At 74.2% G+C, this 48,722-nt stretch carries 34 protein-coding genes, 4 tRNA genes and 3 pseudogenes; 17 read left to right on the top strand and 24 right to left on the bottom strand.

Annotated elements, in window-relative coordinates; all coding sequences use genetic code 11:
* The first annotated feature begins 173 nt into the window (after window positions 1-173).
* The 6 genes and pseudogenes from ACWCYO_RS18765 (at window position 174) to ACWCYO_RS18740 (ending at window position 6,313) form a co-directional block, all read left to right on the top strand.
* Window positions 174-1,727, top strand: coding sequence for a hypothetical protein (locus ACWCYO_RS18765; RefSeq protein WP_270145895.1), 1,554 nt, complete (start codon window positions 174-176; stop codon window positions 1,725-1,727).
* A 101-nt stretch (window positions 1,728-1,828) separates the two neighbouring features.
* Window positions 1,829-2,821, top strand: a complete 993-nt coding sequence (locus ACWCYO_RS18760) for an SDR family NAD(P)-dependent oxidoreductase (RefSeq protein ID WP_270145893.1) — start codon at window positions 1,829-1,831, stop codon at window positions 2,819-2,821.
* 73 nt (window positions 2,822-2,894) lie between these two features.
* Window positions 2,895-3,596 (top strand): annotated as a pseudogene (locus ACWCYO_RS18755) (nucleotidyltransferase family protein); the annotation flags it as partial.
* 125 nt (window positions 3,597-3,721) lie between these two features.
* Window positions 3,722-4,639 carry an NAD-dependent epimerase/dehydratase family protein gene (locus ACWCYO_RS18750; protein WP_270145891.1) on the top strand — a complete coding sequence of 306 codons (918 nt, stop codon included), beginning with the start codon at window positions 3,722-3,724 and terminating at the stop codon, window positions 4,637-4,639.
* On the top strand, window positions 4,636-5,331 hold the full coding sequence (locus ACWCYO_RS18745; RefSeq protein WP_270145889.1) for a spherulation-specific family 4 protein: 696 nt from the start codon (window positions 4,636-4,638) through the stop codon (window positions 5,329-5,331). Before ACWCYO_RS18750 ends, ACWCYO_RS18745 begins: the two co-directional genes overlap by 4 nt.
* Window positions 5,332-5,353: 22 nt before the next feature.
* Window positions 5,354-6,313, top strand: coding sequence for an endo alpha-1,4 polygalactosaminidase (locus ACWCYO_RS18740; RefSeq protein WP_270145887.1), 960 nt, complete (start codon window positions 5,354-5,356; stop codon window positions 6,311-6,313).
* 54 nt (window positions 6,314-6,367) lie between these two features.
* On the opposite strand, the gene ACWCYO_RS18735 is transcribed toward ACWCYO_RS18740, so the two are convergent.
* A complete protein-coding gene (locus ACWCYO_RS18735; RefSeq protein ID WP_270145885.1) occupies window positions 6,368-6,571 on the bottom strand; it encodes a hypothetical protein in 204 nt (67 codons plus the stop codon).
* A 154-nt stretch (window positions 6,572-6,725) separates the two neighbouring features.
* On the opposite strand from ACWCYO_RS18735, the gene ACWCYO_RS18730 reads away from it, so the two are divergent.
* Window positions 6,726-7,679 (top strand): aldo/keto reductase, encoded by a 954-nt coding sequence (locus ACWCYO_RS18730; RefSeq protein WP_449784823.1) that lies wholly within the window; start codon window positions 6,726-6,728, stop codon window positions 7,677-7,679.
* 57 nt (window positions 7,680-7,736) lie between these two features.
* Here ACWCYO_RS18730 and ACWCYO_RS18725 read toward each other — a convergent pair whose 3' ends face one another.
* From ACWCYO_RS18725 to ACWCYO_RS18700, 6 genes are all read right to left on the bottom strand, one after another.
* Window positions 7,737-8,900: a C40 family peptidase gene (locus tag ACWCYO_RS18725; protein WP_449784822.1), complete on the bottom strand. Its 1,164-nt coding sequence runs from the start codon at window positions 8,898-8,900 to the stop codon at window positions 7,737-7,739.
* Window positions 8,897-10,183, bottom strand: coding sequence for an SPFH domain-containing protein (locus tag ACWCYO_RS18720; RefSeq protein WP_449784821.1), 1,287 nt, complete (start codon window positions 10,181-10,183; stop codon window positions 8,897-8,899). Before ACWCYO_RS18720 ends, ACWCYO_RS18725 begins: the two co-directional genes overlap by 4 nt.
* A 194-nt stretch (window positions 10,184-10,377) precedes the next feature.
* A complete protein-coding gene (locus ACWCYO_RS18715) occupies window positions 10,378-13,248 on the bottom strand; it encodes an Ig-like domain-containing protein (RefSeq protein WP_449784820.1) in 2,871 nt (956 codons plus the stop codon).
* A 349-nt stretch (window positions 13,249-13,597) separates the two neighbouring features.
* Window positions 13,598-13,673 (bottom strand) — tRNA-Arg (locus ACWCYO_RS18710).
* Window positions 13,674-13,704: 31 nt separating this feature from the next.
* Window positions 13,705-13,780 (bottom strand) — tRNA-Arg (locus ACWCYO_RS18705).
* 164 nt (window positions 13,781-13,944) lie between these two features.
* Window positions 13,945-14,035: transfer RNA gene (locus tag ACWCYO_RS18700), tRNA-Ser, on the bottom strand.
* Window positions 14,036-14,213: 178 nt separating this feature from the next.
* Between ACWCYO_RS18700 and ACWCYO_RS18695 the strand changes: the two genes are divergently transcribed.
* On the top strand, window positions 14,214-17,639 hold the full coding sequence (locus ACWCYO_RS18695) for a PAS domain-containing protein (RefSeq protein WP_449784819.1): 3,426 nt from the start codon (window positions 14,214-14,216) through the stop codon (window positions 17,637-17,639).
* Between the two features lie 65 nt (window positions 17,640-17,704).
* On the opposite strand, the gene ACWCYO_RS18690 is transcribed toward ACWCYO_RS18695, so the two are convergent.
* The 3 genes from ACWCYO_RS18690 to ACWCYO_RS18680 form a co-directional block, all read right to left on the bottom strand.
* Entirely contained in the window at window positions 17,705-19,366 is a 1,662-nt protein-coding gene (locus tag ACWCYO_RS18690) for a long-chain fatty acid--CoA ligase (RefSeq protein WP_449784818.1), read from the bottom strand.
* Window positions 19,367-19,535: 169 nt separating this feature from the next.
* Window positions 19,536-20,735 carry a hypothetical protein gene (locus tag ACWCYO_RS18685; RefSeq protein ID WP_449784817.1) on the bottom strand — a complete coding sequence of 400 codons (1,200 nt, stop codon included), beginning with the start codon at window positions 20,733-20,735 and terminating at the stop codon, window positions 19,536-19,538.
* 46 nt (window positions 20,736-20,781) lie between these two features.
* Entirely contained in the window at window positions 20,782-21,654 is an 873-nt protein-coding gene (locus ACWCYO_RS18680; protein WP_449784816.1) for a DUF1906 domain-containing protein, read from the bottom strand.
* Window positions 21,655-21,806: 152 nt separating this feature from the next.
* On the opposite strand from ACWCYO_RS18680, the gene ACWCYO_RS18675 reads away from it, so the two are divergent.
* Entirely contained in the window at window positions 21,807-22,898 is a 1,092-nt protein-coding gene (locus tag ACWCYO_RS18675) for an EamA family transporter (protein WP_449784815.1), read from the top strand.
* A gap of 88 nt (window positions 22,899-22,986) precedes the next feature.
* Here the strand turns inward: ACWCYO_RS18675 and ACWCYO_RS18670 are convergent, their stop codons facing one another.
* From ACWCYO_RS18670 to ACWCYO_RS18640, 7 genes are all read right to left on the bottom strand, one after another.
* Entirely contained in the window at window positions 22,987-23,763 is a 777-nt protein-coding gene (locus tag ACWCYO_RS18670; protein ID WP_270145870.1) for a pyridoxine/pyridoxamine 5'-phosphate oxidase, read from the bottom strand.
* A gap of 450 nt (window positions 23,764-24,213) precedes the next feature.
* Entirely contained in the window at window positions 24,214-24,543 is a 330-nt protein-coding gene (locus tag ACWCYO_RS18665; protein WP_270145868.1) for a hypothetical protein, read from the bottom strand.
* A 468-nt stretch (window positions 24,544-25,011) separates the two neighbouring features.
* On the bottom strand, window positions 25,012-26,376 hold the full coding sequence (locus ACWCYO_RS18660) for an FAD-binding oxidoreductase (protein WP_270145866.1): 1,365 nt from the start codon (window positions 26,374-26,376) through the stop codon (window positions 25,012-25,014).
* A gap of 297 nt (window positions 26,377-26,673) precedes the next feature.
* Window positions 26,674-27,888 (bottom strand): MFS transporter, encoded by a 1,215-nt coding sequence (locus ACWCYO_RS18655; protein WP_270145864.1) that lies wholly within the window; start codon window positions 27,886-27,888, stop codon window positions 26,674-26,676.
* A gap of 46 nt (window positions 27,889-27,934) precedes the next feature.
* On the bottom strand, window positions 27,935-28,762 hold the full coding sequence (locus tag ACWCYO_RS18650; protein WP_449784814.1) for a MerR family transcriptional regulator: 828 nt from the start codon (window positions 28,760-28,762) through the stop codon (window positions 27,935-27,937).
* Between the two features lie 130 nt (window positions 28,763-28,892).
* Window positions 28,893-28,980 (bottom strand) — tRNA-Ser (locus tag ACWCYO_RS18645).
* A gap of 63 nt (window positions 28,981-29,043) precedes the next feature.
* The gene (locus tag ACWCYO_RS18640) at window positions 29,044-31,011 is read right to left on the bottom strand and encodes a S1C family serine protease (protein ID WP_449784813.1); all 1,968 of its coding nucleotides are present in this window, start codon (window positions 31,009-31,011) and stop codon (window positions 29,044-29,046) included.
* A 350-nt stretch (window positions 31,012-31,361) separates the two neighbouring features.
* Between ACWCYO_RS18640 and ACWCYO_RS18635 the strand changes: the two genes are divergently transcribed.
* The 4 genes from ACWCYO_RS18635 (at window position 31,362) to ACWCYO_RS18620 (ending at window position 35,595) form a co-directional block, all read left to right on the top strand.
* Complete coding sequence (locus ACWCYO_RS18635) at window positions 31,362-32,780, top strand: purine-cytosine permease family protein (protein ID WP_270145860.1); 1,419 nt, start codon at window positions 31,362-31,364, stop codon at window positions 32,778-32,780.
* 79 nt (window positions 32,781-32,859) lie between these two features.
* Window positions 32,860-33,684 carry a glycerophosphodiester phosphodiesterase family protein gene (locus tag ACWCYO_RS18630; RefSeq protein WP_270145859.1) on the top strand — a complete coding sequence of 275 codons (825 nt, stop codon included), beginning with the start codon at window positions 32,860-32,862 and terminating at the stop codon, window positions 33,682-33,684.
* A gap of 118 nt (window positions 33,685-33,802) precedes the next feature.
* The gene (locus ACWCYO_RS18625) at window positions 33,803-34,510 is read left to right on the top strand and encodes an ATP-binding protein (RefSeq protein WP_449784812.1); all 708 of its coding nucleotides are present in this window, start codon (window positions 33,803-33,805) and stop codon (window positions 34,508-34,510) included.
* Window positions 34,511-34,611: 101 nt separating this feature from the next.
* The gene (locus ACWCYO_RS18620; RefSeq protein ID WP_270145855.1) at window positions 34,612-35,595 is read left to right on the top strand and encodes a DUF5926 family protein; all 984 of its coding nucleotides are present in this window, start codon (window positions 34,612-34,614) and stop codon (window positions 35,593-35,595) included.
* Between the two features lie 218 nt (window positions 35,596-35,813).
* Here ACWCYO_RS18620 and ACWCYO_RS18615 read toward each other — a convergent pair whose 3' ends face one another.
* On the bottom strand, window positions 35,814-36,485 hold the full coding sequence (locus ACWCYO_RS18615; protein ID WP_449784811.1) for a bifunctional DNA primase/polymerase: 672 nt from the start codon (window positions 36,483-36,485) through the stop codon (window positions 35,814-35,816).
* A 618-nt stretch (window positions 36,486-37,103) separates the two neighbouring features.
* Between ACWCYO_RS18615 and ACWCYO_RS18610 the strand changes: the two genes are divergently transcribed.
* From ACWCYO_RS18610 to ACWCYO_RS18600, 3 genes are all read left to right on the top strand, one after another.
* Complete coding sequence (locus ACWCYO_RS18610) at window positions 37,104-38,561, top strand: PP2C family protein-serine/threonine phosphatase (RefSeq protein WP_270145852.1); 1,458 nt, start codon at window positions 37,104-37,106, stop codon at window positions 38,559-38,561.
* A 185-nt stretch (window positions 38,562-38,746) separates the two neighbouring features.
* On the top strand, window positions 38,747-40,246 hold the full coding sequence (locus tag ACWCYO_RS18605) for an aminopeptidase P family protein (protein WP_449784810.1): 1,500 nt from the start codon (window positions 38,747-38,749) through the stop codon (window positions 40,244-40,246).
* 186 nt (window positions 40,247-40,432) lie between these two features.
* Window positions 40,433-41,566 (top strand): helix-turn-helix domain-containing protein, encoded by a 1,134-nt coding sequence (locus tag ACWCYO_RS18600; protein ID WP_449784809.1) that lies wholly within the window; start codon window positions 40,433-40,435, stop codon window positions 41,564-41,566.
* 64 nt (window positions 41,567-41,630) lie between these two features.
* Here ACWCYO_RS18600 and ACWCYO_RS18595 read toward each other — a convergent pair whose 3' ends face one another.
* The 6 genes and pseudogenes from ACWCYO_RS18595 to ACWCYO_RS18570 form a co-directional block, all read right to left on the bottom strand.
* Window positions 41,631-42,407 carry a MerR family transcriptional regulator gene (locus ACWCYO_RS18595; protein WP_270145847.1) on the bottom strand — a complete coding sequence of 259 codons (777 nt, stop codon included), beginning with the start codon at window positions 42,405-42,407 and terminating at the stop codon, window positions 41,631-41,633.
* A gap of 80 nt (window positions 42,408-42,487) precedes the next feature.
* The gene (locus ACWCYO_RS18590; protein ID WP_405000683.1) at window positions 42,488-43,717 is read right to left on the bottom strand and encodes a hypothetical protein; all 1,230 of its coding nucleotides are present in this window, start codon (window positions 43,715-43,717) and stop codon (window positions 42,488-42,490) included.
* A gap of 149 nt (window positions 43,718-43,866) precedes the next feature.
* Window positions 43,867-45,009, bottom strand: a complete 1,143-nt coding sequence (locus tag ACWCYO_RS18585; RefSeq protein ID WP_449784808.1) for an LPXTG cell wall anchor domain-containing protein — start codon at window positions 45,007-45,009, stop codon at window positions 43,867-43,869.
* 372 nt (window positions 45,010-45,381) lie between these two features.
* On the bottom strand, window positions 45,382-45,960 hold the full coding sequence (locus ACWCYO_RS18580; protein ID WP_449784807.1) for a flavodoxin family protein: 579 nt from the start codon (window positions 45,958-45,960) through the stop codon (window positions 45,382-45,384).
* A gap of 140 nt (window positions 45,961-46,100) precedes the next feature.
* Window positions 46,101-46,991: pseudogene (locus ACWCYO_RS18575) on the bottom strand (NAD(P)-dependent oxidoreductase); the annotation flags it as partial.
* A gap of 149 nt (window positions 46,992-47,140) precedes the next feature.
* Complete coding sequence (locus tag ACWCYO_RS18570; protein WP_270145841.1) at window positions 47,141-47,563, bottom strand: YunG family protein; 423 nt, start codon at window positions 47,561-47,563, stop codon at window positions 47,141-47,143.
* Window positions 47,564-47,808: 245 nt separating this feature from the next.
* Between ACWCYO_RS18570 and ACWCYO_RS18565 the strand changes: the two are divergent.
* A pseudogene (locus tag ACWCYO_RS18565) lies at window positions 47,809-48,222 on the top strand (LuxR C-terminal-related transcriptional regulator); the annotation flags it as partial.
* Window positions 48,223-48,722: the final 500 nt, after the last annotated feature.

Below are 48,722 nucleotides of genomic sequence, written 5' to 3'. Positions count from 1 at the left end.
GGCACAGCGAGGTGGGCGCGTGAACGAGCGAAGCGAGCGAACCATCAACAGGTGCGCGTCCCGCTCAGCGGCCGCCGAGCACAGCGAGGTGGGCGCGTGAACGAGCGAAGCGAGCGAACCATCAACAGGTGCGCGTCCCGCTCAGCGGCCGCCGAGCACAGCGAGGTGGGCGCATGAGTGGTCCGATCCGCCTCGTACCGGACGAGGGCGGCTCCGAGCGGACGATGCAGCTGCGCACCCTGCCGCTGAAGCGCCGCCGACCCGCCCCGCCCCCCGAACCCGACCCCGCCGAGCGGCTCGGCCTCTCCGAGGACCCGCTGGACGAGCTCGCCGAGCGCCTGCACGACATCTGCGCCGACGCCGTCCACCCGTACGAGATCGCGGCCTTCCTGGAGTCCGACGGCCTCTCCGACGAGCAGGCCGCCCTGCTGTACGGCCGCCCCGACGCGTTCACCGTCGCCGAGGAGCTGTTCGAGAAGGTCGAGCGCCGCTACCCCGGCCCGAGCTCCGAGTTCGCCAACCCCTGGCGGGCCGACCCCTGGCGCTGCGTGGTGCGCGGCCTGGTGTTCGCCCTGCCCGGGCTCGGCTACCTGCTCGGCGCCAACCTGTTCGCGACCACCCGGATGCGCTTCGGCCTGCCCTCGGGCATGCTCGCGCTGTCCGTCGCCACGCTGGTCAGCTGGGGCTTCAACCAGGCGCTGGCGCACCGCGCGTACCGCTGGCTGGGCCGGCTGCGCCGCCGGGAGGCGGCGGTCTGCCTGGCGGTCGGTGCGCCGATCGGCGCGCTGCTGGCGTCCGCCGCCGCGTACGTGATCGGCGGGCCGCTCGGCGCGCTGTGGTTCGCCGCGGGGCAGTCCTGCTACCTGGGCGCGGCCACCGCGCTGCTGGTGCTCGGGCGGGAGAGGTTCCTGCTGCTGGCGCTCGCCCCGGCCTCGGTCGGCGCGGGCGTGGTGCTGGCGGTCGACGTCCCGGAGCCGGTCCGTACGGTGGTGCTGCTCGCCTCGGTGGCACTGGCGGTCGGCCTGGCCGTGCGGGAGCTGCTGGTCGCGGCCCGCGGCGGCGAACGGGACGGCGTGGAGCTGAGGCTGCCGATCCGCCAGGAGGTCCCGCACCTGCTGTTCGGACTGGCCTGCGGCGCGCTCACGCTGATCGCCGGCCTCGGCGAGACCATCCACCAGGCCGTGCACGCCGCCTCCCACGTCGTGCACGCCCACCCCGGACCCGCCCGTCCGGCGGCCGAGGCGCGGGCCACCCCCACCGGCCCGGCCATGATCGCGCTGACGCTCAGTCTCGGCCTCGCCGAGTGGCTGCTGTTCCGCTACCGGGCGATGGCCGTGGCCGCGCTGCGCACCAGCCACACCAGCGGGCAGTTCACCCGCCGCACCGGCGGGATCCTGCTCGGCTGCCTGTTCATCTACCTCACCACCGTGGCCGCGCTGGACGCCGCCGCGACCGTGCTGTGGCCGGGCGCCCCGTCGCTCGGCGTGCCGCAGCTCGGCGCGATGCTGCTCCTGGGCGGCTCGCTCTGGCTGGCGCTGCTGCTGAACGCCTTCGGGTTTAGCTGGAGCACCGCCCTCATCTGTCTGGCCGCCGCGGTCGCCGAGAGCGTCGGGCTGCTGACCGGTGCGGACCCGATCGTCCTGCAGCTGATCGGCTGCGGGACGGCCGCACTCGTCCTCACCGCCACCGCCGGGCCCGCGCTCGGCCGCACCACCCAACACCGCTGACACCTCAGCACTGCTGAAGGTCCAGCCCCAACCGAGAACACCACCGGCCGGCCGGCACAGAGCGTCGTGCCGTCCCCGTAGATCGAGAAAGCGAATCCCGCATGAGCAGCGTCGCGGTTACCGGAGCCGAGGGCTTCATCGGCTCCCACCTCGTCGAGACCCTGGTCGCCGACGGGCACCACGTCCGCGCGATGGTCCAGTACAACTCGTTCTCCTCCTTCGGCTGGCTGGAGACCCTGTCCGAGGAGGTGCTGGACTCGGTCGAGATCGTCCTCGGCGACGTCCGGGACCCGGGCTCGGTCAACGGCCTGGTCAAGGGCACCGAGGCGGTGTACCACCTGGCCGCCCTGATCGCGATCCCGTACTCCTACCGCGCCCCCCACTCGTACGTGGACACCAACGTCACCGGCACCCTGAACGTGCTGGAGGCGGTGCGCCACCTGGAGATCCCGCGCCTGGTGCACACCTCCACCAGCGAGACCTACGGCACCGCACAGACCGTGCCGATCACCGAGGACCACCCGATCAACACCCAGTCCCCGTACGCCGCCTCCAAGGCGGGCGGGGACCGGCTGGCCGACAGCTACCACGCCAGCTTCGAGACCCCGGTCGTCACCCTGCGCCCGTTCAACACCTTCGGCCCGCGCCAGTCGATGCGCGCCGTCATCCCGACCGTGATCGCCCAGGTCGCGGCCGGCCAGACCGAGATCACCCTCGGCGACCTGCGCCCGACCCGCGACTTCATGTTCGTCAAGGACACCGCCAACGCCTTCCGCACGGTGGGCACCGCGCCCGCCGAGACGGTGGTCGGCCGGACCTTCAACGCCGGTACCGGCGGCGAGATCTCGGTCGGCGACCTGGTCACCCTGGTCGGCAAGCTGATGGGCGTCGACCTGGTGGTGAAGGAGGACGAGCAGCGCATCCGTCCGACCAACTCCGAGGTCATGCGGCTGGTCGCGGACGCCACCCGGCTGCGCCAGGCCACCGGCTGGGCCCCGCGGTTCACCCTGGAGCAGGGCCTGGAGCAGACCATCGAGTTCTTCCGCGACCCGGCCAACCTGGCGCGCTACAAGACCGACATCTACAACGTCTGACCGCCGCACCGACCATGCTCGTCCCGGTAACCAAGGTTCGTGGCCTGCACACCATTTCCGTGGGGGAAACACCATGCACGCAGTGATCCTGGCCGGCGGTAAGGGCGTCCGCCTCCGCCCGTACACCACCGCGCTTCCCAAGCCGCTCGTCCCGATCGGCGACCAGCACGCGATCCTGGAGATCGTGATGCGCCAGCTCGCCGCCGCGGGCTTCAAGACCGTCACCCTGGCCATCGGCCACCTCGGCCACATCATCCGCGCCTACGTCGGCAACGGCTCGCAGTGGGGACTGCGGGTCGGCTACGCCGTCGAGGACAGCCCGCTCGGCACCATGGGCCCGCTGCTCACCATGCAGGACCGCCTGCCGGAGCACTTCCTGGTGATGAACGGCGACATCCTCACCGACCTGGACTTCGCCGGTGTGCTCAAGCACCACGAGGCGTCCGGCGCCCCGCTGACCATCGCCACCTACGCCCGCCAGGTGAAGATCGACTTCGGGGTGCTGACCACCGAATCCGGCACCATCACCGGCTTCCAGGAGAAGCCCAGCATCGACTACCGGGTCTCGATGGGCGTGTACGGCGTCTCCCGCGCGGCGCTCGCCAAGTACACGCCGGGCCTGCCGCTGGGCTTCGACGAGCTGGTGCTCGACCTGCTGGCTGCCGACACCCCGCCGTCCTCGTACGACTTCGGCGGCTACTGGCTGGACATCGGTCGCCCGGACGACTACGACCGGGCGAACGCCGAGTTCTCCTCGATCCGCCCGGTCCTGATGCCCTTCGAGTCGACCGTCGCCGTTCCGGGCGTCGCGGAGCTGCCGGTCCCGGCCGCCCGCACCGCCCGGCAGGACGCGGCCGAGGAGCCCGCCGCCGCGGGTGCCGAGAGCGACGGACGGGCCGCGTGAGGATCCTGCTGCTCGGCGGCGACGGCTTCCTGGGCCGTCACGCCTCCGCCGTCCTGCGGTCACTGCCCGGGGCCACCGTGCTGACCGCGGGCCGGCGGCCCGCCCATGACCTCCGGCTGGACCTGGGCACCGCCCAGGCCGGCCCGCTCGGCGAGGAACTGGCCGCGCTGGCCCCCGACGTGGTGGTCAACTTCGCCGGCGCGGTGGCCGGCAGCGCGGTCAAGCTCGCCGAGGTGAACGCCCGCGGTCCGGCGGTGCTCTGCGAGGCGCTTTCCCTGGGCGCCCCGAAGGCCCGTCTGGTGCACATCGGTTCGGCCGGCGAGTACGGCGTCTGCGCGGAGGGCGAGTCGCTCACCGAGCAGGCCGACGCCCGCCCGGTCGGCGTGTACGGCGCGACCAAGCTGGCCGGCTCCCTCGCGGTGGCCGGTTCCGCGCTGGACGCGGTGGTGCTGCGGGTGTTCAACCCGGTCGGCCCGGGCGCCCCGGCGGGCTCGCTGCCCGGCCGGCTGGCGGCCGAGCTGCGCCGGGTGGCGCCCGAGGGCGCCGACGGCGTGGTCACGGTCGGGGACCTCTCCGCCTACCGGGACTTCGTGGACGCCCGGGACGTCGCCAGGGCGGTCGGTCTGGCCGTCGCCGCCGACGGTCCGCTCCCCCGGGTGCTCAACCTCGCCTCCGGGCGGGCCCGGCCGGTCCGGGCGATCGCCGACGGCCTGGTCGCAGCGTCCGGCTTCACCGGCCGGATCGACGAGAGCGGGGCGGGCTCCGAGCGCTCGGCCGGGGTCTCCTGGCAGCAGGCCGACGTGTCGGCCGCCGCCCGGGAGCTCGGCTGGCACCCGGAGACGGACCTCGCCGACACCCTGCGCGACCTGTGGCTCGACACCGCCGGGCCCGCCCCGGCCCCGGTGGTCGCATGACCGCCGGGACCACCCCCGACGGCCGCCTGCTGGTGCCGCTGTACGTCCACCCCGCGGTGGACCCGGCGGCCTGGCGGGCGGTCGCCGCCGCCGACCCCGCCCGGATCGCCGCCGTGGTGCTCAACCTCGCGGACGGTCCGGGCGAGGCGCCGGACCACGTCTTCGCCGAGGCCGCCGACGAACTCCGGGCGGCCGGCCTGCCGTTGGTCGGCTACGCCGACACCGACTACGGTCGCAGGCCGCACGCGGCCGTGGTCGCCGACATCCTGACGTACCGTCAGCGCCACGGCATCACCGGCGTGTACCTCGACCAGGTCGCCACCCACCCGGGCGCGCTGGCGCACTACCGGCGCCTCGCCACGGCCGCCCGGGCGGCCGGCTGCGGCACCGTGGTGTTCGGCCACGGCGAGCACCCGGACCCGGGGTACGCCGAGGTCGGCCTGGCCGACCTGCTGGTCACCTTCGAGGGCGACTGGGACGCGTACCGCGCCATGACGCTGCCGCTGTGGACCGGCCGCCACGCGGCCTCCCGCTTCTGCCACCTGGTCTACGACGTCCCGGCCGAGGCCGCCCGGGACGCCTCCGCACTGATCGCCGCCCGACGAGCCGGCGTCGGCTGTGCCGTACCGGGTGCCGGGGAGAACCCCTGGCGCACCCTGCCCCACGGCCTGACCGCCGCTGAACTGACCTGACCCGATCCGGAGTTGGACTACCGTGAACCGCCGCAACCGGCTGCTGCCGGCCGCCATCGCCTTCGCCACCGTCACCGCCCTGCTGGTCAGCTCGTGCAGCAGCTCCGGCTCGGAGGACGACCAGGACTCGGCCGACGGCACCCCGAGCAACTCACCCACGGCCACCGCGCCGAGCGCTCCCGGCACGCCCACCGCCCCCGGCACCACCTCGGCCCCGGGCACTCCGGGCGGCACCACCGCCCCCGGCACCCCGCCCGGTGCCACCACCCCGCCGCCGGCCGGCACCCGCTGGCAGCCCACCCCGGGCCTGGCCTGGCAGTGGCAGCTCGGCGGCACCGTCGACCAGTCGGTCGACGTGCCGGTCTACGACATCGACGGCTTCGAGAACGACGCCTCGGTGGTCGCCGCGCTGCACGCCAAGGGCCGCAAGGTGATCTGCTACATCAACGCCGGCTCCTGGGAGGACTTCCGCCCCGACTCCGCCGCCTTCGCCAAGGCCCTGCAGGGCTCGGACACCGGTTGGAAGGGCGAGAAGTGGTTCGACATCCGCAAGCTCGACCAGCTGGAGCCACTGATGGCGACCCGCTTCGACATGTGCAAGAACAAGGGCTTCGACGCCATCGAACCGGACACCATCGAGGCCTACAACCAGAACAGCGGCTTCCCGCTGACCCCCGACGACCAGCTCGCGTACAACCGCATGCTGGCGAAGCTCGCCCACGACCGCGGCCTGGCCATCGGCCTGAAGAACGACCTGGACCAGATCCCCGCGCTGCTGCCGGACTTCGACTTCGCGGTCAACGAGGAGTGCTCGCAGTTCGACGAGTGCGACCGGGTCTCGCCCTTCATCAAGGCGGGCAAGCCGGTCTTCCACGTCGAGTACAAGCTCGACACGGACCAGTTCTGCGCCAAGACCAAGGCGCTGGGCTTCAGTTCGATGCAGAAGAAGCTCGACCTCAACGCCTGGCGCAAGCCCTGCTGAGGACGGCCTCTTCCGTCGCGCGGGTGACCCGGGCCGGGGTCACCCGCGCGAGGGTCACTTGACCGCCAGCCAGACGACGGCACCCAGGACGACCAGGGCGACGACGGCGACCAGCGCGATCACGCCGGTGCGGCTGCCGCTCTTGCCGCTGCTGCCGTAGGTGGAGACGGAACCCGGTGCCTGACGCGCCGGGCTCTCGTCGACGAACGCCCGGAACATCTGGGTGCTACCGGCGGGGTCGTAGTCGTTGTCAGCCATGGCACGGACTCTAACGAATCCGCCCACCTCAGGCACACCCCGGACCCCTCCTCCGGCCGACGGACCACCCGGGCGTGCGACGGCGGTACGACGGGATCGTGAAATCAGCGTGATCGACGGAATGCGCTGTCGCACAAGCGGGTTGACTGCGGCCATGACCGGAAACCACAGCCGGGTCCCCCTCGGCACCTCCGACCTGTCCGTACACCCGCTCTCCCTCGGCGGCAACGTCTTCGGCTGGACGGCCGACGAACAGCAGTCCTTCGCCGTGCTGGACGCCTACGCGGCCGCCGGCGGCAACTTCGTCGACACCGCCGACGTCTACTCCGCCTGGGCGCCCGGCAACACCGGCGGCGAGTCCGAGACGGTCATCGGCGACTGGCTGCGCAGCCGGGGCAACCGGGACGAGATCGTGATCGCCACCAAGGTCGGCATGCACCCCGACGCGGGCGGCCTGGGCGCCACCAACATCAAGGCCGCCGCCGAGGCCTCGCTGCGCCGCCTGGGCGTGGACCACATCGACCTGTACTACACCCACCGGGACGACGACACCCCGGTCGAGGAGTTCGTGACGGCGCTGGACGAGCTGGTCCGCGCGGGCAAGGTCCGGGCGGTCGCCGCCTCCAACATCTCCGCCGAGCGGCTCGCCGAGGCGCTGGCCTTCGCCGAGCGCGAGGGCCTGGCCAAGTACGTCGCCGTCCAGCCGCACTACAACCTGGTGTCCCGCTCGACCTTCGAGGGCCCGCTGGCCGGGGTGGTCGCCGAGCACGGCCTCGCCACCGTGCCGTACTACGCGCTCGCCTCCGGCTTCCTGACCGGCAAGTACCGCCCGGGCGGTGCCGGCGTCGACAGCGCCCGCGCCGAGGGCGCCGCCCGCTACCTGGCCGATCCGCGTGGCCCCAAGGTCCTGGAGGCGCTGGACGCGGTCGCCGCCGAGCACGGTGTCGAGCCCGCCAGCGTCGCCCTGGCCTGGCTCGCCGCCCGCCCGACGGTCGCCGCCCCGATCGCCAGCGCCCGCACCGTCGACCAGCTGCCCCCGCTGCTGGTCGGCGCCACCCTGGAGCTCACCCCGGCGCAGACCGCGCTGCTGGACGAGGCCTCCGCCTGAGCACCCGACCGGCCCCCGACAGCGGCGTGCTGTCGGGGGTCCGGTGTGAGCTGCGGACTACGGCCGACCGAAGTGGGTCGGGTAGTAGCCCGGGTCGAGCGTCGATATCCGAACGGTCCTGCCCGGCCGCGGCGCCTCCACGAACTTGCCGCCGCCCAGGTAGATCCCCACGTGGTGGATCCCCGAGGCCCGGCCGCTGTCCGACCAGAACACCAGGTCACCGCGGCGCAGCTGCCCCGCGCCGATCGGCGTGGTCGCCGCGTACTGGTCGTCGGCCACCCGCGGCAGACTGATCCCGCTGCGCCGGTAGGCCTGCTGGACCAGCCCGGAGCAGTCGTAGCCGGACGGGCCGTTGCCGCCCCAGACGTACGGCTTGCCCAGCTGGGCGAGCGCGTAGTCCATGGCCGCCTCGATGCTCCCGGAGGACGCGGTGGCGCCCGGGACCGAACCGGTGGCCGGCCGGTCGGCGGCCCGGTCCGAACCACCGCCGGACTGACCGGTGCGGCTGGCGTAGACGTCGTAGTGGCTGGTCCAGCGCCACTCGCCGCTGCTGTTCTTGAACCAGTACCTCGACCCGTCCCAGCCCTGGCGCAGGTCCCAGGAGGAGGCCGAGCCGTTGGAGACGGCCTTGCCACCGGAACCGGTGGAAGCGCCGGAGCCGCCGGACTGACCGGTGCGGCCGGCGTAGACGTCGTAGTGGCCGGTCCAGCGCCACTCACCGGCGCCGTTCTTGAACCAGTACCTCGACCCGTCCCAGCCCTGGCGCAGGTCCCAGGAGGAGGCCGAGCCGCTGGAGACGGCCTTGCCACCGGAACCGGTGGAAGCGCCGGAGCCGCCGGACTGGCCGGTGCGGCCGGCGTAGACCTCGTAGTGGCCGGTCCAGCGCCACTCACCGGCGCCGTTCTTGAACCAGTACCTCGACCCGTCCCAGCCCTGCTTGCCGGCCGCGGCGTGCGCGGAGCCGGCCCCGGCCGTCAGGCCGGCCACGCCGGCGCCCGCCAGCACGGTGGTGGCCAGGCAGGTGCTTCGAACGGCCCGGTGTATTCGGCTCCCCCCACCCGCCACGGCGGCCCGGGCGGTGCGCGGCCGGGCGGCGCAGTTCGGGCAGCCGCAGCCCGTGATCGCGGGGATGCTGCCGAGGCGTTCCTCGAAGCCGATCAAGCCGGAGTCGGCATCGAGACCGGTGTCGGGTTCGGCGTACGCGCCGGTGGCTATCCTCATGCGGGTCGTCCTTCCTTCCGCCCGGCACGGGCGGCCGGGGGCGGTACCGAGGCGGCCACTCCGGCCGGGGCGACGAAGGCGACCAGCAGTTGCTCCATCAGCGCGCTGCGGGCGGCCTCGTTCAGTTCGTGCGCGGTCGCGCGCTCCAGCCGGCGGACGGCCAGCGCCGCCGCCTCGACCGCGTCGTCGACCAGCACGGTCCGCAGGCCCGCGTCCAGGTCGGCCAGCCGGCGGCGGCGCATCGACTCGGCCACCTCGGGCGCGTAGTCCAGCGCCAGCGGCTGCACCGAGTAGACCTCCAGACCGGCCGGGGCGACTTCGGCGGCCAGCGCCCGGGTCATCTCGTCGGCGAACCACTGCCCGTCGCGCAGCGCGGGGCCGGGCGCCGCGTTGCTGTCGCACGGCAGGGTGGACGCGGTGCGGGTGAGCACCGCCTGGACCTGCTCGCGCAGGTAGCTCTCGTGGTCCTCGATCGCCAGCAGCGCCCGCGCGGTGTCCTTGACCCGCCAGACGACCAGCAGCCGGACGACGATCGGGGTGCCGGTGCGGTCGACCGCCTTGGCCGGCTCGCTGCGCCAGTGCCGCAGCCGGACGTCGACCCGGCGGCGCCGCAGCAGCGGGTTGACCCAGACCAGTCCGGACTTGCGCACCGTGCCCCGGTAGCGGCCCCAGCGGGTCAGCACCCGGGTCTCGCCGCCCGCGTTGGCCAGCAGACCGGCCAGCGCGAACACCACCAGCAGGCCGGCCGTGCTGACCGCGGCGATCGCCGGGGCGTCCACCTCGGCCCGGCCGCTCTCCCGGGCGGCGGCGCCACGCAGTTCGGGCAGCGCGTCCCAGTGCGGGAGGACGCCGGTGAGCAGCAGCACGTACACCACGCCGACCAGGCCGAGCAACACCACCAGCACGGCGATCCAGCCGGGCACGGCGGTGGCGGTGTGCTCGCGCAGCGCCTGGTCCGCCCGCGGGGGGCGGCGCGAGGTGGTGGCGGCGGCCCCGGCGCGGCCGACCTCGGGGAGCTCGACGGTCTCCGGGGCGGCCTTCTCCGGGGCGGCCGTCTCCAGCGGGTCCCGCAGGTCGGCGGGGCCGGCGGGGGACGGGCTGGGGACGACGGCCAGCGGGGCGGTCGCCGGGCCGCCGCCGGCCGGGCCGACCGGCTCGGCGACCTCGACGGTCGAGACCCTGGCCAGCGGGCTGGCGCCGGAGGCGGAACGTTCCGGCAAGGCGAGTGGGAACGACTTGGGCAGATTGTCGGGTCGCTGCGAAGAGTCGCGGGTGACGTCCATGCACGGATCCTCTGGGTCTGGTGTGTCGCGCAACGGGCGGCCCGGATCTGACGGGCAGTGCCAGAGTCAGGCTAAGTTCATACGTCATCAAATGCGACATTTAAGATGAGGTGTGTCGACATTTCCTGACGAATCATCCGAAGTGACATGACGCGCAGGCACATGGACGGCTGATCTGGATAGTTCGGCGCAGGTCAGCGCCGTCGGGCACCGGATCCACGGGCGAACACCCGGCGGGTGATCAGCCCGACTCCGGCGAGCACCAGCAACGCTCCGGCGAGCAGACCGCGCCAGCGGGCCTCCCTGGGCCGCCCGGCCGCCGACCCCTGGACCGGGGGCGCCGGCAGCGGCCGGGCCTGCGCACCGCCCGCCCCCAGTTCACCCTGGTCGTCGGCCGACCGGGGCTCGACCGCGTCGGCCGGCGGCGGCTCGGCCGCCCGGCCAGGACGGCCGCCGGACGAGGCGGGGGCGGCGGTGGACCCGGTGGCCGAAGCGGAGCCCGGGGACGGAACGGCGCCACGGGAGGGCGGGGCGGAGACGGCGGGAACGGGCGGAGAGGTCGGACGGGCCGAGCCGGCCGGAACGGCAGGGATCGCGGGCACGGACGGCACCGGCGGCACCGGCGGCACCGGCGGCGGGACGACGATCGGCAGCGGCCCCGGCGGGACCGGCCGGATCTCCGGGACCTCGATCGAACTCGAAGACGCGGTCGGCTCCGCGGGTCGCGGCGTGGATGCCACCGCCGCCGTGGCGCTCGCACTCGGAGCCGCACTCGAACTCGGCCCAACGGACGCCGTGGCAGCGGGTGTCGAGGAAGTCGGCACGGCCGCACCGGCAGTCGACGAAGCCGTGGCACTCGACACCGCCGAGGCCGACGCCACCGGGCTCGGAGACGCCGCAGCGGACGCCGAGCCGGGCGCCGCAGCGGCCACCCGCACCTGCGCTGGATCCGCCGAAGTCCCGTTCCCGGCCGGGTCGGTCGCCGTGACGGTCAGCCACTTCTCCCCGTCCGCCAGGTCCCGGTTGGCGGTGCAGCTCCAACTCCCGTCCAGCGCCGCCGTCGCCCCGCACAGCACCGCACGGTCACCCGAATCCGCACCTGCCGCCGCACCCACCGTGACCAGCACGTTCGCACCCGGTTCGGCCCGCCCGGTGAGCTTCGGCCGGCTGACCCGCAGTACCTCCCCCGGAGCCGGCGAGGTGAGCACCGGCTTGTCCGGCGGCACGGTGTCCACCACCAGCACGGCCGGCTGCCCCGCCCTCCGGTTGCCCGCCGGGTCGACCGCGACCGGGGTGAGCCGGTGGCTGCCGTCCGCCAGGTTCTCGACCGGCAGGCAGGACCACGCGCCGTCCGGCCGGACGGGGGCGCTGCTGCACAGGTCGGCGGAGGTGGACTGGTCGGTGACCGAGACGGTGCTGCCCGCCTCGCCGGTGCCGGTGAGCCGCAGCCCCGGGTCGTTGGTGTAGGCGGGCAGGGTGAGCACCGGCGCGGCCGGCGGCGCGGTCTTCACGGTGACCTTGGCGGCCTCGCCGCGCAGCACCATGCCCCCGCTGGTGGTCTCCACCGGGGTGAGGACGAGCGGTCCGGCCGCGAGCGCGCTGCCGGGGCGGCAGGACCAGGCGCCGCCGCGCTCGGCCTTCGCCCGGCAGAGCGTGCGGTCGCCGTCCCGGACCTCCACCGAGGCGCCCGGGACGGCGCCCTCGCCGCGGATCCGCGGGCGGGTGTCGGCCAGCACGGTGCCGTCGACCGGCTCGGCGATCTCGGGCCGCGCGGCACCGACGGTCAGCCTGATCCGCTGGTCGGAGACCTGCCCCGAGTCGGCGAACCCGCCGGAGGGGACGAGCTGGCTGGTGTCGCGGCCGATCCGCAGCCGGGCCCAGGTCTCGCCGGAGGCGGCACCGGGCGGCACGGTCCACTCCAGGGTCGCGGTGTCGGCGCCGGCCGGGATCTCGGTCTGCGCCCGGCCGGCGGGGTCGAACCGGCCGCTGTGGTCGAAGTCGATCCAGCCGGCCAGGGTCGCGGGCTGGTCGCCCACCGCGACCGGGACGGTGAGCCGGTAGCAGTGGCCGATCGCGGCCTCGTCGGGGAAGCCGATCGACGGGTCGGCGCCCTGGTACTCGCCGCGACCGGGCTGGAGCTTGGGCGGCGGCAGGCTGGCGGCAGGCCTCGCGAAGGGGTCGCCGCGCCGCACGGCGCCGTGGTCGAGCTCGACCAGCGGTCCGTCGCCCGGTGAGCCGCCGGGCCGGGGCCGGGCGCGGCGGGACGGGGTGGTGGCGTCGGTGCCCAGGAACAGGTCGGAGACCACGTGCGAGGCGTTGCCGTAGGCCTGCGGCGCGGTGCCGAGGTCCTCGTCCACGGTGACGGTGTAGGCCTGCCGCAGCTCCGGCGGGGCGGTGGTGCTCCCGGCCCGGGCGGTGGAGCGCTGCTCGACCCGGAACACCGCGGTGCGGATGGTCCCGGTGAGCTCCAGGGTGCCCTCGGCGGCGGAGCCGGCCACGCCGTCGGAGGAGGCGTCGCTCCCGGCGGGGGCGAGGGAGTCGCCGTCGACCTTCCAGCCGGGCCAGTCGGTGCGCCCGACCAGGGCGGGGGCGGCGGGCGAGCCGCCGGTGAGGGTCAGCCGGGCCGCGGTGCTGGTGGTGCCGGACTTGCCGGTGGCCACCGCGGCCAGCCCGCTGAGGTGCAGCCGGGGGTTGCGGACCGGCCGGGAGAAACCCAGCCGGAGCGTTCCGACGGTGCGCCAGGAACCGTCCGGCTGCGGATGGTCGGGGGTGACGCCGAAGGTCCGGGCCGGGTCTCCGGGCTGCATTCCGTCCGCGTACACCGTGCGGGGATTCCCTCCTCCGGAACGGTCGGCCAGTCGGCCCACCGCGGCGCTGACCTCCGTACCGGGCGCGGCCGAGAAGTCGAACTGGACGGAGAGCCCGGACGGCAGTACCGCCCGCTGCTGAGCCGACCAGGAGTCCGGGGACTGCTGGGCGACCGAGAGCGGGGCGTGCCAGCCGGTCAGCGCCCCGACCGTGAGGACGGCCAGGGCGGCAGCTGCGCGGGGAAACCGTCGGCTCATCCGGCTCTCCTTCACGATCGGCTGCCGGGTGGCGGGCAGAACGGGCACAAGATCTGACAAACGGAATCACGATCCCGAGCCGGTCATACCGCGACATCTGCGCTTTTGGCCGCGTCCCACCCGTTTGGCGGCGATTCGGGCGGCAGGACGGGATGTACCCGTAACAGCCGCAACTCATCCGCGCCGGTGACCTGCGCCCGGCCCCGACCGCCGACCGGCTCGGACTGGTTCCCGGACCACCGGGACGTGCCGTGGATCAACCGGACCGAGCCGGGGTGACCCGCGTCACGAGCGGGCCGGTCCCGGAGAAAACGGAGAAGCCCCCGGCCGGTGGCCGGGGGCTTCTCGCTGGTGCGCTCAGCAGGATTCGAACCTGCAACCTCTTGATCCGTAGTCAAGTGCTCTATCCGTTGAGCTATGAGCGCAAGGAACGGGCGAACCCGATCTTGCGGAGTTTGGTGCGCTCAGCAGGATTCGAACCTGCAACCTCTTGATCCGTAGTCAAGTGCTCTATCCGTTGAGCTATGAGCGCTCGCCCTGTGAACGTTGTCCTCGGGGCGTTGCGTGGACAACATTACATGACCTGCGACGCAGGACGAAATCGATTGATCCGCCCCCTCCCCGGCCGGCCGGTGATCACGCCCCGGACATGCAGAGGAGCCCCGCCGACAAGATCGTCGACGGGGCTCCCGGCTGCGGAGGCTGAGGGATTTGAACCCTCGATCAGGAATAACCCCGAAACCGCATTAGCAGTGCGGCGCCATAGACCGGACTAGGCGAAGCCTCCCCACATGGATCACGCCCGCGCGAAGCGGACCCGTTCCGTGTGTCAGCGATGATGCCACAACCCTGGGGTCCGGCACCAACCACCGCCAACGTTACTAGGCGGGTCGTCCCCACCGCAAAGAAGAATGAGATACTGCCGACTCCGGAGGAGCTGCCCTGAGCCGAGGAGACCTGTCGACGTGAGCAGCAGGCCGATCCGAGGCGCTGCTCGCCTCGACGCCATACTCGACGCCCTGCCCGACGCGTTGTTGCTGGTGAACAGCAACGGCACCGTCGTGGACGCCAACAGCGCGGCGGTCCAGGCGCTGCAGGCGCCGGGCACCTCGCTGGTCGGCATGGGTGTGCTCGGCCTGCTGCCCGAGTTCGACCCCAGCCGGATCCCCGGCTCGATGCGCCCGGCCACCCGCGCCGGCGACACCCTCGACCGCCCGGTCCGGATGACCGCCCACCGCACCGACGGCACGACCTTCCCGGTCGAGGTCTCCGGCAACGACTTCGCCACCGACGGCGGCGACGGCTACGGGCGCTCCCCGTACGACCTTTACCGCGAGGGCCCCCGCGCCTCCTCGGCCTCCGACCTGCTCCTGCTGCTGGTCCGCGACCTCTCCGGGCGGCTCGGCGTCGAGGCCGAGCTGCGCCGCCAGCACAAGCAGACCGAGATGATCCTGCGGGCCGCGGCCGAGGGCGTGCTCGGCGTGGACCTCGAAGGCCGCTGCGTCCTGGTCAACCCGGCCGCCGCGCACATCCTGGAGTACCGGGCGAGCGAGCTGGGCGGACGCGAGCTGCACCCGCTGATCCAGCACTCCCGGGCCGACGGCACCCCGCTGGCGCTGGAGGAGTCCGCGCTGCTGGACACCCTGACCTCCGGACGCAAGCACCGGGTGCGCGGCACCGTGCTGTGGCGCAAGGACGGCCGCCCGGTCACCGTCGACCTCACCACCGCCCCGGTCCGGGACGGCGACCAGCTGGTCGGCGCGGTGATGACCTTCACCGACCGCAGCCGCGAACTCGCCCTGATCGCCCGCAACGAGCACCTCACCGCCGTCCTGGAGAGCGAGCTCGGCGGCGCGCTGAACGCCCTGAACCAGCGGCTGGACCGGCTCGCCGCCGACCCCGCCGGGCAGCTCTGGCCGGAGGCCAACTGGACCCTGCGCCGGCTCGCCGACGAGTGCCGCCGGTTCGGGAAGCTGATCGACGGGGTGCTCGAGCACCAGCGCTTCGAGGCCGGCGACAGCGGACCGGCCGAGGGCAAGGACGCGAAGGACGGCAAGGACGGGCGCCAGGCCGCGCAGCGGGTGCCGGTCGGCCTGGACAAGGTGGTCCGCCGGGCCGTCGAGGAGGCCGGCGAGCTGGTCGGCCCGGGCCGGGTGCGGTTCTCGGTGCACGCCGCCGCGGTCGAGGTGATCGCCGACGAGCAGCGGCTCGCCCAGGCGCTGGCCCACCTGGTCGCCGACGTCAGCGGCGCCACCCTCGCGCTGGACCCGCCCACCGTCCCCTCCCCCGGCCTGGCCGTCCCCGGACTGACCGTGCCCGGGCTGGGCAACCCGACCGCCCCGCCCGTGCCAGCCGAACCGCCGACCGTCGTCGTGGCCGCCGCCCAGCGCGGCGAGGTCGCCCGGGTCGAGATCCGCGGCCCGGGCGTCGGCGGCAGCCCCGTCCACCTGCCGATAGCCCGCGCGGTGGTCGAGCGCCACGGTGGTGTGCTCCAGCCGCACGAGCTGCCCGGCAAGGCCGGGACCACGTACGTGGTCGAGCTGCCGCTGGACCCGGTCGCCGCGAAGGCCGCCGCCGAACGCGCCGCCGCCGAGGGCCGCTCGGACCGGCCCAAGGAGAGCGACAGCGCCGTCCTGCCCGAACTGCCGGGCATCCCGCAGCTGCCGAGCAGCGGCGACACCGCCGAGGACAAGGGGAGCGCGGAGACCTCCCCCGGCGCCCCGTCCGGACCGGGCGGACCGGACGCCGCCGGTGCCGAGCAGCCCGCCCGAAAAGCCCCCGAGGCGGAGCGGGCATCCGCCGAGGAGCCCCCGGCCGAGCGCCGCGGGCGCCGCGGCCGGCCCGCCGCCGAGACCCCGGCCGGCGAGGCCGCCACCTCCCCGGGCGACCCGGCCGACCCGGCCGCTCCGACCGCCCAGTGGCCGAACGCCCCCGCCCGGGCCGAGCGGGCCGTCCCCGAGCAGTGGAACGGCACCGGGAACGATCCCGCGTACGGCCGCCGCGGCCTGGCCACCCCGGAGGTGGCGCAGAGCGACCCGTGGGGCAAGGACGACGGCCGCTCCGGCCCCGCCTACGCCGTGCCCGTCGAGGGCGGTCGCCCCCAGCAGCCCCGGCCCGCCGGCCGTGAGCCGCTCGCGCTCGGCCCCGCCCCCGCCGAGGACGGCGCCGAGGCCAAACCGCGCAGGCGCCGCGCCCTGCCCTCCGCCGAGGACTCCTCGGGCGGCTTCGCGCTGCCCGGTGTGGGCGACACCCCGGTGTACCCCGGTCTGGAACACGCCCTGCCCGCCGGTCCGGCACCCGCTCCGGCCGAGCCCGCCGCCGCACCGACCGGCCGTCGGCGCCGGCTCTCCGTGCCGCCCGGGCCCGCGGCGGACGCCCCGGCCGGAGCCGCCACCCCGCAGACCGGCGGCGCGCTGGAGCCCGCCCGGCCGGTGCTGCCCGCAGCCGAGGAGCAGAGCGCCCCACGCCCGGTCGGCAGCGGCCTGGCCGAGCTCGCACCGCCGCGCCCGGTCGTCGCCCCGGTCGGCGCCCCGCCGGTGCCCGCGCTCCCGGCGCAGCCGCCGGTACCGGCCGTGCCGCGCCCGATGGCCGAACTGCCGGCCGCCGGTGGCGACCGCCCCGACCCCGAGCGACCGCAGCCCGCGTCCGGCGAACTGGCCAACACCCGCCGACTGCTGGTCTGGCCCGAGCCCGACCCGGCCACCGGCCAGGCCCTCCAGTCACGCGGCTACCTCCCGGTGATCGTCCGCTCCCGCGAGGAGGTGGACGCCCAGGTGGCCGGCTTCCCGGCGGCGCTCTTCGTCGACCCGCTGACCAGCCCGATCACCCGCACCGCGCTCCAGTCGCTGCGCACCGCGGCGCTCAACAGCCGGATCCCGGTGCTGGTCACCGCCGGCCTCGGCCAGGCCACCCGGGACGCCGCGTACGGCGCCGACCCGGCCGTGCTGCTGCGCGCCCTGGCGCCGCGCGACGGCGAGCACCACGCCCCGCGGGTGCTGCTGGTCGAGGGCGACCCGGACATCGCCGCCGCCATGATCAGCAGCCTGGAGCGGCGCGGCATGCACGTCGAGCACGCGGTGGACGAGAACGACGCGGTCGCCCGGGCCAGCAGCGTCCAGCCCAACCTGGTGGTGATGGACCTGTTCCAGATCCGCCGCCGCCGGGTCGGCCTGCTGGACTGGCTGCGCGCCAACGACCGGCTGCACCGCACCCCGCTCGTGGTCTACACCTCGGTGGACCTCGACCCGCGCGAGCTGCCCCGGCTGCGCACCGGCGAGACGGTGCTCTTCCTCGCCGAGCGCTCGACCAGCGAGGACGTCCAGTCCCGGATCGTCGACCTGCTCGGGCGGATCGGCGCGATGGGCGAGGCGGGCGTCGCCGCCGCGGGCTGAGCCCAGCCCGGACGTGCCGAAGGACCGGCCCCCGTGCGGAATGGGGACCGGTCCTCCTGTTCGGCCTACTCCTTGCCGAGCGTGGTGACGTCCAGCTCGTCGGCCGCGTAGCTGGCCCGGATCACCTTCTTGTCGAACTTGCCGACCGAGGTCTTCGGCACCGACTCGACTATCGCCCAGCGCTCCGGCAGCTGCCAGGAGGCGATCCGCTCGGCCAGGAAGGCCCGCAGCTCCCTCAGCCCGGCGATCGCGCCCGGGCGCAGCACGACGGTGGCCAGCGGGCGCTCGCCCCACTTCTCGTCCGGGACCGCGACCACGGCGGCCTCGGCCACCTCGGGGTGGCCCATCAGGGCGTTCTCCAGCTCGACGGAGGAGATCCACTCCCCGCCCGACTTGATGACGTCCTTGGCCCGGTCGGTGAGGGTCAGGTATCCGTCCGCGGTGATGGTGCCCACGTCGCCGGTGCGCAGCCAGCCGTCCTCGGAGAACTTGTCGTCCGGGCGGACCGGGTCCTGCCCGGCGCCGCCGTAGTAGGCCCCGGCGATCCACGGGCCGCGCACCTCCAGCTCGCCGGCGGCGACGCCGTCGTGCGGCATCCGCTCGCCGCCCGGGCCGATCAGCCGGGCTTCGACCGAGGCCGGGAAGAGGCCCTGGGTGATCCGGTACGGCCACTCCTCCTCGGGGGTGAGGCCGCCCGGCGGCTGGGCGAAGGAGCCGAGCGGGGAGGTCTCGGTCATGCCCCAGGCGTGCAGCACCCGGATGCCGTGGCGCTCGTCGTAGGCCTTCATCAGCGAGGGCGGGCAGGCGCTGCCGCCGATGACCACCATGCGCAGGCTGGAGGTGTCGTAGTCGCCGGCGTCCAGCTCGTCCAGCAGGCCGCTCCAGATGGTCGGGACGGCGGCGCTGACGGTGGGGCGGACGGCGGCGATCATCTCGGCCATCGGCTTGGGCTGGAGGAAACGATCCGGCATGAGCAGGTTGGCGCCGGACATGAAGGCGGCGTGCGGGATGCCCCAGGCGTTCACGTGGAACATCGGAACCACCGGCAGGGCGGTGTCGCGCGGGGTGAAGGCGAAGTTGTCACCGGTGTTGACCTGCATGCAGTGCAGGTAGATCGAACGGTGGCTGTAGAGCACGCCCTTCGGGTCGCCGGTGGTGCCCGAGGTGTAGCAGAGCACCGCGGCCTGGCGCTCGTCGATGTCGCGCTGCCACGGGAAGTCGGTGGGCCGGTCGGCGATCAGCTCGTCGTAGTCGTGCACGCCGCCCGCGAAGTCGGCCAGCAGCGAGCGGTCGCCGGGACCGGCCACCACGACGTGCTTCAGCGTGGGCGCGAGGTCCGGCAGTACCGCGGCGAGCAGCGGCAGCACGCTGCCGTTGACGATGATCACGCGGTCGGCGGCGTGGTTGACGATGAAGGACAGTTGCTGGGCGGGCAGCCGCAGGTTCAGGGTGTGCAGCACGGCCCCCATCGCGGGGACGGCGAGGTACGCCTCCAGGTGGAAGTCGTTGTTCCACATCAGGGTGGCGACCCGGTCGTCCCCCGTCACGCCGAGGTCGTCGCGCAGCGCGTGCGCGAGCCGCGCGGCGCGGGCGCCCACCTCGGCGTAGGTCCGCACGACCGGCCCGGTGGCCTCCCAGGTGGTGACGGTCGACCGGGCGTGGACCGTGGACCCGTGCTCCAGGATCCGGGCGACGGTGAGCGGTACGTCCTGCATCGTGCTGAACACGGGTCCTCCTCGACCTGGCGGCACTGGTGGCTCCTGCGGCACACCTACCGGGCGGTAATGCGCGCGGACCTGCCCGATTGTGCCGTTCCGTCCGCCCGCTGTCAGCACCCCGACCCCGTTGCACCGGTCACGGATTCGCCCCGTTTCCTCCCCTGGGGAACGGAGCGGCTCAACGGTGGTCGGGGCGGCAGAGCCGCAGCGAGTTGGCGGGATCCGGGGGGAAGGCGGGGTCGAGGGTCCAGCCCTGCTCGGCGGCGATGCGCAGGGCCTGGTGGGCGCCGGCGCCCCGGTACGTGGCGCGGTGGAGCTGGATGCGGCGCAGGAAGGCGCCGTCCGGGGCGAGCAGCCGGCCGTAGCTGTCGGCGGTGCGGCCGAGTTCGCGGGTGGCCTCGCGCTTGAGGATGCGGCGGACGTGCCGGTCCCAGGCGGCCGGGCTGCCGGTGAACTCGGCGCGGAAGGCGCGCGGGCCGACCGTCCAGCGGGCGCCCCAGCGCTCCCAGTAGTCGGGCTCGGGGCGGTCCACCCAGAAGGTGAGCAGGCCGTACACCGGGACGTAGACGATCTGGAGCAGGAAGATCACCGGCAGCATCGGCGCGAACCGGCCCGGCTGCGGGCCCCACGGGGTGCCGGGGGCGGCCGGCGGGTCCTGCGGGGAGGGGGCGCTCACCGCGGTCGGGGCGGGGAAGCGGCGGACCAGCCGGACCCGCTCGGCGGTGGTGCCGGACGGCTCCCCCTGCCAGCCGAACCGCTCGGCGACCCGGAACACGCCCTCCGCGCCGAGGCCCCGGTAGAGGCGCACGGCGAGCTCGGCCGACACCTCGCGGCTGAGGTCGAGCTGCATCACGCCGCCACCGGCCGCGTGGCTCGCCTCGGCGGCGGCGATCCGGCGCTCCAGGACCGGGGTGACGTAGCGCTCCCAGTCCTCGGGGCGGCCGGAGAGCTCGGCGCGCAGGCGGCGCGGCGGGATGAAGCTGCGGTTGACCCTCAGCCAGCCGTCGGAGCTGGGGCCGTCCCCGCCGTAGTCGGAGAAGATCGCGGCCGCGAGGACGACCACCAGGCCGAGGATCCAGAGCGGGGCGTAGATCCACTGCAGGAGGAACTGGACCAGCACGACCGGGCGGTTGCGGCGCGGCAGCGGTCCGGGGAGGGCGCCGGGCTGCTGCGGGGCGGCGAACCGGACTGCGGGGTACGGCGGTTGGGAGCCGGGCGGCTGTGGGGCCCAGTACGGCTGCTGCTGCGGGACCGGCTGGGCGTAGGGGTTCTGCCGCCCGTACGGGGCCTGTTGGGCGTACGGGTTCTGCGCGTACGGGTTCCGCTGCGGTGCGCCGCCGTACCCGGTCGCGCCCGGGTGTTCCTGGCCGTTCGTCATGCCGCCCCTCGTGCTCGGTGGGAGCAGCCACCCTATCGACGGGCGGTCAGCCGGCGGTGGGGCCGTCGACGTGGTTGCGGTCGATGGCGAGGGTCTCGCCGACGTAGGTCTCCTGGACGTTGCCGCGGTACTGGTGGACGCGCTGGTGGGAGGGCCAGAGGTCGGGGGCGAGCGGGCCGGAGCCGTTGGTGTCGGCATGGTCGTCCCAGCGGGCGTACCAGAGGGCGTCGGGCAGCGGGGAGCTGCCGGCCCGGGCGGCGGCGCTCAGGTCGGCGACGCCGGAGTCGAGGCTGGAGTAGAAGCCGGAGCGGTAGCCCGCCGCGTGCAGGGCCTGGGTCCAGCCGAGGGTGAAGTCGACCACGGCCTGGCCGCAGGCCGCGTCGTGCATCGGGTAGGCCTCGATGTCCAGGTAGACCGGGCTGCCCTTGTCGAGGCCGAGCGAGCGCATCGCGTGCACGGCCTCGTCGGCCTCGTCCCGGCCCTGCTGGGCGGCCTTGGCCGGGTCGATCCGCTCGGGCTTGCGGCTCGGGTCGGCGCACGGTGCCTGCAGGCCGACGTGCACGGGCAGGAAGCGCCAGCCCATCGCGCGTGCCTGGCGGACCCAGTCCGCGGTCAGCCGGGGCTGGGGGCAGCCGCGCTGGGAGCCGCTGACGTAGATGCCGACCGCCCCGTACGGGGAGGCGGCGCGCCAGGCCCGCAGGGTCTCGGGCCCGGGCGCGGCGCAGGCGTCGAAGGCGGGGCCGCTCCAGTTGTCGCGGATCAGGGGCGGACCGATCCGGTCGGGGAGCGTGACGGCACGGATGCGCGGGAGGACGGCGGCGGCCGGGGCGGAGGCTTCGGCGTTCCCGCCCGTCCCGTCGATGGCGAGCAGGAGCACGAGGGAGGCGGCGAGCAGGGCCGCCGGGCGGAGATGGCGCACCCGGCCTTGATACTGACGGACCATCGGACGAACGCGTCAGCCACGCCGCAGGCCCCGCGCGGGTCCACCCTTTCGGGCACATCCGTCCGCATCCGTCCCGATATTCGTAACGAGCTTGCCCGTTCATCACTCCTTACGGCAAACTCGCCAGCATGCCCACTTCCCGTACCAGCGAAACCGCTGCACCCACCTCGGCTGCCGCCGTCGCCGAGGCCCTTGCCATGCCGCCCGCCCCCAAGGGCGAGCCGGCCGGCGAGAGGGGTAGCTGGCGACGAGGTGGGGAGCCCGGCTCCGCGGCGCCCCCCGGGGTGCACCCCGGCCGATCCACCGGCCGGTTCGGCAAGCTCTTGCGGCGCCCGATGGGGGACCCCTCGGCCGAAGGCTGGGAGAGGATCCCGGCGCCGCTTCTGTGTCTGGTCGCGATGTTCCTGGTGCAGACCGGCATCGCCCTGTCCAAGCCGCTGTTCGGCCCGCTCGGGGTCAGCGGCACCACCTTCCTGCGGCTGGGCTTCGCCGCGGTCATCCTGCTCGCCGTCACCCGGCCCCGGCTGCGCGACAAGCGCCCGCGCGACCTCGCCGCGGCCGCGCTGCTCGGCATCGCCTCGGCCGGGATGACCTTCCTGTTCGCCGGGGCGATCGACCGGCTGCCGATGGGCACCGCCGCGACCATCGAGTTCCTCGGCCCGCTCGCGGTCGCCCTGGTCTTCGCCCGGCGCGCCAGCCACCTGCTCTGGGCGCTGCTCGCGGCGGCCGGCGTCGTCCTGCTGACCCTGCTCGGCGAGGGGGACGGCGGCGGCTCGCTCGACCCGGTCGGCCTGCTCTACGCCTTCGGCGCGGCCGCCTGCTACTCGGTGTACATCCTGTTCACCGACAAGGTCGGCGCGACCTTCCAGGGCTTCCAGGGCCTGGCGGTGTCGATGACGGTCGGTGCGCTGGTCCTCGCGCCGTTCGGGTTCGGCGAGGCGTGGAACGGGCTGACCGCACCCGGCGCCTCGCCGCTGGTGCTGCTCGCCTCGGTGGCCGGGGTGGCGGTGCTGCTGCCGGTGGTCCCGTACGCGTTGGAGATGACGGCGCTGCGCCGGATGCCGCAGCGGGTGTTCAGCGTGCTGGTCAGCCTGGAGCCGGCGGTCAGCGCGCTGGTCGGGCTGGTGGTGCTCGGCCAGCTGCTGGGCGCGGCGCAGCTGGCCGGGATCGGCTGCGTGGTGGCGGCCAGCGTGGGGGCCACGCTGACCGGGCGGCACTGACGGGCCCTCTCGGCGTTCGCGGCGTTCGCGGCGTTCGCGATCTTCGCGGCGCTGAGGACGCTGAGGGCACTGAGGGCGCTCGCGGCGCTTACGGCCAGAGCAGGGTGCGGGACCACTCCGGGGCGCGCACCGGGCCGGTGCGGGTGTACCGCAGCCGGACGTGCCGGCGCTGGGCGTCGCCCTGCCAGAACTCCACCTCGTGCGCCCACAGGGTGTAGACCGCGTGGCCCGGCGCGACGGCGTCCGGGGTGGCCTCCAGCCGGCGGCGGGCGACCGCCACCGCCTCGTCGTACTCCTCCAGCGCGCCCAGCGGCTCGCTCTGCCGCCCGACCAGCGCGCCGATCCGCGCGGCGGGCGAGCGGGTGGCGAACTCGGCGGCGGCGACCAGGTCGGCGGCCCGCTCGACACTGCCGCGGACCCGCACCTGGCGGCCCAGCTGCGGCCAGTAGACGGTCAGCGCGGCGGCCGGGTGGTGGGCGAGCTGGCGGCCCTTGGGGCTGTCGGCGGCGGCGGAGAAGTTCCACCCGGTGCCGGCCGCGTCCACGTCGCGCAGCACCAGCACCCGGGCGTCCGGCATGCCGTCGGCGTCGACCGTGGAGAGGGTGAAGGCCTGCGGGTCCAGCACCCCGGCGTCCAGCGCGGTGGCGAGCCAGTCCACGAACAGCGGGCCGGGCTCGGCGGGGGCGGCATCGGGGTCGAAGGAGGGCAGCGGACGGGCCATCGGCGGGCGGCCGAGCAGCAGTTCGGGGACCGACCTCGGCTCGGGCCGGCGCTCGTCGAGCGGTGCCGGGCACGCGTCCGCCTGCGGCTCCGGTGCGGGCTTGGCCCCCTCCGGGCCGGTCAGGCCCTCGTCCTCCGCCGCCATCGCGCACCTTCCTTCCGATTGCCGCGATCGCCGCCCCGGGCCGGGCCGTCCGTTCCGGGCCCGGGCGCGTGGAGCGCTGTCGGAGCGCAACCGTACCGCCGTGGACCGACGGCCCCGGGCGCGGGCCCTCGGTGGGCGGATCCGGGCCGCTCGCACGGGTGGTGCGGCCAGTACGGTTCGAAGCCCCGTACGGGCCGGGCTCGTACGGGCCGGGGCTCGTACGAACCGGCGCCGGACACACTCGTGGGCGGTACCGATGGCGGCACCGCCCACGAGGCCGGTTTCGCGGCGACCCTTTCCGCTGGCCGGTCAATGCGTTCGTCCGATCCCTCCGGTCCGCACCCGGACGGGATTCCCGCCCGGAGACCGCTTCGAAGCCCGCCACGGGTGCTCAGCTCACCCGCGGCCGTCCACCTCCGGCGCCCCCGCCGTCGGTGGTGCCCGAGGCGGTCAGCGGAAGTTCGGGGAGAAGATGACGTCGACGTTCTTGTTGCCCTGGCCGGCCAGGACGTTGCCCGCGTTGCCCTTCACCGCGAGGGTGTTGTTCTGGTTCGAGGCACCGGATCCGGTGGCCGTCTGCTGGGTGGAGACGTAGTTGCCGTCGACCCCGCCGAACACGTTGCCGGTCCCGGTGTCGGACACCACGCCGGCGTTGGAACCGGTCCCGGCGGCCGCGCCGTTGTCGGCGGCGGCGACCCCGGCACCCGCCAGCAGCAGACCTGCCGCCAGCGGGACGGCGAGCAGGAACCCGGATGCCCGCCGGGTGTTGATGCGAGCCATGTGCGCCTCCAAGAAGCTGTTCATCGTGCATTGGTTCGTGCGTTGGTCGAGTTTGGGTGCGGGGGTTCGCTGGCCAGACGAACACCTGCGGGCTGCGACGCCAGAAGACAGACTTCCGCAACAAATCGACAAAGCGCTAGCCGACGGAGCGGTTTTCGCCCGTTTGCGTGATATCCACCGGAGCCGCGAATAACGGGCAGCGAAGCGGAAAGTGCGCCGACACACCGCCACTGACCTGGGAATTCGCCCGAAGGGTGGCCGTTCGGCGGCCGCCGGGAAGCGGCGTTTCGATGTACTGCGAACCGCCGGGCGCACCACCCCGGCGCGAGCCACCACGGAACACGCCCCGGAAAAGTTCGACAACCCTTCCTTATCGACTTTTCCAGCCATTCACAGACCATCGGAAAGTCGTACCGAAAATGCGGGCAGCGAAGGGTTCGAGGGCAGGAAATATACCCACGCCGAAAATCAGACCATCTTGCCCGGATTGAGGATTCCCAGTGGGTCGAAGACCGCCTTCAACTGTCGCTGCAGGTCCAGCGCGACCGGCCCCAGCTCACGGGCCAGCCAGTCCCGCTTGAGCAGCCCCACCCCGTGCTCCCCGGTGATCGTGCCGCCCAGCTCCAGCCCGAGCGCCATGATCTCGTCGAAGGAGCGCTGGGCACGAGCCGTCTGTTCCCGGTCCGAGGCGTCGAAGATCACGATCGGGTGGGTGTTGCCGTCGCCGGCGTGGCTGACCACGCCGATGGTCAACGCATGCCGCTCCGCGATCTCCGCGACGCCGTTCAGCATCTCGGCCAGCCGGGAACGCGGCACCGCCACGTCGTCGATCATCGTGGTCCCCAGCCGGTCCATCGCGGGCAGCGCCAGCCGGCGGGCCGCCAGCAGCAGGTCCGACTCCGCCTGGTCCTCGGCCGGCACCACCTCGGTCGCCCCCGCCTCCCGGCACAGCTCCGCGACCCGCGCCAACCCGGCCTCCCGCTCCGGCCCGTCGAAGGCCACCAACAGCAGCGCCCGGGTCGACTCCGGCAGCCCCATCCGCCCCAGCTCGTTGACCGCCCGGACGGAGACCGAGTCCATCAACTCCATCAGCGACGGGGCCAGCCCGCCCGCCATCACCGCGCAGACCGCCGCACCGGCTGTGTCCGCGCTCGGGAACTCCGCCGCCAGCGCCAGCTGCGGAGCCGGCGCGGGCCGCAGCGACAGCACCGCCCGGACCACCACGCCGAGCGTCCCCTCCGAACCGACCAGCAGCCGGGTCAGGTCGTACCCGGCCACCCCCTTCGCCGTCCGGCGCCCGGTGGACAGCAGCCGCCCGTCCGCCAGCACCACGTCCAGCCCGAGCACGTACTCGCTGGTGACGCCGTACTTCACACAGCAGAGGCCGCCCGCGCCGGTACCGATGTTGCCGCCGATCGTGCAGGACTCCCAGCTGGACGGGTCCGGCGGGTAGCACAGCCCGAACTCCTCCACGGCACGCGACAGTTCGGCGTTCACCACACCCGGCTCGACGACCGCGAGGCGGTTCACCGGATCGATCTCCAGGATCCGGTTCAGCTTGACCAGCGACAGCACGATGCACCCGTCGACGGCGTTCGCCGCCCCGGACAGCCCCGTCCGGGCCCCCTGCGGCACCACCGGCACCCGCAGCTCGGTGGCGGTGCGCAGCACGTGCTGCACCTGCTCGACCGTCTCCGGGAACACCACCACGGCGGGCGCACCCGCGGCACAGAAGCCCGCCATGTCATGGCTGTAGACGGCGGTCACGTCCGGATCCACCACCACCGCCTCCGCCGGGAGACCTCGCGCCAGCCGCTCCGTCAGGTCACTCATCGCCGCCTCCACTCACCGCCTCCACCTCCGCACTCTGCCCGGCGGGCTGGGGCCGGGCAAGTGAGCCTCGGACCGGGGCCGACACCGCAGGACGGGGGGCGGCAGGAGACGACCGGGCCCGGGCGGGCCGGGCGCCGCGGCAAGACGGGGGAGGAAACGGCACCCCACCGGGCCGGGCAAAGTGAGCCTCGGACCGGGGCGGACGACGCCGCAGGACGGGGGCCGGGAGCCGACGGACACGCCCGGCGTCGTGCGGCAGGACGGGGAGCGCTGAGCACCACGGCAACCGCACCCCGGTCAGGCGCGCCGCAGGGCCGGGATGGCGAGGGCCGCCAGGCCGGCGGTGGCGGTGGCGAGGGCGCAGAGGAGGGTGGGCAGGGCGGCGCCCGTCGCATCCGCCAGTGCGCCGAGCAGGCCGGTGGACAGCACCAGCGCGAGGCTCTGCACCAGCGTCAACAGTGCCTGGACCCGGGACAGATGGGACGCGGGAGCGCCGCCGAGCACCAGCGGGCCGAGGTGGCAGGCGAACAGCCCCGAGCCGATGCCTGTCACCGTGCTGCCGGTCACCGCCCCCGCCGGGCCCGCGGACAGTGCCAGCAGCGCGACGCCCACCGAGGCCGTACAGAGTCCGGCCGCCGCCCCGACGCCCGCCCGGGGCAGCCCGCCGCGCCAGGCGACCAGCGCCGCCACCGCGAGCACCCCGGCCGCCTGGCCACCGGTCACCAGCCCGGCCGTCCCCGCCGCCCAGCCGTGCGCCCGGGCCAGCAGCGGCCCGAGCAGCGACACCACCGGCAGGAGCGCCCCGGCGGCGGCGCCGGTGAGCAGCAGCGCGGCCCGCAGCAGCGGATCACCGAGGGCGAGCCGGACACCGGCCGCCGCCTCCCCCAGCAGCCCCGCGCGGGCGGGGAGCGCGGAGCCGGACCGGTCCTGCGCCGGCCGGACCCGCAGCAGCACCAACAGGACCGCCCCGAAGCTCACCGCGTCCGCCGCCGCCGCGCCCGCGAGCCCGCCCACCGCGACCAGCAGTCCGCCCAGCGGCGCCCCGAGCAGCACCGCGCTCTGCCCGCCGGCCTGCCGCAGCGCGAGCGCCCGGGGCAGCCGGTCGGCGGGCACCAGCCGGCGCGGCATCGAGCCGCTCGCCGGGAGGTAGAACGCGTCGACCGTCCCGATCACGGCGGCCGCCGCGACCAGCAGCCACAGCGGCACGCCCCGGTCGCCGGCCACCGCGAGCGCCAGTGCGACGGTCGCGGCCAGCATCACCGCGTCCCCGGCGAGCATCACCCGGCGGGCGCCGAACCGGTCCGCCACAGCGCCGCCCAGCAGGACCAGCGCGGTGCGCGACACGGTGATCGCCGTCAGCACCAGCCCGGCCGCGCCGCCGCCGTACCCGGAGGCGGCCCAGCCGAGGGCGAAGTTCAACGCGGCGTCACCCAGCAGTCCGGCCTGGGCGCCGGCCAGCCAGAGCAGGTACGGCCGGGGCAGGCACGGCCGGGGCAGCGCGGTGGTGGTCATGCCGGGCGACGCTAGGACCCTCGACCAGGTCGAGGGCAAACGCCGGTTACCGGCGGACCACCGGTTCCTGGAGCTCGACGACCCAGCCGGACACGTCGTCGGGGGTCTCCAGGTAGCGCTCGCGGGCGTAGCCGGCCGAGCGGTAGCCGTTCTGTTCGATGAAGCGGGCCAGCGCCTGGAAGCTGCCCACCGCCGCGTCCATCGAGCCGCGGTGGACGATCGTCGCCGCTTCCTCGATCCGCGGCAGGTCGAGCACCTCGAAGTCGTCCCGGTCGGCCGGCACCGAGGGCGAGATCTGGACGGCGACCCGGATGAGCACCGAGCCGTCGCCCTCCGGCGCGTCCTCGTAGCGGGCGACGGACGGGCCGGCCTCCTCGATCCCGGCCCCGGCGAGCCGACGGCACAGCTCCTCGAACAGCGGGCCGATCACCGGGGTGATGTCCTCGGGCTGGTAACTCGCGGCCACACCGGTCAGTTGGGCCACCCGGACGGACGGCACGGACTTCACCACGACATCGTGCTGGGACATGTTCCCCTCGCTCTCGATCGTCCGGAGCCTCGCCTCCACCCGGGCCAGCCGCTGCTCGTCCGCCGCGATCGCCTCGGCGAGTTGGGCCCGCCGCAGCCGCAGCATCCCGCGCAGTTCGGCGGCGTCCGGCTGCTCGTCCAGGACGGCCCGCACCTGCTGCAGCGTGAAGCCGAGCTCCTTGAGCGCGATCACCCGGTTCAGCCGGGCGAGTTGGCCCGCCTCGTAGGAGCGGTACCCGGTGACCGGGTCCACCCGGGCGGGTCTGAGCAGCCCGATCGCGTCGTAGTGGCGCAGCATCCGCACCGTCACCCGACCGTGGCTGGCGAAGTCTCCGATGGTCAACATGGTGCTCCCACTCCACCCCCTCCCACGGTGTCAGGGTCAACCCCGGCCGCCGGAACGTCCCCCGGGAAACACCGAGGGCGGGTGCCGAGTGGTCTCGGCACCCGCCCTGAGCAGGTGGTTCTCCTACCAGCGGAGAGCGTGGGATTCGAACCCACGGCATGGGGTCACCATGCGACAGTTTTCAAGACTGTTCCCTTAGGCCGCTCGGGCAGCTCTCCAGGCGGAGGTCAGCCTAACGGGTCCGGCGGGTTTCGGTGCACACGATTCCGCGTGCCCGAGGATCACTGGTCACCGTCCCGCTGGCCGAGCGTGACCTTGGTGGTGAAGCTCTGGCCGTTGCGGGTGTACTCGACGTCCACGGTCTCGCCGGGCTTGTGCGTCCAGATCCGGCTGACCAGGGCGGGGCCGTTCTCGATCGGCGCGCCGCCGAGCTTGGTGATGACGTCGCCCGGCTTGAGGCCGGCCTTGTCGGCCGCGCCGCCGGGGGTGACGGCCGGCTGGCCCTGGACGTCGCGGGTCTGGATCTGCGCGCCGTCGCCCTTGTAGTCGTCGTTGCGCAGCACGTCGAGCTTGGCGTAGACCGGCTTGCCGGTCTTGATCAGGGTGTCCGCGACCCACTTGGCCTGGTTGATCGGGATGGCGAAGCCCAGGCCGATGCTGCCGGCCCGGCCGTTGGCGGAGGCGTTGGACTGGATCGCCGAGTTGATGCCGATCACCGCGCCGCCGGAGTCGAGCAGCGGGCCACCGGAGTTGCCGGGGTTGATCGAGGCGTCGGTCTGCAGGGCGTTCATGTACGAGGCCTGCGCGCCGGTCTCGTCGCCGGAGGCGACCGGGCGGTCCTTGGCGCTGACGATGCCGCTGGTGACGGTGGACTCCAGGCCGTACGGCGCGCCGATCGCGATGGTGGCGTCGCCGACGTTGACCTTGTCGGAGTCGGCCAGCGCCAGCGGCGCCAGCTTGTCCTTCGGCGGGTTGTCGATCTTGACCACGGCGACGTCGTAGCCCTCGGCGTGGCCCAGTACCGAGGCGCTGTAGGACGTTCCGTCGGCGAACTTGACGGTCAGTTTGCCGCCGTTGAGGGTCGGCGCGACCACGTGGTTGTTGGTGAGGATGTGGCCCTCGGTGTCGAAGACGAAGCCGGTGCCGGTGCCCGACTCCTGAGCGCCCTGCGCCTTGATGGTGACGACGCTGGGCAGCGCCTTCTGCGCGATGGCGGCGATCGAGCCGGGGACGGGCTCGTTCTTCTGGGTGTTGCTGGCCTGGATGGTGGTGCTGTGGTGGTCGTTCGCCGAGCCGCTGCTGCTGGTGCGGTCGGTGGCGATTACGCCGATCGCGCCGCCGGCGACACCGGCCACCAGGGCGACGGCCGCGAGCAGGGCCACCAGACCGCCGCGCTTCTTGCGCGGACCGCCGGGGCCGGTCGGGCCGCCGGGGTACTCGGCCGGGTAGCCGAGCGGGCCGCCCGGGCCGCCGGGATAGCCCGCGCCGCCGGAGGCCGCGTCCTGGCCGCCCCAGCCGCCGAGCGGCTGGCCGGCGCCGAAGGGGTGGTGGCCGTGCGCGGCGGGCGCACCGACGCCCGGAGCGCCGTACGGCTCCTGCGCGTTGGCGACCGGGGCGCCGTAGGGCTCCTGGACACCGGCGGCGGGCACGCCGTGGGTCGGGGTCGCGTACGGGTTGGCACCCGGCGGCAGGGCGGGCGCGGCCGGAGCGGCGGCCTGCGCGGCCGGGGCGGGAGCCGGAGCCGCGGGCGCAGCCGGAGCGACGGGTGGCGCGGGCGGCAGGACCGGCGGCGGGGCGTCGATGTAGCCGGTGACCGGGTCGACGGCCGGCTCCTCGACGGTGGGCGCGGCCGGAGCCTCCGGCGCGGGGACCTTGGTGAAGGCGACGGTGGGCTTGTGCCCGCCCTCGGCCGGAGCGGCCTCCATGCCCGCAGCGGTCTCGACGACCGGAGCGGCCTCCACGACCGCAGCGGTCTCGGCCGCGGTCGACTCGGCCGCCGGCGGGGCCGCCGGCTCCGGGACCCGGCTGAACGCCATGGTCGCCCGGTGCCCGCTGTCGGCCGGGGCGCCGTCGGCCGCAGCCGCGTCAGCGGCCGGCCCGGCCACGGGCTCGGGCACCCGGCTGAACGCCATGGTCGGCTTGTGACCGCCCTGAGCGGTGCCGTCGGAAGCGGCGCCGACCGCCTCCCCGGCCCCGGCGGGCTGCTCCCCCTGCGGCCCGGCGGGCCCAACCTCGCGCTCGGTGCTCACGGACGACCTCCATAGCTGACAGAACCAAGGACCATAGTTTTTCGCACCGTCGATTCGATTGCCGTAAGGACCCCTCTGAAGAACTCATAAGAATCCTTAGCCGTCACCGACGACCGGGGGCTCCCCACCCCCATCCGGCATCCCGCGATGCGGACCACGCACCCCGCGGCCTTTGGCGTTCGTACCCGTGCCGGTTAGCCTGTCGCTCCAAACTGACACGCGGGAGCTTGGACCGACCAGGCTGAGAGTGCGCATGTCGACGGTACGCCAGGCGAGCGACAGGCCAACCGTCGAGGGGGCGCTGACCGCCGGAACCTGTCCGGGTAATGCCGGCGTAGGGAGTATCGGCCATGCCGCCTGCTTCGCCATCGTCTTCTTCGGGCGCGCCCGCGTCCAAGGATTTCCCCGATCTTCCGGCCGGCTCGGCCGCGGCCACCGCGGTGCTCGACCAGCGCGTCGAGGCCCCGCTGGTGCTGGACACCGAACCGCCGCGCACCCTGCGCTTCCGGGACCACTTCGCGCTCTGGATGAACCTCGGCGTCAGCCTGATCGGCTTCTCGACCGCCGCGACCGTGCTCGGCGCGAAGGGCGGCGAGCTGTCGCTGGCCGCCGCGGTGACCGCGATCGTGACCGGTACGGCGGTCGGCACCGCGATGCTCGGCGTGGCCGCGCTGATCGGCGCCCGGACCGGCGCCCCGGCGATGGCCAACCTGCGCGGGCTGTTCGGCACCCGGCTGTCCTACCTGCCGACCGTGCTGAACATCGTCCAGTGCATCGGCTGGGGCGTGTTCGAGCTGCTGACCATCGCGGCGGGCGCGCAGACCGTCGCCCACACCACCGGCTACCGCTGGCTGTTCGTGCTGCTCGCGGGCGCCCTGACCACCGCGCTGACGATCTGGCCGCTGGGCTCGATCGCGGTGCTGCGCCGCTTCGTGGCCGGGGCGGTCGCGGTCGCGATGGTGTACTTCACCGTCCAGCTCGGCCGGCAGGGCGTGCCGGACCCGGGCGCGGGCAACTGGCACGGCTTCCTGGGCGCCACCGACGCGATGATCGCGGTGTCGATCTCCTTCGTCCCGATGGCCGCCGACTACACCCGGCACTCGCGCACCCCGCGCTCGTCGTTCTGGGGCAGCTTCTCCGGCTACACCGTCGCCCAGGTCTGGTGCTACGTGCTCGGCCTGATGGCGCTGCTGCAGTCCGACGGCGACCCGGGCCGGATCTTCGACTCCTTCCTCGGCGTCTGGGCCGGCTGGCTGTTCCTGCTGGTGCTGGTGCTGCGCGAGACCGACCAGTCCTTCGCCAACGTGTACTCGACCGCGATGTCGCTGCAGAACCTGCTGCCGCGGGTGGACCGCCGGGTGCTGAGCGGCGGGATCGGCGTGCTGACCACCGTGCTGGCGCTGCGGATCGACCGGTTCACCGACACCTACGGCAACTTCCTCAGCCTGATCGGCTCGGTGTTCGTGCCGCTGCTGGCGGTGCTGGCGGTGGACTACTTCTTCGGCGCCGGCCGGCACGGCTGGGACCTCTCCGAGCGGGCGCCGTCCCGCTGGCTGATGCTGCTGCCCTGGGTGTTGGGCTTCGCGGTCTACCAGTTCATCGCGCCGACCGCGGTGGCCGACTGGTGGGTGGACTTCTGGACCTCCGCCCAGGAGTCGCTGCACTTCACCCCGCAGGAGTGGACCTCCGCCTCGCTGTTCGCCTTCCTGGTGCCGGCGCTGGCCACCTGGGCGCTCACCCCGCTGACCCGCCGCGCCGCGCGGGCCTGACGCACCGGACGGGGAGCCGGCCCCTCAGGTTGGGGCCGGCTTCGCCTCCGCGTCACCTGCGCCGCCTATCGTTGGGCCCGTGACCAGCCCAGACCTGCCCCCGGCGGCGGCGCGCACCGCGCCCTCCGTCCAGGTGATCGCCCACCGCGGTTCCTCCCACGCCCTGCCCGAGCACACCCTCGCGGCCTACCGGCGCGCGCTCGACGAGGGCGCGGACGCCGTCGAGTGCGACGTCCGGGTGACGGCCGACGGCCACCTTGTCTGCGTGCACGACCGCCGGATCGGCCGGGTCTCGAACGGCCGGGGCACCGTCTCGGCGATGACCCTCGCCGAGCTGGAGGCGTACGACTTCGGCGGCTGGAAGACCGGCCGGCCCAGCACCGACCCCGAACTGCGCGGCGTGCTGCGGCTGGAGCGGCTGCTCGAGCTGGTGGTGGACTGCGGCCGCCCGGTGGACCTGGCGATCGAGACCAAGCACCCGGTGCGGTTCCGCGGCCTGGTCGAGGTCGAGCTGCTGCGGACGCTGGAGCGGTTCAAGATCGGCGCGGCCCGGGAGGGCGACCGCCCGTCCGCCCGGATCATGAGCTTCTCCTCGATCGCGCTGGGCCGGGTGGCCGCCACCGCGCCCGAGTACCAGCGGGTGTTCCTGATCGAACGGATGCTGCCGCTGCTCGGTCAGCTGCGCCCGGGCCGGCCGCTGCCGGGCGGGGCGCGGATCGCCGGCCCGGGCATCGAGCTGATCAAGGCCAAGCCCCAGCTGGTGCCCCGGCTGCGCGAGCTGGGCCACGAGGTGCACGTGTGGACGGTGGACGAGCCGGCCGACGTGGAGCTCTGCCTGGAGCTCGGGGTGTCCGCGATCATCACCAACCGGCCCGCCGAGGTGCTGGCGCAGCTCGGGCGGTGATCCGGGACGGGAACCGCCGCCCTACCGGTGGGACCCGATCACTCTGGTCGGCAAGCAAACCTTCCGCGCACGGTATTGCCGGAATTCTTGCCCGCGGGCGACGGAGGGTGAGCACGGAATGACCTCTTGTCGACCGTGCGTCGCGCTGCTCGAAATGGATCCGTGGGATCCCCCGATGGTCGTTTCCGACGCATTACCAAGGGGCATCCATCCCTCGGCAAACGCTGAAGGAGGTCCGGGGGTGGCGTTGATGGTGGCGCGCGAAGTGCCGACTTCATCGACCATGGCAGTGCCGCACGGCCCAGCGAGTGTCGGGGTCGCACGGCGCCGACTGCGTCGAGATCTGGGTGACCGGCAGATAGCGGAACCGGTCATTGACGATGCCGTACTGATCCTTTCCGAACTGTTGAGCAACGCCTGCCGGTACGCCCGTCCGCTCGGCCCGCTGCCGGCCCTGGGCCGCGGGGCCCGGGCCGAGGTGGTGGACCAGGTGCTGGTCGGCGTCCCCTCCGGGACGCCCCCGGCGCCGGGCGGCCGGGAGCGCGAGGACGGCACGATCGAGCCGGACGGCGGAGTGCTGGTCCGCTGGCAGATGCACGCCGACGGCGTCCTCACCCTGGAGGTCACCGACGGCGGCGCGGCCACCCGGCCGCTGCCCGCCAGCCCCTCGCTGACCTCGCGCGGCGGCCGCGGCCTGGGCATCGTCGACCAGCTGGCCAGCGACTGGGGCGTGCGCGACGCGCCCGGCGAGGTGACGGTCTGGGCGGCACTGCCCGCGCGCGCCCGGCACGCCCGGCGTACCGGCGGCGACGCGCGCAGCGCGTAGCGGCCCGCCCGACGAGCCGGGTCCTTGGGTGAGTCGGGCGCCGAGAAACTGTCAGTAGGCTTCCCGGTGAAAAGGACCACCGTCCCCGGGAGAGCCGCAGCATGGGCAAGAAGGCAGCCAAGAAGGCGCCGCAGCGCCAGTCCACCACCGCCGTCACGGGCGAGATCCCCGTGGTCGGGGCCCGCGAGGACTGCCCCTGCGGCTCGGGCCGCCGGTACAAGGCCTGCCACGGCCGGGAGGCCTCGCACGCGGTGCAGGAGCTGGTGCACCGCCCGTTCGAGGGCCTGCCGGGCGAGGCCGACTGGGTGGCGCTGCGCGAGCTGGTGCCCGCCGCCACGGTGCCGCTGACGCTGGCCGCCGGGGTGGCCGAGGCCGCCGAGGGTGACGTCCCGTCGGTGACCCTGGCGACCGTGCTGCCGCTGGCCTGGCCGGCCCTGCGCCGCCCGGACGGCTCGATCCTGCTGGGCCTGCAGACCCAGTCCTCCTCCGGCGACCTCAGCCGCGACCTCGCGGACGCCCTGGAGCTGGCCCTGACCACCGAGCCGGGCAGCCCCGTCCCGGCCCGCCGGACCGTCCCCGGCGGCCGTCGCCTGCAGGACCTGCTGGACACCACCGCCGCCTTCACGCCCACCGTGCACACCGGCTTCGAGTTCTGGCTGGAGGACGCCGAGACCGCCACCGGTGAGGTCGCCGCCTCGCTGGAGCGCGCCAACGCCTCGGCCATCCCGACCGAGAAGCTCAGCAGCGTCGACGCCGCCTACTGGTGCGGCACCCCGGACAAGAACCACCTGCGCTGGGTGATGACCGTCCCCGAGGAGCAGCTGCTGGACGCGCTGGCCCGGCTGAACGCCGCCGGCGAGGCCTCGCTCGGCCCGGACACCCGCCTGGTCGGCTCCTTCCGCGCGCACGGCCTGACCGTCCCGGTGTGGGACCTCCCGCTCGCCATGACCGCCGCCGACTGCGAGAAGCCGGCCGCCGAGTTCGGCGAGCGGCTCGCCGCCGTCCTCGCCGACGGGACTCCGCTCACCGCCGAGGAGCGGCGCGCCCGCGCGAACCTGGTGAACCGTCAGGTCACCCTGAACTAAAGGGCGCAGGATCCGGGTGATACGCGTCACATTGTCGCCATGAAGCCGCAATTTCCCGGCCTGGAGGGCGTCTTGGAAATTGGCGCGGGCGCGGATCCTTGTTACTGTCTAAAGAGTCCGGCCGCTGGTGCATCCCCCGTCGCCAGCGGCCGGATCTTTTCTTTTTCCGGAACGCCCCGCACCGCCGGGCCCGGAGTCCGGTACGGCCCGGCGGCCCGTCAGTGCGCCGAGCGGCCGCTGTCCAGCCGGACCGTCGCCTCGACCAACTCACCCAGCAGCGGCCCGACCTGCGGCAACCGCACCCCGCCGCCCACCGCCGGTCGCGGCGCCAGCACCCAGCGCACCCTCCCCCAGCCTCCGGCAGGGGGGACCCCCATGGCCCCGCCGCCGGGCGGCAGCGGCAGGAAGCCGCCCGGCCCGTGGTAGCGCAACGAACCCGGCACCCAAGGGAGTTGGGCGAGCATCTCGCCCAGCGCGTCGAGCGAGTACGGGGCCACCAGCAGTGCGTAGCGGCCCGGCATCGCGAGCACCGGCCCGAGCGGCAGCCGCAGCGCCCCCAGGTAGACCAGCGCCCGGGCGCCGGCCGCCGCGGGCAGGCTGACCGCCGACACCGCGGAGCCGGTCGCGGCCAGCACCGGCGCGTCCGGGCTCTGCCGCTCCCACCACCAGCGCACCATCCGGGCGTCCGTGGTGGCGGCCAGCAGCGAGGGGTCGTGCGGGTGGGCGCCCGGCACCGGGCAGTCCGGATCGCCGCAGGAGCAGCGGCCGCCGCACAGCACGGTGCCCGGCACCACGGGCCAGCGGTGTTCGACGGCGGCCGTCAGGGCCGCGGCCAGCCGGGCGGACGACTCCTGCGACCGGCTCTCCGGGCGCTTCGGGTTCTCACGCATGGCGCTCGTTCCTTTCCCTGACCGCTCGGTTCGCTCCGCCCCACCGACATCCGCCGGAACTCGCCACGCGGGCCCGCGACGGCACGGCCCCGGGCGACGCGAAGCGGGGCGGGCGGCATGGCGGACGGCGCGGCTACGACGTGGAGCACGGTGTGGAGCACGACATGAGAAGGGCCGCGCACTGGAACAGCCCTTGGAACGAGAATCCCGTATGCGACCGGATGGACGCCGCCCGGGCGCGCTTGGTTCCACCGTACGAGTGAGAGACTTCCGGCCAGCCCAGGAGTGCGGGCGGCGCGGACATAGGATCCGGACGGCCGCCCGGTCCGTCCCCTCCGTTCTGCCCGCTCCCGGCTCGCTCCATGCCTGCGGCCCCGACCGGCGCGCCGCGTTCCGCGCACGCCCTCCGACCGGGTCGAACAGACGTGGAACCGGCCACCGCGTCGTCCCGGATCTGGACATGCCCCGAATGGCCTGTGTAGAAGTGGTGGCATTGCTGTCGATCAATGACGAGTAGTAGCGAATCGAGGCGAATCACGCCCTTTGGCCGTGCTCGCACCACATTGGCCGTATCTGGGGGTTCCGCATGGCACGTAGCACCGCGTCAGGAGTGGCGGCATGACCAACTCCCACCCGTCGACGTCCCACCCGTCGCCGACGACCGCCGAACCGGGCGAGCCCGGCTGCGCAGGCGGGCTCACCGTCCTCGACCCGCCGGACCTGCCCGGCCCCGCCGACGCACCGGACGGCGACACCGCCGCCGCGGACGGCCCCACGGCACCGTCCGCCACGGTGCAGGACCGTTTGGCCGGACGTCTGTCCGATATCACCAGCCTGCACGAGCACACCGAGCGCCTCGTCCGCGCCCGCGGCCTCGACGCCACCCTGGACGCCGTCCTCGCCTCCGGCGCCGCCCTGCTCGGCGCCAGCCGCGGCGTGCTGGTCACCCTGATGCCGGGCGGCGGCGCCGGCCAGCCGGTCGGCCTCGGCCTCGACCGGGCCAGCCTCGGCGCCCTGGAGACCGTCCCGACCGAGCAGAGCCTGCTCGCCCGGCTGCTGCGCGAACAGGACCGGCCCGAACAGCTGCACTCCCGCGACCTCGCCGAGGACCCGGCCATCGGCGGCCGGCTGCGCGAACTCGCCGTCCACCTCGGCCTCGGCGGCGCCGTCGGCCTGCCGTTCGCCACCGTCGAGGACGGCCCGCTCGCGGCCGCCGTCTGGTTCTACGACCGGCCCGCCGAACCCACCCGGTGCCAGCGCGAACTGGCCCACCACTACTGCGAGATCGCCGCTCAGCTGCTGGCCAGGCAACTGGAGGCGGAGCGCACCCGGCGCACCACCGAGGCGCTGCGCCGCGGACTGCTGCCGGACCACCTCCCCCAGGCCGACGGTCTGCGGCTGGCCGCCCGGCTCGTCCCGGCCGGCCTGGACCACTCCAACGGCAGCGACTGGTACGACGCCATCCCGCTGCCGGACGGCACCCTCGGCCTCACCGTCGGCTCGGTCTCCGGCGACGGACCGGGCGCCGGCCCCGGCTCCGCCCCCGGCGCGGCCGCCGCGATGGGCCGGATCCGGGCCGCACTGCGGGCGTACGCGGTGCTGGAGGGCGAGGACCCGGTCTCCGTCCTGGGCGACCTGCAACTGCTGCTCAAGACCACCGAGCCGACCCGCACCGCCACCGCCGTCTACGCCTGGGTCGAGCCGGAGGAACGCCGGATCACCCTCGCCGGGGCCGGGCACTGCCCGCCCGTCCTGGTCGGCCGGCACGGCGCCGAATTCGTGGAGACCTCGCTCTCCGCGCCGCTCGGCATGCTGGCCTGCTGGGAGGCCCCCGGAGTCGAGTTCACCGCCGCGCGCGGGGACACCCTGCTGCTCTACACCGAGGGCCTGGCCCGCCGCTGCGGCCCGACCCTGCACGCCGGACAGGCCAACCTGCGCCGGGCCGCCGCCGACGCCCCGCGCGACGTGCGGATCGACCCGGACCGGCTCTGCGCCCACCTGCTGGCCGTCTGCCCCGACCCGGACGCCGCCCCGGCCACCGACGACCTGATGCTGCTGGCCGCGCGCTTCGAGTAGGTGCCCGAGTAGGTGTCCGCGTAGGCGCCCGAGTAGGTGTCCGGGCAGGCGTACGAGTGGGCATACGAACCCCGAACCGACGGGCGACCGGGCGTCCGTACCATGGACGCACGGCCGCCCGCGCGTGTCGCGACCCGACACCTCCCCCCGAGGGCGGCGGTACCACCCCCTAGGAGGCGTTGCACGTGACCGAGGACCGGATCCCCGCGGTGGCCGAGAACCCCGAGGCCGAGGGCGGCGAGGAGCCGCCGCAGTTCAAGGGCCGCAAGAACGGCCTCTACGGCGAGATCTCGGACGAGCTGTCCGCCTCGATGAAGTCCGGCTGGGCCGACACCGAGCTGCACGGGCTCGCCCCGATCGCCCAGGCCGGGTACGCCGCCGAGCGCCGCGCCAAGCTGTCCGCCGCCCACCCCGGCGTGCGCCTGGTCGTCCCCGCCGGCAACCTGCGGGTGCGCTCCAACGACACCGACTACAACTTCCGCGCCGCCAGCGAGTACGTCCACCTCACCGGTGACCAGACCGAGGACGCGGTGCTGGTCGGCGAGCCCACCGGCGACGCCGGCCACGAGTTCACCCTCTACCTGCTGCCCCGCTCGAACCGCGAGAACGGCGAGTTCTGGCTGGACGGCCACGGCGAGCTGTGGGTCGGCCGCCGGCACAGCCTGAGCGAGCAGGAGCAGCTGCTCGGCCTGCCGGCCCGGGACGTCCGCCAGGCCGCCGAGGAGCTGGCCGAGCGTGCCAAGGACTCCACCGTGCCGACCCGGATCGTCCGCGGCTACGACGCCGGCCTGGAGGCCGCGCTCGCCAACGTCCTGGACGCCGACAAGGACGCCGAGTTCAAGGAGTTCCTGAGCGGTCTGCGGCTGGTCAAGGACGAGTGGGAGATCGGCGAGCTGCGTGCCGCCTGCGACGCCACCGTCAACGGCTTCACCGACGTGGTCCGCGAGCTGGGCCGGGCCGTCGCCACCTCGGAGCGCTGGATCGAGGGCACCTTCTGGCGCCGCGCCCGGGTCGAGGGCAACGACGTCGGCTACGGCACCATCGCCGCCGCCGGCCCGCACGCCACCACCCTGCACTGGGTCCGCAACGACGGCGACGTGCGTCCCGGCGAACTGCTGCTGCTGGACGCCGGCGTGGAGACCCACACCCTCTACACCGCCGACGTCACCCGCACCCTGCCGATCAACGGCTCCTTCACCGAGCTGCAGCGGAAGATCTACGACGCGGTGTACGACGCCCAGGAGGCCGGCATCGCCGCGGTCAAGCCGGGCGCCCGCTTCCGCGACTTCCACGAGGCCTCGCAGCGCGTCCTCGCCGAGCGGCTGCTCGCCTGGGGCCTGCTGGACGCCTCGGTGTACGACCTCGAGAAGGTCCTGGAGCTCGGCCTGCAGCGCCGCTGGACCCTGCACGGCACCGGCCACATGCTCGGCCTGGACGTCCACGACTGCGCCCACTCCCGCCGCGAGGAGCACGTCGACGCCCTGCTGGTGCCCGGCATGGTGCTCACCGTCGAGCCCGGCCTGTACTTCCAGCAGGACGACCTGACCGTGCCGGAGGAGTACCGCGGCATCGGCGTCCGGATCGAGGACGACATCCTGGTCACCGCCGACGGCAACGAGAACCTCTCGGCCGGCCTGCCGCGCCGCTCCGACGAGGTCGAAGCCTGGATGGCCTCGCTCGCCTGAACCGGGCCGAACCGGCCTGGACCAGCCTGGACCGACCGTTGAAGGGTCCGGTCTCCGCCGTCGCGGGGAGGCCGGGCCCTTCGGCGTTCCCCGGCGTGGCCGCTGCGGCAGGGCGGTCCGAAGTTCCGGGGTGGCCGGGACGGCTACACTCACCGGGATTCCGCCACCCGTGAGCAGGGGGTTCGCATGGCCGAGCAGATCGCCGAGCAGGCTGCCGGGCAGATCTCCCAGCAGGTCGCCGGGCAGGTCGCCGAGGACCGGGTCGCCCGGCCACGCCCGGTGGCCGTCACCATCGGCCGGCGCCCGGAGCCCGTGCACGACGTCGCGGTGTACGCCTTCGATGGCATGGCACCGTTCGAACTCGGCGTGGTGGTCGAGGTGTTCGGGCTGGCGCGGCCCGAGCTGGGCGGGCTGCTGGCGGCGCCCTGGTACGGGCTCAAGGTGTGCGCCGACCGGCCGGGGGCGGAACTGGACGCGGTGGGCGGCTTCGCGCTGACCGCCCGGCACGGCCTGGACGACCTCGCCGCGGCCGACACCGTCGTCATCCCCGGTGTGCGCAACGCCTTCAGCGGCGTGGGGGCGCCTCCCGGCCGCCAGACCGGGGGAGTCTCCCCCGGTCTGGTCGAGGCGCTGCGGACGGCGCACGAACGCGGCGCCCGGATCGTGTCGATCTGCTCGGGCGCCTTCGCGCTGGCCGCCGCCGGGCTGCTGGACGGCAAGGAGGCGACCACCCACTGGCGGTACGCCGAACTGCTCCAGCAGCGCTACCCGCGGGTGCGGGTCAACCCGGACGTGCTGTACGTGGACAACGGCGACGTGCTGACCAGCGCGGGCAGCGCGGCCGGCATCGACCTGTGCCTGCACCTGGTCCGCCGGGACCACGGCGCCAAGGTGGCCAACAGCGTGGCCCGCCGCTTCGTGGTGGCACCGCACCGGGACGGCGGACAGGCCCAGTTCATCGAGGCGGCGGTCCGCCCGGTCGAGGAGGACGAGGACGGGATCGCCCGCAGCATGCAGTGGGCGCTGGACCACCTGTCCGACCCGCTGACCGTCTCGGTGCTGGCCCGGGCGGCGCGGATGTCGGACCGCTCGTACCTGCGGCACTTCACCGCCCGCAACGGCACCAGCCCGATGCGCTGGGTGGTCACCCAGCGCATCGCGGCCAGTCTGGCGCTGCTGGAGTCGCCGGAGGGGACGGTGGAGGAGATCGCCGCGGCGGTCGGCTTCGAGAGCGCGGCGACCTTCCGCCACCACTTCGGGCGGGTGATGCGCACCTCGCCGACCGCGTACCGGCGCTCCTTCGGGCGCGGGGTGGCGTGACCGGCCACGACACCCGCCACGACACCCGCTGCGCCTCCCTCGGCGCCGTCCCCGGCGCCTCCCGCTACGCCTTCTCGTGCCGGTCGGCGTTGGCGACGATGGCGTCGTGCAGCCACTGCGCCAGGCCGGGGGCGAGCTCCTCGTAGGTGGTGGTCCAGCGCGGGTCCGAGACGTACAGGCACGCCAGACCGCGGTGGATGGTGAACGTGCAGTCGTAGAAGTTCCGGCGGATGTGCTGCCGGTGCGCCTCGGCGAGGTCCATGGCCACCGTGCCGTCGGCGGGCTCGCCGGCGGTGACGGCCGCGACCAGGCCGTCGTTGAGCTCGGTCATCTCGCCCTGGATGCGCTGCCAGTCGGCCTTGGTGTAGCCGCCGGTGCGGCGCTGGGACTCGGCCCAGGCCTCGGTGTCGCCCCAGCGCTGTTCGGCCTCCTGCTCCCACTCCTCCTGGTAGCCCTCGCCGAAGATCTCGAACTTCTCCTCCGGGGTCAGCTGAATGCCCATCCTGCGTGCCTCCATGGCGTGTTCGACGGCTGCGGCGAGGTCCTGGAGGTGCCTGATCCGGTCGGTCAGCAGTCGGTGCTGCCGCCGGAGGTGCTCGCTCGGGCTGACCGAGTCGTCGTCCAGAATCGCCGCGATCTCCTCCAGGGGGAATCCGAGCTCGCGGTAGAACAGGATCTGCTGCAGCCGGTCGAGGTCGGCGTCCACGTACCGGCGGTAGCCGGCCCGGGTGCGGCCCGCGGGGGACAGCAGGCCGATCTCGTCGTAGTGGTGCAGGGTGCGGACGGTCACCTTGGCGATCTTCGCCACGGCGCCGACCGAGTGCCCCTCGCCCTCGTTCATCCGGAAACTCCTCCCTGGCGCTGACCACCACCCTGCGCTCTCACGTCACGTGAGGGTCAAGCCGTGTTTCCGGGCGGGACTCAGGCGCTGACCAGCTCCCGCTCGCGCCGCCGGGCCGACCGACGGCGCCCGTCCCCGCCGCCGCCCCCGGCCGGTGGCCGCGGTCGGCGGGTCTGCTGGGTGGGCCAGAGCAGCACGTACGCGGCGGAGACCACCACGAAGGCGAGCCGGACGAAGCCGCGGGCCGGGTCGGACGGCAGGAACAGCGTGCCGCCGTACAACGCGGCCAGCGCGATCCAGCTCCACCACGGGACCAGCCGCTTCTGCCCGACCGCGTCCCAGAGCAGGGTGCCGAGCAGGATCGAGGCCGTGTAGTACGTGTAGACGCTCGGGTCGAGCAGGATCCGGGCGTCCGCGCCGAGCAGCACCACGGCCGGCCAGCGGCCGCGCCAGACGGCGACGCAGCCGAGGCCGATGCCGAGCGCGAACTGGGTCGGGCGGTCCCACCAGGGAGTGGACGGGTCGGTGACCCCGAACCAGCGCAGCGCGGAGGCGGGCTGGTTCGGGATGGTGAACTTGGCGGCCGCCATGGTGTCCAGGTTGCCCAGGTAGAACGGCAGCCAGGCGACCGCGACCAGCAGGCAGAACCAGAGCGCGGTGCGCAGCCAGGCGGGCCGTGGCAGGGCCAGGATCAGCGGGGCGAAGGCGATCGCCCAGGGTTTGGAATCGACCGCCAGGGCCAGGAAGACCGCGACTTGGACGGGCTTGCCGCGGGCCAGGCCGTGCGCGGCGAGGGTGGTGAAGAACAGCGCGAGGACGTCGTCCAGGTGCGCGAAGCGGACCGAGACCTCGACCCACATCGGGATGAACGCCAGCCCGGCGATCAGCAGGCGCTGCTGGAGCCGGCGGTGGTTGGTGCCGGTGCCGAGGTAGTAGAGGGCGGCGGTGCGGCCGACCAGGACCAGCATCACCAGGCCGAGCCCGGCGCTCACCGCCTCGGCCATCAGCTGGCCGACGTGCGGTGAGAACGGGGCGGTGAGCCGGGCGGCGGCCAGGCTGACCGGGCCGATCTGCAGCTCGGGGTGGTGGGCGTAGAGCGAGAGGCCGCCGTCGGGCTGCCCGCTGAAGAGCAGCTGTTCGCCCTGGCGCAGGTAGTGCCAGGAGAAGCCGCCCCTGGGCTCGACCAGGAAGAACCAGAGCACCGTCCACGCCGTCAGCAGCACGTGGTGCCTGCGGAGCGGCAGGCCCGCGATCCGACCGGTCGCGGATTCGTAGTCGGTGGTGATCCGTGCCGTGCGTTCTTCCCGCACCTGTCCCTCTCCCCGCCGTTCCGCCCCCCTCCGGCCGGACATCCTATGTGACGGAGGAGTACCGCCCGTGCCGCCCGGAGGCCCGTCCGAGCGGACGGGTGGGCGGCACGGGGGTACTCGGGAAAAGCCCCCCGGCTGTCAGCTCCGGGTCAGCCCTGCTGGCCCGCCTTGCGGCGACGCAGCACCACGAGGGTGCCGACACCGGCGACCAGGACGGCGCCACCGGCGGCCGCGATCGCGGTGGTGTCGTCGCCGCCACCGGTGCTGGCGAGGTTCTTGCTCGCCTTGTCGGCGGCCGCCTTGGCCTTGGTCACGCCGGCCTGGGTGATCTTCGGCGGGGTCACGTTGGGGACGGTCACCGGGATGTCGATCGGCTGCTGGGCGTCGCTGCCGCCGTCGGTGGCACCGCCGGACGGGGCCGGGGCGCCGGTCGAGGCGGACGGCGAGGCGGAGGCGGACGGCGAGGCGGTGCCCGGGGCCGGGGTGGTCGGCGCCGCGGTGGTCGGGGCCGGGGTGGTCGGCTCGGTGCTGGGGGTGGTGGTCGGGGTGTGGCTCGCCGACGGGGTGCCGGTTCCGGTCGGGGTGCCGGTCCCGGTCGGGGTCGGCTTGCCGGTGTGGGTCGGGGTCGGCTTGCCGGTCGGGGTCGGGCCCGCCTTCTTGATGGTGAAGCCCGCGCCGCGGACGCCGTCGCAGCTGAAGGCGCCGTTGTCGACCGGCAGGTGGCTGTCGTCGTCGAGCGCGCTGGCGAAGACCACCGGGACCAGGCCGGCCCGGCCGAGCGGGGCGTTGTCGGTGAAGGACAGCCGCACCTTGATGGTGAGGCTCTCGCCGCGGTTCAGGACGAGCAGGGAGTCGTCGGTGACGTCGCCGTCCGACCCGACGCCGCCGAGCAGCATCAGGACGGAGTCGTCGTCGTGCTCCCCGCCGCCCGGGGCGGCCACACCGGTCTGCCAGCCCTCGCCCGGCAGCTGGTACTCGATCTTGAGGTGCTTGGCCTCCAGCGAGCCCTGCTTGTTCTTGAGCTTCACGAACGGGTAGAAGACGTCGTCGTGCTTGGAGGAGTTGTCGATCCGGTAGGTGAACTCACGGGGAGCGCCACCGGCGATGAAGGTGCCGGGGACCCCGTGCACCGAGAGGTCGAGGGCGTACTTCGACTTCTGGTCCGCCGGCGCCGCGGCGGCGGACGGGGTGCCGGTGGAACCGACGGCCATGGCGCCCTGGGCGCCGGCCAGCACCAGCGAGGACGTGAGCGCGGCGACGCCGGCCAGGGCAAGACTGCGACGTATGGACAAGGAGACCTCACGGAAGTGTCCGGGCGAGGCCCGGGCGCGAGGGGGCGGCCGCAGACGCCGCGGACCCCCCGCGAAGCTGAAAGTCCGACGGAGAGTACCGAACGATCCGGCCACTCCGGAAGGCAGGTGCCCCGCTGCGGCACGTTCCCGGGGCCGGGGCGCCCGAATCGCCCAACTCCGTCCTCCGGTAGGGCTTTTGTGCTTTGCCAAAAGATGACCGCGGAGTGACGGGTACACGCCCGGAAGGACGGTACCGCACGGGCCTCGATGGCGTGAATACGTCAGTCGGCCGGGGTCGGCATGACGCCACCCCGGGTCGGCATGGCGCCACCCCGGGTCGGCATGACGCCACCCCGGGGCCGCGGCGCCGACTCAGCCGGTGAAGAAGGACTTGGCCGCGATCAGCGCCCGCTCGTCCCGCAGGACGTCCCCCGGGCGGGTCCCGTTGCCGATCAGCGCGCCGCCCCAGCGCATCCCCATGTACTCGGCGGTCAGCTTGAGGGTGCCGATCATCGGCTCGGCCTGCTCCTCCGTGCCGGCCAGGACGCTGACGTCCCACAGCGTGCCCCCGGCCATCCCGGCGCGGAAGTCCACCCCGGACACCCGGAACCAGGCCGACCAGTAGTCGAGGTAGAGCTTGGCGGTGGTCGGCAGCGTGTACCAGTACACCGGCGCGACGAAGACCAGGTCGGTGGCCTCCAGGGTGGCCTCCAGCAGGGTCCGCTCGTGGCCGACCGGCTCCGGGTAGCCGCCGTCACCGGTGTGCCGCAGGTCCTGGAAGGGCGGCAGCGGGTGGTCGGCGAGCCGCAGCCAGCGCTGCTCCGCGCCCTCCGGCAGGCTCGACTCGGCTGCCAGCCGGGCGAGTTGTTCGGTGTTGCCGCCGGCGCGCGAGCTGGCGTCGAGGAACAGGAAACGGCGCGGCGCCTCGGCGCCGGACGGCTGGTCGGTCATCGGTGCTCCCCCGGTCGGGTGTTGCGGACAGAGGTGCGAGCACCAGCCGCGCGCCGGGTATTCCGCGCCTGCGCCCTGCCCGGGGTCCCGCGCGGCTGCCCGCCTGTCCGGTGCTTGTGAGCAGGCGGGCGCGGCGGTGCTCAGTCCGGCAGGCCGGCCCGGCGGCGGGCGACCTCGGCGACGGCGGCCCAGTCCTTCTCCCCGTCGCCGTGCGCCAGCGCGTCCAGGAAGGCGTCCCGCAGGATGCCGCCGAACGGCAGCGGGACGTGGCGCGCGGCCCCGGCCTCCAGCGCCAGGCCGACGTCCTTGAGACCGAGCGGCAGCCGGAACCCGGCCGGCTCGTACCGGCGCTCGGCCACCATCGAGCCGTAACCGGAGTAGACCGGCCCGGGGAAGAGCGTGCCGGTGAACATCTCCACCAGGTCGGTGGGCCGCACGCCGTGGGCCTCGGCCAGGCTGCACGCCTCGGCCATCGACTCGATCGCGCAGGCCAGCAGGAAGTTGGTGCTGATCTTGGCGGTGTTGGCCTGCCGGGGAGCGTCGCCGAAGTGCCAGACGCGATCGCCCATCGCGGCGAACAGCGGCTCGGCCCGGTCCAGCAGCTCGGGCGCGCCCGCGGCCAGGATGTTGAGCTTCCCCTCCGCCGCGACCGGGGGCCGACCGAGGACGGGCGCGGCGACGTAGCCGATGCCGTGCTCGGCGTGCAGTTCCTCGGCGCGTTCGGCCAGCGCGAGCGAGACCGTGGCCATGTTGACGTGCAGGGTCGCCTTCGCGCCCGCCAGCAACTCGGGGTCGAGCAACAGCCGTTCGACCGCCTGGTCGTTGGCCAGCATGGAGACCACGACATCGGCGGCGAACACCTCGGCGAGCGAGCCCGCCGCCTCCGCCCCCTGGGCCACCAGCGCCGCCACCGGCTCGGGCGAGCGGTTCCAGACCCGTACGGCGTGGCCGGCCCTCAGCAGGCTGCCGGCCATGCCCCGCCCCATCGCGCCCAGCCCCACGAAACCGACCGTCGCCCCGCTCATCCGCGCACTCCCGTCGTCGCCGCCACCCGTACGGTGGTCCGTCCGGGCCGACTGTACGTCAGGGGAGCTTCGGAGCCGGGGTGGTCAGCGTCGGTCTTCCCGGCTGGTGCGCCGAGGCGTGTCCGTCCCGGCCCTAAGGGACCCGGGCCGGTCGGCTAGGCGACCCGCACCGGTCGGCGGATCCGGCTCGCGGCGGCCCCGCGCTCCAGCTCGGTGACCACGCGGTGGCGCAGCAGCTCGTACTGGGCCTGGAGCCGGCCGGGGCGGGCCGGACGAGCGACCGGGCGACCGGGGCCGACCAGCTCCTCCGGGCCGAACTGCTCGCGGGTGAGATCGATCTCGAAGCCGGTGGCGAAGCGGTTCCACCAGTGGAGGTCCGTCCGGACCCCGTCGACGTGCACCTCGCCCATCATCAGCTCGCCGCCGAGCAGGTCGTGCACCACCATGGCCGTCACCCCGCACTGGCCGCGGGCGGGATTGTCGGGACGCCAGTGGGCCAGGTCCTCGGGCGCACAGGTGTCGACACCCCAGGAGGAGCGGATCGCACGTTCGATGTCGTTGAGGGTCCACGCCGTCATACCGGGAAGCCTGCCACGCGCCACTGACAACGACATCGGCTTTTCGAAGGGTCACCGCCTGTTCTGCGGCGACCCCTCCCTTGTTCACCCGAACGAGGACACCGTGGGGCGGCGGGTCCGGGTCTACGGCCGGGACGGCGGCAGGGCGCGTTTCGTGGACGACGGCCGGCAACGCGCTCGGAGAGCGCCCTGGAACGCGCCCGGCCGACCAGGGTGGGTCACTTCGCCAGCGCGGCGACGCCGGCCTGCGCGCCGCCCCCGGCGGACCGCACGTCCTGGTGCTCACCACGTACGACACCGACGCCGACATCACCCGGGCCATCGCCGCGGGCGCCACCGGCTACCTGCTGAAGGCCGAACGGCCGGAGGAGTTGTTCGCCGCCGTCCACGCGGCCGCGCTGGGCCGGACGGTGCTCTCGCCGCCGGTCGCCTCCCGGGTGATAGCCCAGATGCGGGCGCCGGCGCCGCAGCTCACCGAGCGCGAGCAGGACATCCTCGAACAGCTGGCACAGGGGCTGGGCAACCGGGAGATCGCCCGGGCGCTGTTCATCAGCGAGGCGACGGTAAGGACCCATCTGGGCCGGATCTACGACAAGTTGGGCGTGGACACCCGGGCGGGCGCGGTGGCGGTGGCCAAGGAGCGCCGGCTGCTGCGCTGAGCGCGGGCCCGGGCCGTCCCGAGTTCCGTCCATCACTGCGTTGAGCACTCGCGCGGTGTCACTCCGTACTGCCATGATGCATGGAATGTCGGATTCCAGACCGCGCGGTTTCCATGCCCGGGGCATGCGGCACGGCCGCACGCGCCCCTGACGGACCCACAACTTCCTGGTCAACCCCGACACACCGATCCGACCGGGTCGTCACGATTGTGGATTTTTCGTGGATCTCACTATTGACAAACCAACCACGCGGTTTGTTAGCGTGAGATCAACGACGCCCCCGGAGGTGGGGGCTCGCCGGGGTCCGTGCGGACGCTCTCGCCGGAGGGTGTTGCCAGGGGGGCGGCGGGGTTGCCGGGGTGTCGGGGGGAGCGGCAGCGCCGAAGCCGCGCGACGAGGCGGCGTGGAGCGGGTCCGGGGGTGCGCCAGTTACCGCGGGATCGTCCCCGACGAAGCGCTCGGGGACGGGCTGGCCGCCCAGCGGCGTGAGCTGTGGGAGC

This window comes from Kitasatospora sp. NPDC001683 (genome assembly GCF_053596495.1).
The sequence above is the reverse complement of the archived record's forward strand: the minus strand, read 5'-3'. Positions and strand labels throughout refer to the sequence as shown.

Excerpts from the sequence above, each read along its gene's own strand:
- ACWCYO_RS18765 (WP_270145895.1), top strand. The coding sequence starts at position 174 with ATGAGTGGTCCGATCCGCCTCGTACCGGACGAGGGCGGCTCCGAGCGG.
- ACWCYO_RS18760 (WP_270145893.1), top strand. The coding sequence starts at position 1,829 with ATGAGCAGCGTCGCGGTTACCGGAGCCGAGGGCTTCATCGGCTCCCAC.
- ACWCYO_RS18745 (WP_270145889.1), top strand. The coding sequence starts at position 4,636 with ATGACCGCCGGGACCACCCCCGACGGCCGCCTGCTGGTGCCGCTGTAC.
- ACWCYO_RS18735 (WP_270145885.1), bottom strand. The coding sequence starts at position 6,571 with ATGGCTGACAACGACTACGACCCCGCCGGTAGCACCCAGATGTTCCGG.
- ACWCYO_RS18730 (WP_449784823.1), top strand. The coding sequence starts at position 6,726 with ATGACCGGAAACCACAGCCGGGTCCCCCTCGGCACCTCCGACCTGTCC.
- ACWCYO_RS18725 (WP_449784822.1), bottom strand. The coding sequence starts at position 8,900 with ATGAGGATAGCCACCGGCGCGTACGCCGAACCCGACACCGGTCTCGAT.
- ACWCYO_RS18720 (WP_449784821.1), bottom strand. The coding sequence starts at position 10,183 with ATGGACGTCACCCGCGACTCTTCGCAGCGACCCGACAATCTGCCCAAG.
- ACWCYO_RS18715 (WP_449784820.1), bottom strand. The coding sequence starts at position 13,248 with ATGAGCCGACGGTTTCCCCGCGCAGCTGCCGCCCTGGCCGTCCTCACG.
- ACWCYO_RS18685 (WP_449784817.1), bottom strand. The coding sequence starts at position 20,735 with ATGACGAACGGCCAGGAACACCCGGGCGCGACCGGGTACGGCGGCGCA.
- ACWCYO_RS18675 (WP_449784815.1), top strand. The coding sequence starts at position 21,807 with ATGCCCACTTCCCGTACCAGCGAAACCGCTGCACCCACCTCGGCTGCC.
- ACWCYO_RS18670 (WP_270145870.1), bottom strand. The coding sequence starts at position 23,763 with ATGGCGGCGGAGGACGAGGGCCTGACCGGCCCGGAGGGGGCCAAGCCC.
- ACWCYO_RS18665 (WP_270145868.1), bottom strand. The coding sequence starts at position 24,543 with ATGGCTCGCATCAACACCCGGCGGGCATCCGGGTTCCTGCTCGCCGTC.
- ACWCYO_RS18660 (WP_270145866.1), bottom strand. The coding sequence starts at position 26,376 with ATGAGTGACCTGACGGAGCGGCTGGCGCGAGGTCTCCCGGCGGAGGCG.
- ACWCYO_RS18655 (WP_270145864.1), bottom strand. The coding sequence starts at position 27,888 with ATGACCACCACCGCGCTGCCCCGGCCGTGCCTGCCCCGGCCGTACCTG.
- ACWCYO_RS18650 (WP_449784814.1), bottom strand. The coding sequence starts at position 28,762 with ATGTTGACCATCGGAGACTTCGCCAGCCACGGTCGGGTGACGGTGCGG.
- ACWCYO_RS18635 (WP_270145860.1), top strand. The coding sequence starts at position 31,362 with ATGCCGCCTGCTTCGCCATCGTCTTCTTCGGGCGCGCCCGCGTCCAAG.
- ACWCYO_RS18625 (WP_449784812.1), top strand. The coding sequence starts at position 33,803 with ATGACCTCTTGTCGACCGTGCGTCGCGCTGCTCGAAATGGATCCGTGG.
- ACWCYO_RS18620 (WP_270145855.1), top strand. The coding sequence starts at position 34,612 with ATGGGCAAGAAGGCAGCCAAGAAGGCGCCGCAGCGCCAGTCCACCACC.
- ACWCYO_RS18615 (WP_449784811.1), bottom strand. The coding sequence starts at position 36,485 with ATGCGTGAGAACCCGAAGCGCCCGGAGAGCCGGTCGCAGGAGTCGTCC.
- ACWCYO_RS18610 (WP_270145852.1), top strand. The coding sequence starts at position 37,104 with ATGACCAACTCCCACCCGTCGACGTCCCACCCGTCGCCGACGACCGCC.
- ACWCYO_RS18600 (WP_449784809.1), top strand. The coding sequence starts at position 40,433 with ATGGCCGAGCAGATCGCCGAGCAGGCTGCCGGGCAGATCTCCCAGCAG.
- ACWCYO_RS18595 (WP_270145847.1), bottom strand. The coding sequence starts at position 42,407 with ATGAACGAGGGCGAGGGGCACTCGGTCGGCGCCGTGGCGAAGATCGCC.
- ACWCYO_RS18580 (WP_449784807.1), bottom strand. The coding sequence starts at position 45,960 with ATGACCGACCAGCCGTCCGGCGCCGAGGCGCCGCGCCGTTTCCTGTTC.
- ACWCYO_RS18570 (WP_270145841.1), bottom strand. The coding sequence starts at position 47,563 with ATGACGGCGTGGACCCTCAACGACATCGAACGTGCGATCCGCTCCTCC.